The 57,671-nt window shown below is 71.2% G+C and carries 48 protein-coding genes (1 of these 48 cut by a window edge); 20 read left to right on the forward strand and 28 right to left on the reverse strand.

Annotated features, from left to right (window positions below; genetic code table 11):
* Window positions 1–72, reverse strand: the 5' end (the start) of a protein-coding gene (locus tag IT347_07270; GenBank protein ID MCC6349373.1) for an aminotransferase class I/II-fold pyridoxal phosphate-dependent enzyme. Its footprint begins 984 nt before the window's first position; only the first 72 of its 1,056 coding nucleotides appear in the window; the start codon lies at window positions 70–72; its stop codon lies off the left edge, out of view.
* A gap of 206 nt (window positions 73–278) precedes the next feature.
* Between IT347_07270 and IT347_07275 the strand changes: the two genes are divergently transcribed.
* Window positions 279–980: a zinc metallopeptidase gene (locus IT347_07275; protein ID MCC6349374.1), complete on the forward strand. Its 702-nt coding sequence runs from the start codon at window positions 279–281 to the stop codon at window positions 978–980.
* An 82-nt stretch (window positions 981–1,062) separates the two neighbouring features.
* Here IT347_07275 and IT347_07280 read toward each other — a convergent pair whose 3' ends face one another.
* From IT347_07280 to IT347_07345, 14 genes are all read right to left on the reverse strand, one after another.
* On the reverse strand, window positions 1,063–1,341 hold the full coding sequence (locus IT347_07280; GenBank protein MCC6349375.1) for an integration host factor subunit beta: 279 nt from the start codon (window positions 1,339–1,341) through the stop codon (window positions 1,063–1,065).
* A gap of 144 nt (window positions 1,342–1,485) precedes the next feature.
* The gene (gene ilvC / locus IT347_07285) at window positions 1,486–2,424 is read right to left on the reverse strand and encodes a ketol-acid reductoisomerase (protein MCC6349376.1); all 939 of its coding nucleotides are present in this window, start codon (window positions 2,422–2,424) and stop codon (window positions 1,486–1,488) included.
* Between the two features lie 134 nt (window positions 2,425–2,558).
* Window positions 2,559–3,977, reverse strand: a complete 1,419-nt coding sequence (locus tag IT347_07290; GenBank protein MCC6349377.1) for a tetratricopeptide repeat protein — start codon at window positions 3,975–3,977, stop codon at window positions 2,559–2,561.
* Window positions 3,978–3,999: 22 nt separating this feature from the next.
* Window positions 4,000–4,710, reverse strand: coding sequence for an HD domain-containing protein (locus IT347_07295; protein ID MCC6349378.1), 711 nt, complete (start codon window positions 4,708–4,710; stop codon window positions 4,000–4,002).
* A gap of 244 nt (window positions 4,711–4,954) precedes the next feature.
* Window positions 4,955–7,009 (reverse strand): primosomal protein N', encoded by a 2,055-nt coding sequence (priA, locus tag IT347_07300; GenBank protein MCC6349379.1) that lies wholly within the window; start codon window positions 7,007–7,009, stop codon window positions 4,955–4,957.
* Window positions 7,010–7,013: 4 nt separating this feature from the next.
* A complete protein-coding gene (locus IT347_07305) occupies window positions 7,014–7,655 on the reverse strand; it encodes a carbonic anhydrase (protein MCC6349380.1) in 642 nt (213 codons plus the stop codon).
* Between the two features lie 199 nt (window positions 7,656–7,854).
* The gene (locus IT347_07310) at window positions 7,855–8,253 is read right to left on the reverse strand and encodes a response regulator (protein ID MCC6349381.1); all 399 of its coding nucleotides are present in this window, start codon (window positions 8,251–8,253) and stop codon (window positions 7,855–7,857) included.
* Between the two features lie 171 nt (window positions 8,254–8,424).
* Entirely contained in the window at window positions 8,425–10,752 is a 2,328-nt protein-coding gene (locus IT347_07315) for a GAF domain-containing protein (GenBank protein MCC6349382.1), read from the reverse strand.
* Between the two features lie 11 nt (window positions 10,753–10,763).
* Window positions 10,764–11,723, reverse strand: coding sequence for a response regulator (locus IT347_07320; protein MCC6349383.1), 960 nt, complete (start codon window positions 11,721–11,723; stop codon window positions 10,764–10,766).
* Window positions 11,724–12,007: 284 nt separating this feature from the next.
* Window positions 12,008–13,087, reverse strand: coding sequence for a tRNA (adenosine(37)-N6)-threonylcarbamoyltransferase complex transferase subunit TsaD (tsaD, locus tag IT347_07325; protein ID MCC6349384.1), 1,080 nt, complete (start codon window positions 13,085–13,087; stop codon window positions 12,008–12,010).
* Window positions 13,051–13,380, reverse strand: a complete 330-nt coding sequence (locus tag IT347_07330; protein MCC6349385.1) for a divalent-cation tolerance protein CutA — start codon at window positions 13,378–13,380, stop codon at window positions 13,051–13,053. The genes tsaD and IT347_07330 overlap by 37 nt, the downstream gene beginning before the upstream one ends.
* The gene (locus IT347_07335; protein MCC6349386.1) at window positions 13,377–13,790 is read right to left on the reverse strand and encodes a DUF3037 domain-containing protein; all 414 of its coding nucleotides are present in this window, start codon (window positions 13,788–13,790) and stop codon (window positions 13,377–13,379) included. Before IT347_07335 ends, IT347_07330 begins: the two co-directional genes overlap by 4 nt.
* Complete coding sequence (locus IT347_07340; protein ID MCC6349387.1) at window positions 13,768–14,547, reverse strand: aminotransferase class I and II; 780 nt, start codon at window positions 14,545–14,547, stop codon at window positions 13,768–13,770. Before IT347_07340 ends, IT347_07335 begins: the two co-directional genes overlap by 23 nt.
* A gap of 92 nt (window positions 14,548–14,639) precedes the next feature.
* Window positions 14,640–15,491: a class I SAM-dependent methyltransferase gene (locus IT347_07345; protein ID MCC6349388.1), complete on the reverse strand. Its 852-nt coding sequence runs from the start codon at window positions 15,489–15,491 to the stop codon at window positions 14,640–14,642.
* A 189-nt stretch (window positions 15,492–15,680) separates the two neighbouring features.
* Here IT347_07345 and IT347_07350 point away from each other — a divergent pair, with 189 nt between their 5' ends.
* The 6 genes from IT347_07350 (at window position 15,681) to IT347_07375 (ending at window position 21,728) form a co-directional block, all read left to right on the forward strand.
* Window positions 15,681–16,718, forward strand: coding sequence for a putative zinc-binding metallopeptidase (locus IT347_07350; GenBank protein MCC6349389.1), 1,038 nt, complete (start codon window positions 15,681–15,683; stop codon window positions 16,716–16,718).
* 76 nt (window positions 16,719–16,794) lie between these two features.
* The gene (locus IT347_07355) at window positions 16,795–17,790 is read left to right on the forward strand and encodes a D-alanine--D-alanine ligase (protein ID MCC6349390.1); all 996 of its coding nucleotides are present in this window, start codon (window positions 16,795–16,797) and stop codon (window positions 17,788–17,790) included.
* Between the two features lie 124 nt (window positions 17,791–17,914).
* A complete protein-coding gene (locus tag IT347_07360; GenBank protein MCC6349391.1) occupies window positions 17,915–18,532 on the forward strand; it encodes a DUF47 domain-containing protein in 618 nt (205 codons plus the stop codon).
* Window positions 18,533–18,537: 5 nt separating this feature from the next.
* Window positions 18,538–19,551 carry an inorganic phosphate transporter gene (locus IT347_07365; GenBank protein ID MCC6349392.1) on the forward strand — a complete coding sequence of 338 codons (1,014 nt, stop codon included), beginning with the start codon at window positions 18,538–18,540 and terminating at the stop codon, window positions 19,549–19,551.
* A gap of 147 nt (window positions 19,552–19,698) precedes the next feature.
* A complete protein-coding gene (locus tag IT347_07370; protein MCC6349393.1) occupies window positions 19,699–20,145 on the forward strand; it encodes a peptidylprolyl isomerase in 447 nt (148 codons plus the stop codon).
* Window positions 20,146–20,189: 44 nt separating this feature from the next.
* The gene (locus IT347_07375; protein MCC6349394.1) at window positions 20,190–21,728 is read left to right on the forward strand and encodes a carboxypeptidase M32; all 1,539 of its coding nucleotides are present in this window, start codon (window positions 20,190–20,192) and stop codon (window positions 21,726–21,728) included.
* Window positions 21,729–21,805: 77 nt separating this feature from the next.
* On the opposite strand, the gene IT347_07380 is transcribed toward IT347_07375, so the two are convergent.
* The 4 genes from IT347_07380 to IT347_07395 form a co-directional block, all read right to left on the reverse strand.
* Window positions 21,806–22,168, reverse strand: a complete 363-nt coding sequence (locus tag IT347_07380) for a cupin (protein MCC6349395.1) — start codon at window positions 22,166–22,168, stop codon at window positions 21,806–21,808.
* Between the two features lie 33 nt (window positions 22,169–22,201).
* Complete coding sequence (msrA, locus tag IT347_07385; GenBank protein ID MCC6349396.1) at window positions 22,202–22,861, reverse strand: peptide-methionine (S)-S-oxide reductase MsrA; 660 nt, start codon at window positions 22,859–22,861, stop codon at window positions 22,202–22,204.
* 262 nt (window positions 22,862–23,123) lie between these two features.
* Window positions 23,124–26,036, reverse strand: coding sequence for a protein kinase (locus tag IT347_07390; GenBank protein ID MCC6349397.1), 2,913 nt, complete (start codon window positions 26,034–26,036; stop codon window positions 23,124–23,126).
* 206 nt (window positions 26,037–26,242) lie between these two features.
* A complete protein-coding gene (locus IT347_07395) occupies window positions 26,243–26,833 on the reverse strand; it encodes a DUF4126 domain-containing protein (GenBank protein MCC6349398.1) in 591 nt (196 codons plus the stop codon).
* A gap of 230 nt (window positions 26,834–27,063) precedes the next feature.
* Here IT347_07395 and IT347_07400 point away from each other — a divergent pair, with 230 nt between their 5' ends.
* From IT347_07400 to rsgA, 3 genes are all read left to right on the forward strand, one after another.
* Entirely contained in the window at window positions 27,064–28,281 is a 1,218-nt protein-coding gene (locus tag IT347_07400; GenBank protein ID MCC6349399.1) for an ABC transporter permease, read from the forward strand.
* Window positions 28,278–29,603 (forward strand): ABC transporter permease, encoded by a 1,326-nt coding sequence (locus IT347_07405; GenBank protein MCC6349400.1) that lies wholly within the window; start codon window positions 28,278–28,280, stop codon window positions 29,601–29,603. The genes IT347_07400 and IT347_07405 overlap by 4 nt, the downstream gene beginning before the upstream one ends.
* 317 nt (window positions 29,604–29,920) lie before the next feature.
* Complete coding sequence (gene rsgA / locus IT347_07410; GenBank protein ID MCC6349401.1) at window positions 29,921–30,991, forward strand: ribosome small subunit-dependent GTPase A; 1,071 nt, start codon at window positions 29,921–29,923, stop codon at window positions 30,989–30,991.
* Window positions 30,992–31,044: 53 nt separating this feature from the next.
* Here rsgA and IT347_07415 read toward each other — a convergent pair whose 3' ends face one another.
* Window positions 31,045–31,722 (reverse strand): redoxin domain-containing protein, encoded by a 678-nt coding sequence (locus IT347_07415; GenBank protein MCC6349402.1) that lies wholly within the window; start codon window positions 31,720–31,722, stop codon window positions 31,045–31,047.
* Window positions 31,723–31,800: 78 nt separating this feature from the next.
* Here IT347_07415 and IT347_07420 point away from each other — a divergent pair, with 78 nt between their 5' ends.
* The 5 genes from IT347_07420 (at window position 31,801) to IT347_07440 (ending at window position 36,446) form a co-directional block, all read left to right on the forward strand.
* On the forward strand, window positions 31,801–32,640 hold the full coding sequence (locus tag IT347_07420) for an OmpA family protein (GenBank protein ID MCC6349403.1): 840 nt from the start codon (window positions 31,801–31,803) through the stop codon (window positions 32,638–32,640).
* Between the two features lie 141 nt (window positions 32,641–32,781).
* Window positions 32,782–33,795, forward strand: a complete 1,014-nt coding sequence (locus tag IT347_07425; protein MCC6349404.1) for a DUF3078 domain-containing protein — start codon at window positions 32,782–32,784, stop codon at window positions 33,793–33,795.
* A 337-nt stretch (window positions 33,796–34,132) separates the two neighbouring features.
* Entirely contained in the window at window positions 34,133–34,879 is a 747-nt protein-coding gene (locus IT347_07430) for a DUF4114 domain-containing protein (GenBank protein MCC6349405.1), read from the forward strand.
* A gap of 254 nt (window positions 34,880–35,133) precedes the next feature.
* On the forward strand, window positions 35,134–35,568 hold the full coding sequence (locus tag IT347_07435; GenBank protein ID MCC6349406.1) for an NfeD family protein: 435 nt from the start codon (window positions 35,134–35,136) through the stop codon (window positions 35,566–35,568).
* Between the two features lie 2 nt (window positions 35,569–35,570).
* Entirely contained in the window at window positions 35,571–36,446 is an 876-nt protein-coding gene (locus tag IT347_07440) for an SPFH/Band 7/PHB domain protein (protein ID MCC6349407.1), read from the forward strand.
* A 72-nt stretch (window positions 36,447–36,518) separates the two neighbouring features.
* On the opposite strand, the gene IT347_07445 is transcribed toward IT347_07440, so the two are convergent.
* From IT347_07445 to IT347_07465, 5 genes are all read right to left on the reverse strand, one after another.
* On the reverse strand, window positions 36,519–39,953 hold the full coding sequence (locus tag IT347_07445) for a M20/M25/M40 family metallo-hydrolase (GenBank protein MCC6349408.1): 3,435 nt from the start codon (window positions 39,951–39,953) through the stop codon (window positions 36,519–36,521).
* Window positions 39,950–41,218 (reverse strand): ChaN family lipoprotein, encoded by a 1,269-nt coding sequence (locus tag IT347_07450; protein ID MCC6349409.1) that lies wholly within the window; start codon window positions 41,216–41,218, stop codon window positions 39,950–39,952. Before IT347_07450 ends, IT347_07445 begins: the two co-directional genes overlap by 4 nt.
* Before the next feature lie 98 nt (window positions 41,219–41,316).
* Window positions 41,317–42,357 (reverse strand): GGDEF domain-containing protein, encoded by a 1,041-nt coding sequence (locus tag IT347_07455; protein ID MCC6349410.1) that lies wholly within the window; start codon window positions 42,355–42,357, stop codon window positions 41,317–41,319.
* Window positions 42,358–42,457: 100 nt separating this feature from the next.
* Window positions 42,458–43,975, reverse strand: a complete 1,518-nt coding sequence (locus tag IT347_07460) for an aminotransferase class V-fold PLP-dependent enzyme (protein MCC6349411.1) — start codon at window positions 43,973–43,975, stop codon at window positions 42,458–42,460.
* 48 nt (window positions 43,976–44,023) lie between these two features.
* Window positions 44,024–44,896, reverse strand: a complete 873-nt coding sequence (locus IT347_07465) for a PIG-L family deacetylase (GenBank protein MCC6349412.1) — start codon at window positions 44,894–44,896, stop codon at window positions 44,024–44,026.
* Between the two features lie 247 nt (window positions 44,897–45,143).
* On the opposite strand from IT347_07465, the gene IT347_07470 reads away from it, so the two are divergent.
* A complete protein-coding gene (locus IT347_07470; protein ID MCC6349413.1) occupies window positions 45,144–45,788 on the forward strand; it encodes a lamin tail domain-containing protein in 645 nt (214 codons plus the stop codon).
* 143 nt (window positions 45,789–45,931) lie between these two features.
* On the opposite strand, the gene IT347_07475 is transcribed toward IT347_07470, so the two are convergent.
* Entirely contained in the window at window positions 45,932–50,836 is a 4,905-nt protein-coding gene (locus IT347_07475) for a VCBS repeat-containing protein (GenBank protein MCC6349414.1), read from the reverse strand.
* Window positions 50,837–51,014: 178 nt separating this feature from the next.
* Window positions 51,015–51,854, reverse strand: coding sequence for a peptidoglycan-binding protein (locus IT347_07480; GenBank protein MCC6349415.1), 840 nt, complete (start codon window positions 51,852–51,854; stop codon window positions 51,015–51,017).
* Between the two features lie 341 nt (window positions 51,855–52,195).
* Here IT347_07480 and IT347_07485 point away from each other — a divergent pair, with 341 nt between their 5' ends.
* The 4 genes from IT347_07485 (at window position 52,196) to IT347_07500 (ending at window position 56,853) form a co-directional block, all read left to right on the forward strand.
* Window positions 52,196–53,764: a hypothetical protein gene (locus tag IT347_07485; protein ID MCC6349416.1), complete on the forward strand. Its 1,569-nt coding sequence runs from the start codon at window positions 52,196–52,198 to the stop codon at window positions 53,762–53,764.
* Window positions 53,754–54,395: a hypothetical protein gene (locus tag IT347_07490; GenBank protein ID MCC6349417.1), complete on the forward strand. Its 642-nt coding sequence runs from the start codon at window positions 53,754–53,756 to the stop codon at window positions 54,393–54,395. Before IT347_07485 ends, IT347_07490 begins: the two co-directional genes overlap by 11 nt.
* Before the next feature lie 243 nt (window positions 54,396–54,638).
* Window positions 54,639–55,511 (forward strand): hypothetical protein, encoded by an 873-nt coding sequence (locus tag IT347_07495; protein ID MCC6349418.1) that lies wholly within the window; start codon window positions 54,639–54,641, stop codon window positions 55,509–55,511.
* A 190-nt stretch (window positions 55,512–55,701) separates the two neighbouring features.
* Window positions 55,702–56,853 (forward strand): protein kinase, encoded by a 1,152-nt coding sequence (locus IT347_07500; protein ID MCC6349419.1) that lies wholly within the window; start codon window positions 55,702–55,704, stop codon window positions 56,851–56,853.
* 123 nt (window positions 56,854–56,976) lie between these two features.
* Here the strand turns inward: IT347_07500 and IT347_07505 are convergent, their stop codons facing one another.
* The gene (locus tag IT347_07505; GenBank protein ID MCC6349420.1) at window positions 56,977–57,369 is read right to left on the reverse strand and encodes a hypothetical protein; all 393 of its coding nucleotides are present in this window, start codon (window positions 57,367–57,369) and stop codon (window positions 56,977–56,979) included.
* Window positions 57,370–57,671 lie beyond the last annotated feature (302 nt).

Consider the following 57,671-nt stretch of genomic DNA (forward strand, 5'->3'; position numbering starts at 1 on the left):
GGCGCGGCGCATGGCCGGGGTGGGCCGGGTGATCGTGTCGCTGCGCAGGTCCACCGCGGGAGGAGTCGTCATGGGGGCTGAGTCTATCCCCGGCGAATCCGCCGCCGCCAGCGTTGCCGCCCGGGCGCCGCGCACGGCCCGACAGGTCCGGATTTGCCCGCCGTTCGCGCGCATCTGACAGCGGCCTGACGTTCGCGCCAACGCGCGTGCGATAACTTTCCGCGACGCCACGAACCGTCGTGGCGGTGTCGTCACTCCCCCACGCGAGGTTTCGCCCCATGCCGTTCGGCTTCTTCGACCCCACGTTCCTGCTGCTGCTGCCCGCGATGGCGTTCGCGATGTGGGCTCAGCACAAGGTGACGAGCACCTACCAGAAGTTCTCGACGGTTCCGGCCGCGAACGGCCTGAGCGGACAGGACATGGCCCGCACGATCATGCGCCGCAACGGCGTCACCGACGTCGGCATCGAGGCGGTCGGCGGGGTGCTGAGCGACCACTATGACCCGGGCGCGAAGACGGTGCGGCTGTCCGCCGGCAACTACGGCGGCCGATCCATCGCCTCGATCGCGGTCGCCGCGCACGAAGTCGGTCACGTCCTGCAGCACCACCAGCGCTGGTACCCGCTCCTGCTGCGCGCCCAGCTCGCGCCCGTGGCGGGCTTCGGCAGCATGCTGGCGATGCCGCTGTTCTTCATCGGCCTGCTGTTCGGCGCACGGCTGCCGTTCGGGACGATGCTGATGGACGTCGGCATCGTGTTCTTCGCGGCGGCGGTGCTGTTCCACGTCGTCACGCTGCCGGTCGAGTTCGACGCGTCGCGGCGCGCGCTCGCGCAGCTCACCGAGTCGGGAGCGCTCATGCCGCAGGAAGTGGACGGCGCGAAGAAGGTGCTCGACGCCGCGGCGCTGACCTACGTGGCCGCTGCGGCGATGGCGGCGCTGCAGCTCGTCCGCCTGCTGCTGATTCGCGACAGCCGGCGCTGATCGCCGGCCGGAACGCCGGAAACGGTCGAGGCGGCCGCCCGATGGGCGGCCGCCTCGATCGTTTCCGGATCCGTTCGCAGCCCTACTGCTGCGACACCATGTCCTTGAGCTCCTTCGAGACCTTGAACACGGGCACCCGGCGCGGGGGCACCGGGACGGCCGCGCCGGTGCGCGGGTTGCGGGCGATGCGCGACTTGCGGTCCTTGACGCGGAAGGTTCCGAAGCCGCGGATCTCGATGTGGTGGCCGCTCGAGAGGGCCTTCGCCACCGCGTCGAGGAAGCCATCGACCGTCTCCGCGACATCCTTCTTCGTCAGGCCGGTGCGCTCGGAGATCTGGTCAACGATATCGGCCTTGGTCATCTCGTCCCTCCCTCACGCCAGCCATGGCGAGGACGTGTCCGACTCGAACGACTCGATGGACGCGGGGGACCGTACCGGCCGGTTTCGCCACTGTCAATCCGTTTTTGGGCAACGGGTTGGGGCGTTGCACCGCGCCATTGGGGACTATTCGAGCCCCAGCGCGCGGCGCCGGGCCGCTTCCATCGGGTGCGCCGCGGCGGCGGCGACCGCCGCGCGGGTCCGGGGGTGACCGGCCGCCGACTCGGCCGCCAGCTCGCGGGCGAATCGGCCGTCGCGGATCTCGGCCAGCATCGCCCGCAGCTGGTGACGGGATGGCTCGCCGATGACGCGCGGCCCGCGCGTGACGTCGCCGTAGAGCGCCGTGCCGCTGATGCCCTCCCGCAGTCCGGTCACGCCCCGCTCGTGCAGGAGGTCGGCGAGGAACTTGAGCTGGTGGACGCACTCGAGGTACGCGATCTCGGGCGCGTACCCGGCTTCGACGAGCGTCTCGAACGCCGCCGTGACCAGCGCGTTCATGCCGCCGCACAGCACCGACTGCTCGCCGAACAGGTCCACCTCGGTTTCCTCGCGGACCGTGGTGCGCCACACGCGCGCGCAGCCGAGGCCGTCCGCGTAGCGCTCGGCGAGCGCCCAGGCGCCGCCACTGCCGTCGCGATGCACGGCGATGTAGGCGGGCAGCCCCTCGCCGCGTTCGTAGACCTGCCTCAGCACCCGCCCGGGTCCGGTGGGCGCGACCAGCACGGCGTCCGTCCCGGCGGGAAACTCCAGATCGGAATAGAGCAGGTTGAAGCCGTGCGCGAACACCACCCCGGCGCCCGGGCGTAGCGCCCGCGCCAGGCCCGGCCACAGCGCCGGAACCGCGTCGTCGGGAAGCAGCACCGCGACGACGGCCGCGCGCGTGACGGCCTCTTCGAGGGCGCACGTCTCGAAACCGGCCGCCCTGGCGCGGGCTTGCGCGCCGTGCCCCGGGCGCGCCCCGACCACGACCGGCTCACCCGAATCGCGCAGGTTGAGCGCGTGCGCGGCGCCCTGGTTGCCGTAACCGAGAATCGCGACGGTCCCGCCGCCGACCGGCCCGCTCATCGAGCACCCCACATTCGTTTCTCGCGCCCGCCGGGCGTGCAGGGCAGGACGGCCCCCGGCGGAGCTTCCGCGGAGGGCCGTCGTGCCTCAGGTCCCGGTGCTCACCCGCATCGCCGTGGGGCGGGCTCCCGCGACTACTTCTTCGCCGCGGTCCAGTCGGATTTCTGCACCAGCGCGCCCGCCGAGTTGAAGGTGAACGCCAGCTTCTTCGCTCCGTAGACCCACGTCTGCAGGACTCCGGCGCCGCTGGTGTCGTCCCATTCGAGCACCTTCTCGGGGCTCCCGACCGACGCGAGCGTGTTCGCCGCGGCGGAACCGGCCCTCGCGCCCTTCGCGGCGGCGGCCGGATCGGCCAGCGCCTTGCCCTTGCTCATCGCCATGTAGACGAGCAGCATCTCGGTGGACTTCGCGTTGTCCCCGGCCTTGCTGTACACCGCGCCGAGCTGGCGGAAGTACACCTTCTCCTCGGGCTTGAGCGCGATCGCGCGCAGCAGCACGGTCGTCGCGTCCGCGAACTTCTTCTCGTCCGCGAGCACCGACCCCAGCGACGAGAGCGCGTCCGGGTCGTCCGGCGATTTCGCCAGCACCGCGCGCCACTGCGCCTCGGCCGCGGCCAGGTCGCCCGCGTACTGGTACGCGAGCGCGGCGTTGAACACCAGGTTCGCGTCGTCCGGCTTCAGCTGGTAGGCCTTCGCGTACGCGTCGCCGGCGCCCTTGTAGTCGGACTTCTTCGCGGCGTCGTCCTTCTGGGTTTCGGCGCGCTTGAAGTACGCGTTGCCGAGCCCCATCCACAGGTCCGAGTTGCCCGTCTCGGACTTCGTCAGGTCGGTGAAGTAGGCGATGGCCTCGTCGAACTTGCCGGCGGTGAGCAGCGCGTTCGCCTTGTTCGCGCGCACGGTCTTGAGGGCCTCGCCGAGCTGCGCGACGCTCGTGTCCTTCGCCGCCTCGGTCTGGCCGTTCTTGAGCACGGCCTCGGCGCGCTCGAAGTCGTCGTCCATCGCGTACGCCGTCGCCAGGTTGCGGATCGTCTGGGCGTGGCCCGGCCGCAGCAGCTTGGCGCGGGTCAGCGAGACGACCGCCTTGCCGAAGGCCTCGTGCGCTTCCTTCTTCGCGTCGGCCTCGGCGTATTGCTGGCCGTCCTGGATGTTCTTGATGCCGTCGTTGTAGGCGATGGACCAGTAGTGGTCGCGGTTCGCGACGATGATCTCGGCCTTCTTCTTGTCGCCCTTGGCACGGGCCGCCTCGAGCGACTTCTCGAACGCGTCGCCGGCCGGTCCGGCGCTGTCCACCTCGGCGTACGCCCAGCCCAGGTAGCCGAGCGCTTCGAAGTCCGCTGGATCCTCGCTCGAACAGGTCGTCAGCTGTTCGATCGCCTTGCGCATCTCGCGCTCGTAGTCCTCGGTGTTGCCGCGGTCCTTGTCCTTCAGGCCCTGCACCACGTACTGGATGCCGCCGGCGCAGTGCGGGTTGCGGGCGAGCGCCGAACCCGTCCACGCGAGACACGCGATGGCCGTGACGGCGGCGACCCGCGAAGCGTACGAACGCAGTTTCAAGACGTCCTCCTTGTGAATCCGGTCAGACGAGGCGGTTGCCGTTGACCTGCAGGCCGAACGTGGCCCCGAGGAACTTGGCCGCCTTCCGCGACGCGAGCATGCGCGTCATGAATATCTCGAAGTACTCCATGACGTGGGAAATATTCGAGTCGATCACGAGCTCCAGGGTGATGTGCTTGCGATCCTCGTCCACGTTCAGGAAGCTCTTCTCGACCGCGTAGTTGACACGGTCGTGAATGTCGAAGCGGATCATGTCGGGATTGCGGACGCGCGTGCGGTGCACGTCGCTCTTGTCGGCGAGGATCACGGCCGCCGCCACCGGGTTGACCGGGTCGCCGTCGTTTTCGTGATGGTTGCCGATCGCGGCGATCACCTTGAGGACCTCGAGGTCGTCCATGCCGAAGTCGTTCAGGAACTGCATCGCCATGACCGCGCCCGTCTGGGCGTGGTGGTCACGGTTCACCGCGTTGCCGATGTCGTGAAGCACACCCGCGATGGCGGCCAGCTCGCACTCTCGCTCGGGATGCCCCATGCGCTTGAGCACGTTGTAGGCGATTCGGCTGACCAGCCCGACGTGCCGCTCGCCGTGCTCGGTGTAGCCGATCTGCTCGAGCGCCGCGTCGGCCATGCGGATGTAGTGGCGCACCCGCGGGTGGTCGCGCACGAACTCGAACGTCACCGGGCTCGGGGGCGTGAGTGGGTGGCCGGCGTCGGCGGTCCTGGCGGTCGGCATGCTCATGTCATCAGGTTCCCAGTGCGGGAATCGGGCCAGCCCTCGGAAAGGCTCGAGGCGGTGGCGGGACGCGCGAATCTAGGCCCGCAACTCGAAACGCGTCAAGAATGAGCGGGGTTTGACGCCCGCGTGACGGTCGCGTGCGCTCGCGGCGCCTGCGGCACGCGCGCACGGGCCGCGACACTTTCGCCACAACCCGTCCAAGGGCGGGCGCCGAACGGGACGATTATGGCCGGCGCCGACGTCACAACACCTCGATCGGGTCCACGTCGGCGACGACGCGCACGCGCCGCCGGCCCGGCTCCTCGGACCACGCGAGCGCGGCCGCGGCGGTCTCGCGCAGCGCGCCGCCCTTGTCGCCCTTGAGGAGCAGGTGCCAGCGGTGCCGCCCGCGCAGTCGCGAGAGCGCCTGCGGCGCGGGCCCGAGCACGGTGATGCCGTGCGGCTCCGCGACGGCGCGCGCCCGTTCGGCGAGCGCGTTCGCGGCCGCCTCGACCTCCGATTCGTCGGGACCGTCGGCGAGCAGCGCGACGAGCCGCGTGAAGGGCGGATAGCCCGCCTCGCGGCGCATCGCCAGCTCGTCCTTCACGAACGCTGCGCTCTCGCCCGCGAGCATCGCGGCGATGGCGGGGTGCTCCGGCGTGCACGACTGCACGATCACCTCGCCCGGCGTCCGTCCGCGCCCCGCGCGCCCGGCGACCTGCGTGAGCAGCTGCCAGGTGCGCTCGGCGGCGCGAAAGTCGGGCAGGTGGAGCGCGATGTCGGCGTCGAGCACGCCGACGAGCGTCACGCGCGGAAAGTCGAGGCCCTTGGCGATCATCTGCGTGCCGAGCAGCACGTCGGCTTCGCCGCGCGCGAAGCGGGAGAGCACGTCGGCCGGCGCCTCGCGGTCGCGCGCGATGTCGAGATCGAGGCGCAGGACGCGGGCCTTCGGGAACACCCGCGCCAGTTCGCGCTCGGCGCGCTGCGTGCCGGCGCCCCCGAAGCGCAGCAGCGGCATCCGGCACGAGGGGCACTGCGCGGGAGCGGCCTCGCGGTGATCGCAGTAGTGGCAGCGCAGTGTCGGCGGATCGAGGTGCAGGGTCAGCGTGATGTCGCAGCGCGGGCAGTCGGGCGTCCAGCCGCAGCCGCGGCACTGCACGTGGTGCGAGTGGCCGCGCCGGTTCAGCCACAGAAGCGACTGCTCGCCGCGCTCGAGCCGCTCCGCAAGCGCCGTGCGCAGCGGCGCCGAAAGCATGCCGCCGCCCGCGTCCTCGCGACGCAGGTCGGCGAGGCGCACGACCGGCAGCGCGCGGCGGTCCACGCGTTCCGGCAGCACGAGCCGCCGGTACTTGCCGCGCGCGGCGTTGGCGAGCGTCTCGAGCGCGGGCGTCGCCGAGCCGAGCACCACCGGAACGCCGAGCATCTGCGCGCGCCGGACCGCGACGTCGCGGCCGTGGTAGCGGAGCTGTTCGCTCTGCTTGTAGGCGGGCTCGTGCTCTTCGTCCACGACGATCAGCTTCACGGCAGGCAGCGGCGCGAACACCGCCGAGCGCGCGCCGACCACGACGTCCACCGCGCCGCGGCGCGCCAGCTCCCAGTTGCGCCGCCGCTCGCCGGCGCCGAGATAGGAGTGCAGCAGCGCGACACGCCCGCCGAAGCGGCGGGTGAACTGCGCGACGATCTGCGAGCCGAGCGCGACCTCGGGCACCAGCACCAGGGTCTGCCCGCCGGCCTCGCGCGCCGCGCGCGCGCCGCGCAGGTAGACCTCGGTCTTGCCGCTCGCGGTGACGCCATGCAGCAGGAACGGCGCGAACCGCCCGGCGGCGACGGCCGACTCCACGGCGGACACGGCTTCGCGCTGCGCGGCGGTCAGCGTCACGCGCTCGGGCAGCGGGATCCGCAGCGAGGCGTCCTCGCGCGCGGCCTTGCGCGCCCGGCTGCCGGCGAGGCCCGTGTGTCCGCCGGGAAGCATCGCCGCGACCACTTCACCGGCCGGCGCGAGGTAGTAATCCGCCACCCAGGAGGCGAGCTCGAGCAGGTGGGCGGAAAGCAGCGGCGGGCCGAGCACCTTGCCCAGCTCGGCGACCTTCTCGACCGCCGACTTCGCGACGCGCTCCACGAGCACGCCGCGCACGCGCCGGCCGCGAAACGGGACTTCGACGGGCGCGCCGGGGACGGCCGCGTCCGCGAGCGCTTCGGGCACCCGGTAGACGAAGGTCTGTCGGACCGGCACGGGCAGCGCGACCTGCGCGAACGGCAGGTTCAACGCCGCGTCGCTCGGGCGGACGGCCGCTTCGCGCGGGGCGAGCGCGGCCATGGGCTCACGCGCTTCCGGCGCCGGCGCCGCTCAGGACCACCGGCTCGCCCGTTTCGGCGGGCACGCCGAGCAGCTCGCCGAGCGTGAGGTCGAAGTACCAGGCGTGAAGATCCAGCCGCCGCGCTTCGACGGCGGCGCGGATCCACGGGAAGCTCAGCAGGTTGCGAAGCGACAGGCGCAGGGCGGCGACGTTGAGCGCCCGCTCGCGAGCCTCCACGGGGAGATGCGCTCCCTCGTGGAGCGTCCCGGCGCGCGCGGCGGTCGCCATGGACATCCAGCGCGGCAGGAACTCGCCCTCGGTGCCGTCGAGCAGTGCGCGGATGCCGCCGCACTTCTCGTGGCCCATCACCACGATGTGACGCACGCCCAGCACGCGCACGCCGAACTCGAGCGCGGCGCTCACGCCGTGCAGTCCGCCACCCTGCTCGTGGGGAGGTACGAGGTTGGCGATGTTGCGCACCACGAAGAAGTCGCCGGGGTGCGCGTCGAGCACGATCGCGGGGTCCACGCGCGAATCGCAGCACGCGACGATCATCGTCGAGGGCGCCTGGCCCTCGCACAGCGCCTTGTAGACGTGCTCGTCACCCGTGAAGTAGCGGCGGCGGAAGCGTCCGAACCCCTCGATGAACCGCGCGATCTCGGGCATGGGCGTCCGGCGGGGCCACTGCCGGCGCCGCCCCATGCGGCGCCCGCGCCTGCCGGGCCGGGTCCGCACTGTGCGACGCGCGCCGCCGCGAGCGCAAGCCGCCGCGCGGCGCGCCTCCCCGCGGTCGCGCGGGACCGCGGAAACGCGGACGGCCCGGGGCGCGAACCCCGGGCCGTCGTCTTCGGGACCTGGCGTCCCGTCACGCCTGCATGCGCTGCTGCGAGCTGCCCTGACCGAGGATCGCGTTGATGCGCTCGACCAGCTTGCGCGGGCTGAACGGCTTGGTGATGTAGTCGTCGGCGCCGACCTCGAAGCCGACCTTCTGGTCCACGTTGCGGCCCTTGGCGGACAGCAGGATCACGGGAATGGCCTTGGTCGCGTCGTCGGCCTTGAGGCGCTTGCAGGTCTCGTAGCCGTCGAGCTTCGGCATCATGATGTCGAGCACGATGAGGTCGGGCTTCTCCGCGCGCGCCTTCTCGAGCGCCTGCTCGCCGTCGAGCGCGGTGACGACCGCGTAGCCTTCCATGCCGAGGCTGAAGTCCAGGATGTGAACGATGTAGATCTCGTCGTCCACGACCAGGATCTTGCCCTTCGCCATTCCCTTCACCTCCTCGTCCGGCCCTTCGTCGGGACCGGTCTCCGAGTTCCGCCTCGTGACTGCTCCACCCGGTCTGCTGCATCGCGCCCCGGCCGCGGATTCGGGCGGAACGATTTTCGCCTCCGGTATCGGCGGGGATGTCCCCCCGCTTGAGCGGGATCGCGGACCGTGTCAGGCCGCTTCGCGCAGCCTTCCCTCGCGCTCCAGCACCCGGACCAGGGCCTCCACCACCTCGGCGTCGAACTGGCTGCCGGCGGCCCTGCGCAGCTCGACCGCCGCCTGCGCCGGGTCGCGGGCGGGCCGGAACGGCCGTTCGAACGTCATGCTCTGCCAGGCGTCCACGACGGCCAGGATGCGGGCCCCGAGCGGGATCGCCTCGCCGGCGAGGCCGCGCGGGTAGCCGGTGCCGTCCCAGTGTTCGTGGTGGCTCAGGATCAGATCCCGGACCACGCCGAGGTACTCGAGCGGGCGCAGGATCGCGATGCTCACGGCCGGGTGGGTCGAGACCGCGGTGCGCTGCGCCGCGCTCAGCTCGCCGCTGTCGCCGGTCTCGCCGGTGACGCGCACCATGCCGACGTCGTGGATGCTGGCCACGTAGCCGATCACGTCCACGTCCGCGGCGGGCACACCCAGCTCGCGGGCGACGGAGCGCACCAGCTTCACTTCCCGCCGGCCGCCGAGCGAGAGCTCGCGCTTGAGCCGCGTCATGCAGCGCACCGCCTCGAGCGCGTCCTCGATCACGCGATGGCTGTCGGGGTAGGCGCAGGCGCGCTCGATGGCGCTGCCGACGCGCTCGGCCAGCATCACGAGCAGGGTGAGATCGTCCTCGTCGAACGGCTCGCCGCTCGTCTTGTTGTTCGCGTTGATGACGCCGATGATCTCGCCCTCGACGCGCAGCGGCACGCACAGCAGCGACTTGGTCTGGTACTGCGGATGATTGAGCCGCCGGAAGCGGCGGTCGGTCTCGATGTTCTCGACCAGCACCGGGCGCCCCCAGGCCGCGACCGCGCCCGCGACCCCGGAGCGCAGGGTGGTCCGCCGTCCGTTCACGCCCTGCGGCGCGAGGCCGACGGCGGCGGCGACGAACAGGTCGCCGCGATCGGCGTCCACGAGCACGAGCGAGACGATGCCGGTCTCGAGCGTCACCGCGACCATCTCGACGGTCGCCTGGAAGAGCTCGGCGAGGTCCTGGCGCCCGACCGTCTGGCGCGCGATGCGCCGCGCGCGCGCCGAAGCGACCTGGCGCACGGGCATCGCGAGGCTGAAGCGCGTTCCGCCTCCGGGCGGCAGCTCGGCCCACATGCGGCCGCCATGGAGCTGCGCGATGCTGCGGGCGATCGCGAGTCCGACCCGCGTGCCCTCGTGCGAGGGCTGGCCGTTCGGCAGCTGCCGGCGCGCACGGTAGAAGCCCTCGAACACCGCCGAGAGGTCCTCGGTGGGCGGCGGCGGCCCGTCGTCGGTCACCGAAAAGCTCCACTCGTCGCCGTGGACCGCGAAGCGCACGCGCACGGTCGCGCCCTCGGGCGAGAACTCGACCGCGTTCTCGATCAGGTTGGCGAGGGCCCTGCGGGTGAAGTCGGGGTCCAGCTCGACGCGGGCGTCCCCGGATTGTTCGTGGGCGAGCGTCACCCTGCGTCGCGCGGCCGTGTCGGCGAGGGCGGCGCAGACCTCGCGACCGAACTCGGTCAGCGACTGCGTGGTCAGCCGCAGCGTGCACTCGCCGCTCTCGAGCCGTGAGAGGTCGTGAACGTCGGTGACGAGCGCGCCGAGCCGGTTGCATTCGTCGTCAATCACGTTCAGGAAGCGTCCGCGCGGAGCGTTCGGATTGTCGAGGTTGCTGCCCAGCGTCTCGGCGTAGGCCTTGATCGAGGAGAGCGGCGAGCGCAGCTCGTGGGCGACGATCGCCATGAGGGCCGACGCGGCCTCCTGCGCGGTCGCCAGCCGGCGTTCGGCGGCGACGACGCGCGTGCGCTCCTCGTCCAGCGCCCGCACGAGGTCGGCGCGCTCGAACGCCAGCGCGAGCGCGTCGGCAAGCGCCTGCAGGAAGCGCCGCTCGGGCCCCTGCAGCGAACGGGGACCGGCGAAGGCGACGAGCAGGAATCCCCACACGGCGTTGCCCGCCACCAGCGGAAGCGTGCACAGCGCGGCCGGCGGCTGCTGCCAGAGCAGCGTCTCGCGCGGCGCGTTCGCGTCGGCGGAGCCGTCGTCGTACAGGGGGCGGTCGTTGCGCATGACCCACTCGACCGGTCCGCCGTCCTCGGCGAGGTAGGGCGTCTCGACGCCCGACTCCTCGAAGCGGAACAGCGCCCCGCTGCGGCGGTCCATGCGCAGCAACCGCGCGTCCGCGGCGCCCAGCGCCCGCGTGGCGTTGGCGTTGGCGATGCCCCACGAGACGCCGAGGTCGCAGGTCGTGCGCAGGGCGAGCACCGCCTCGGCCAGCAGCGCGACGGCCTCTCCGGGCAGTTCCAGCAGCCGTGTTCCGGGGTCGGTGGGGTTCAAGTCGCTGCTCCTCAGGCGACGCTGCGGTCCGAGTCGGATTCGTGGCGGCGCCGGTCGCCGACCAGCACGCTGCCGCTGATGCCCTTGCCGTGCGCCTTCAGTTCCTGGGCGATGTCGATCAGCTCGGCGAGGTGCGTGACCGGTACGAGGGCCGTGCTGACGAGCGCGATGGTCAGGCTCATGAGCGGAAAGCGCTCGATCGCGTGGCGCCGGCTGAGCACCTCGACGTGTCCGCGCTCGCGGTCCTCCTGGTCGTAGAGCTCGCGCGACGACTGATTGAACCGATTGAGGATCAGTTCTCCGAGACCCTCGGCGCGATCCGGATGGGTCAGCACGACGAAGTCGTCGCCGCCGATGTGGCCGACGAAGCTGTCGGCGCTGCCGGAGCGCTGCGCGGACTCGGTCAGGATGCGCGACAGCATCTGGATGGCCTGGTCGCCTCGCGCGTAGCCGTAGTAGTCGTTGAAGGCCTTGAAGTGGTCGATGTCCACCTGCAGCAGCGCGAACGGCTCGCTGCCGGCGAGCCGGCGGCGGATCTCGTCATTGATGGACAGGTTGCCCGGCAGCCCGGTGAGCGGGCTGGCCGAGCGCTGCTGCTTGCTCCACTCGAGCACGTTGTGGATGCGCAGCATGAGTTCGCCGCGGTTCCACGGCTTGGTGACGTAGTCGTTCGCGCCGCCTTCGAGGCCGTGGACCTTCGCGTTCATGTCGGTCCGGGCGGTGAGCATGACGACCGGGATGTGGCGGGTGCTGAACTGGGCGCGCAGCTGCCGGCAGACCGCGTAGCCGTCGAGGAACGGCATCATGACGTCGAGGAGCATCAAGTCGGGCATCTCGGCGGTGGCCCGCTCGAGCGCCTGGCGGCCGTCGTGGGCTTCGCTGACCTCGTAGTCCTCGAGTTCCAGCTGCATGCGGAGCACATCCCGCAGCGCCGGTTCGTCTTCCGCGATGAGAATTCGAGCCTTCGGCACACCCAGCTCCCGTTCGGGATAGCGGACGCTTCCGGTCCCCCCGCACCCTCCGCCGACCAGCACAGCAACGCGCGTACCCGGCCCGGGGGCGGCCGAACGTCCGCGATGTCCCCGGGTTTATCGGCCTGCCCGTGCGGCCGCTTGCGATGTTTGTGGAAACACGCCCAGCCCCCGCCTTCGCGTGCGGATCGCGCCGGGGCGTGCGGAATGCAACGCCGGAGGGTCCGGGCTGGTAGCGCGGGTCCTTCGCGCCGGGCGGTGGCCCGGCCCGTCGGGCAGCCGGCTCAGCCGCCGAGCGGCAGGCCCGAGGCTTCGAGCGAGGCGGCCGCGTCCAGCTCGGGTCCCGAACGCTCGCCGCGCGCCAGGCGCCACGCGCCGACCAGCGCGATCATCGCCGCGTTGTCGGCGCACAGGCGTGGCGAGGGAATGCGCAGCGCGACGCCAAGCTGCCCGCACGCCTCGCCCAGCGCGGCGCGCAACGCTCGATTGCACGCCACGCCACCGCCCAGGCACAGCGCCTTCGCGCCGACGTGCACGATCGCGCGCAGGCTCTTGCCCACCAGCGTCTCGACCACGGCGGCCTGGAACGACGCCGCGACGTCGTTCACGAACTCCTCCGGGTAGGGCGGCTCGCCGCGGCCCTTGAGCACGTTCGCGACGGAGGTCTTGAGGCCGGAGAAGCTGAAGTCGAAACCGGGCCGGTCGAGCATCGGGCGCGGGAAATCGAAGGCGTCGGCACGGCCCCGCGTCGCGAGCCGGTCCAGCACCGGCCCGCCGGGAAATCCCAGTCCGAGGCGCTTGGCGACCTTGTCGTAGGCCTCGCCGGCGGCGTCATCGAGCGTCGCGCCGAGCCAGCGGTATTCGCCCAGCCCTCTCACCTCGACCAGCTCCGTGTGCCCGCCCGAGACGACGAGCGCCACCGCCGGCAACGGGCACTCGCCATGTTCGAGCGAGCTCGAGTGCAGGTGCGCCTCGATGTGGTTGACGCCGATCACCGGCACCCCCAGCGCCGCGGCCCATGCCTTGGCGAACGCCACGCCCACCACCAGCGAGCCGACGAGCCCGGGGGCATGCGTGACCGCGATCGCCGTCAGGTCCTTCGGCGTCACGCCCGCTTCGGCGAGCGCTCCTTCGACCAGCTTCGGAAGCAGCTCGAGGTGGGCGCGCGAGGCCAGCTCCGGCACGACGCCGCCGTAAAGGCGGTGCACGTCCTGGGCGGCGATCAGGTGCGAGCGCAGCCGCCGGCCGTTCTCGAGGACCGCGACGCTGGTGTCGTCGCACGAGGTCTCGATCCCGAGAACCAGCCCCGCGGCGGGATCGGTGCGGGTCACGGCGCCTCCGGCGCAAGCTGCGCCTCGAGCCATGCCAGGTACTTCGGTGCGCCCGCCGCGACCCGCACCGCCAGCAGCTCGGGCGTGTCGTAGGGGTGCAGGTCGTGCAGGCGCGAGAGCAGCGCCGTCCAGTCCTGCTTGCGCGTCTTGAGCAGCACCACGACCTCGCGCTCGTCCTTCATGCGGCCCTCCCAGCGGTAGAGCGAGCGTGCGCCCGGCAGCAGGCTGGCGCAGGCGATGAGGCGCTCCTGCAGAAGCACCTGCGCGACGCGCGCGGCGTCCTGTTCACTGGCAAAGCTGGTGAAGGCGATCAGGGCTTCGGTCATGGCTCTCGCCCGGGATTCCCGGACCCCGGGAGGACGAGCTGCTCGAACAGATGCGCCAGCGCCTTCGCGGGGTCTTCGCACAGTCCCTCGTGCACCTCGGAGACCTGGATCACCGTGCTGCGCGGCGCGACCAGCCAGCGGAAGCGCTCCGGCGCGTCGAGCGCCCCGATCGGACCGGAGCCCTCGCCGCCCGCGGCGATCTTCTCGATGCTCGCGAGATGCGCGTGAATCGTGGCCACGTCGGCATCCGGCGCGAGTGCCGAAAGCCGCGCGTGATCGAGAGCGACGCGCGCGCCCAGCCACATGAGCGAGCGGCACCAGACGATGACGCCCGCGTTGAAGCACTCGCCGCGTTCGACGCGCGGCACGACGCGGACGGTCGCGTACTCAAAGGAGCGTCGCTCGGGCACGCGCCGCCTCCTGTTCGAAGATCGCGGCGTTCGCGAGGCGGCCCGCGAACCAGGCTTCGTAGGCCGCACGCGTCGCGGCCGGGTCGCCCGGTGCGTCGGGCGCCGCGAGCCACGCGTCGGGCAGCGCGGCGAGCAGGGCCTTCACCGGCGCGACCGCAAGCTCCGCGCGCAGCGCCTCGCCGGCGTCGGCGAGCCGCGTCGCGCGCGGCAGCAGCACGTGTTCGCGCACCGGCGCGAACGGGCTGGCGGCGCTGGCCCGCGCGCCGTTCCACGCATGGTGGAAGTAGAGGCTGGCCCCGTGATCGATCAGCCAGAGCTTCGTCCCCGTGAGCAGCAGGTTCGGGTTCCGGGGCGTGCGGTCCACGTTCATGACGAAGGAGTCGAACCAGACGAGCCTGGAGGCCAGCGCTTCGTCCACCACGGGCGGCGCGATGGGGTCGTAGGACACGGCGCCGGGCAGGAACCCGAGCCCCAGGTTCGCGCCGGTGCTCGCGCGCAACAGGTCGCGGATCTCGGGGTCGGGCTCGTTGCGCCCGAACGCCTCGTCCAGCTCGAGCCGCACCATGCCCGGCACCGCGAAGCCGCAGGCCCGCGCCAGCTCGCCCGCCAGCCACTCGGCGATCAACGCCCGCGGTCCCTGCCCCGCGCCGCGGAACTTGGCGACGTAGAGCCGGCCGTCCGAGGCCTCGACCACGGCCGGCAGCGAGCCGCCTTCGCGAAGGGGCGTGACGTAGCGGGTGGCGAGGAGCGTCTGCATGGGTGGCGAAGGCTAGGGGGCACGCGGGGCGGATGGCAAACGGCGGGCGGGCGCCATCGCGTCCGGGCGCGCTGCGCCACCGCGCCCCACCCCTACCGGTACGCCACGCAGTACGCGATCCAGCAATCGTCGTTGTCGAGCTTCGCGCGGCGGTGCAGGCGGCCGGTGTGCGTTCGCCGCGCGGCGTCCCAGCCTTCGCTCCAGACTTCGAAGTCGCGGAAGCCGGCCTCCATCACGGCGTCGCGCAGTTCGGGCAGCGTGTACATGCGCCAGTCGTAGGTGAAGGCCCTGCGCAGGACCGTGCCGTCGCGAAGCTCGAAATGAATGTGCGCCACGAGATTCCTGGTCAGCGGCTCGAAGCGCGCCTGCTCCCAGACATAGGTGAAGCCCGGAACGGCCTCGCCGTCCGGGCCGTTCGCGGCGCCCTTGCGCGTGCGCTCTTCGAGCGTCCGCTCGGCGCGTGATCCTCCGAAGGCGTTCAGCACCAGCACGCCCCCCGGAGCCAGCGACGCCCTCGCCGCGCGCAGGTACGCCAGCAGGTCGGCGCGCGCATGAAAGATCCACCATGAAAAGTTCAGGGCGCAGGTCACGTCCGCCAGCGGCCTCCGCACGCGGCGCACATCGCCGCGCACCAGCGTCACGCGCCCCCCGGTGCCGCGCGCGAACGGCAGGCGATGCCGGCGCGCCCACGCGAGCGGCTCGGGATCCAGGTCCACCGCCCACGCGCGGTTCGCGGGGTGGCGCTGCGCCCAGCCCACGGCCAGCGCGGCCGTGCTGCAGAAGTCCTCGCGAAACACGCGGGCCTCGCGGCCGTTGCGGGCGCGATAGACCCGTTCGAGAAAATCCAGGTCCCAGTCCACGCCCTGCACGGCGACTTCGTAAAGGGCGTGACGGTCGCGATAGGCGCCGGGAGGCGGCCTGCGGCCCCGCGCGGGGGACGTCATCGCGCCGGGTCCGCGGACGGCGCGGCTTCGCTGACCAGCAAGCTTGGCATGGACCCTCTCTCAAGTATCATGCGGCCGATTCCGTTCGCACCCGGCGGGGCACGCCGGGCCGCGCATGTTCGCGAGGGCGGCGCGGAGCGTCAAACGCATCCCTTTCGCGCGGCGCGAAGCGCGCCGCGCCGGAGAGCCATGGCCGGCCGTCCTGCGTCCCGGCGCGCGCCGACGCGCTGGGCATCGTTGTCCGACGAGCACCTGCTCGACCTGCGTTTCAGCGATCTCGGACTGCGCCTGGAAGGTTCGTGGGCGGAGGCGCGCGTGCACGAGGTGTGGGCCGAACTCGAGGCGCGCGGGCTGCGCCTGAAGCCGCACGCGTGGCTCTCGACCGAGTGGTTCTCCCCCGAAGGCGTGCCCGGCATCGCGATTCCCTTCTACCTCGCGCACCCGCGGCTGCTGCGGCTCGAGCGCCGCATGCTGCTCGAAGCCGAGGGCGGCACGCGCGAGGAGTGCCTGCAGATCCTGCGGCACGAATCCGGTCACTGCGCGCAGCACGCCTGGCGTCTCAGCCGCCGCGGCGGCTGGCGGCGGCTGTTCGGGAACACCCACAAGCCCTACCCCGTCACCTACCGGCCCGACCCCTCGAGCCAGCGCCACGTCCAGCACCTGCGGCAGTACTACGCGCAGGCGCACCCCGACGAGGACTTCGCCGAAACCTTCGCGATCTGGCTCACGCCGCGCTATCCGTGGCGGCGGCGCTACGCGGGCTGGCCCGCGCTGCGCAAGCTCGAGTGGGTCTCCGAAGCGATGCGCGAACTGCGCGGCGTCGCACCGACCGTTCGCGCGCGCCGCACCGTCGAGCCTCTCGACTCGGTGCGCCGCACGCTGGGCGAACACTACGCCGACCGTCAGGAAGCGCTGTCGCGCTGGCGGCCGAGCGTGCCGGACCGCGACCTGCAGCGGCTCTTCCCCGCCGAGCCCGGCCGCCGCGGCGACGCCGCCAGCCGCTTCCTGTCGCGCAACCGGCGCGAGATCCGCCGGCTCGTGTCGCGCTTCACCGGCGAGTCGCCGTTCACCATCGAGCGCGTGCTGGACGACGTCATCGCCAGTTGCCGGGTGCTCGACCTGCGCGCCTCGGGCAGCGAGCGCCGCCTGCGGGTGGACGTGGCGCTGCTGCTCACCGTGCGCACCGTGCACTTCCACTACAGCCGGCGAAACTGGGTGGCGCTGTGAACGGGCCCTGCGTGGCGCCGGCCGCGCGTCCCGGCGGGGCGGGCTCGTGAAGAAGCCCCTGCGCATCCTCGTCGTCATGCACCCGACGCTCGTGCCACCCGACACGCTCAAAGGCCGCACGCCGGAGGAGATCAATCTCTGGAAGACCGAGTACGACGTGGTCTCGAACCTGCGCGGCCTCGGGCACGAGGTGCGCGCGCTCGGCGTGCAGGAGGAGCTGAACCCGATTCGCGTCGCCGCCGAGGAGTGGAAGCCCGAAGTCGTCTTCAATCTCCTCGAGGAGTTCCACGGCGTCTCGAACTTCGACCAGCATGTGGTCGCCTACCTCGAGCTGCTCAAGCTCGCGTACACCGGCTGCAATCCGCGAGGCCTCGTGCTCGCCCGCAGCAAGGCGATCACCAAGAAGATCGCCGCCTACCACCGCGTGCGCGTGCCCGCGTTCTTCGTCGTCCCACGAGGGCGCAAGGTCGTCCGGCCGAAGAGGCTGCGCTTTCCGCTGTTCGTGAAGAGCGTCAGCGAAGAGGCCTCGCTCGGCATTTCGCAGGCCAGCATCGTCGAAAGCGACGAGAAGCTCGCCGAGCGCGTGCGCTTCATCCACGAGTCCATCGGCTCCGACGCGCTGGTCGAGGAGTACATCGAGGGACGCGAGCTGTACGTGGGCGTGATCGGCAACGAACGGTTGCGCGTGCTGCCGACCTGGGAGCTGGATTTCGGCAAGCTCGTCGAGTCGGGCGAGCCGATCGCGACCGCGCGCGTCAAGCACAGCCCCGAGTACCAGAAGAAGCACCGCATCGACATCCGCCGCGCCGGCGAACTCGAGCCGGCCGTCGAACGGCTGATTCAGCGCACCACGCGGCGCGTGTACCGCATGCTCGAGCTCGACGGCTACGCGCGGGTGGATTACCGCCTCACCTCGAAGGGCGAGCTCTACCTGCTCGAAGCGAACCCCAATCCCGAGATCGCCGAAAAGGAGGAGTTCTCCAGCGCCGCCGCCGCGGCCGGACTCGGCTACCGGGCGCTGCTCGCGCGCATCCTGGGTCTCGCCGTGTCGCGCCCCGGCCGACTGGACTGAGCGCCGCGACCGCGGCCGCGAGGCGCTGCGTGCCACGCGTTGCCAGATCCCGAACCCGGTGCTAAGCCTCCCCGGCCTCACCGAACGACGCTCCGTCGTCCCACCCCGAAATCCCGAGGCGGCCGTGAAGCTCTCCCTGTTCCCGAAGGAAGAGGACTTCTTCCTGCTGTTCCGCAAGCAGGCCGAACTGGTCCGCAGCAGCTGCGACCAGCTGCACGAGATGATGGAGAAGTTCGACCGGCTCGAGGAGCGCGCGAAGGCGCTCCGGGAAACCGAGCACCGCGCCGACCTCGTCACGCACGAGCTGTTCGAGAAGCTCAACCGCACGTTCATCACGCCGCTGGAACGCGACGACATTCACGACCTCGCCAGCGGGCTCGACGACGTCGTGGACGCGGCCGAGGCGATCGGCAGCCGGCTGCTGCTGTTCGGCATCACCTCCTCGCGCCCCGAAGCCGTGCGCATGACCGCGATTCTCGCCGAGTGCGGACGCCAGATCGAGAAGGCCGTGGACGGCCTCAAGAACATGCAGAACCTGATGTCGTTCACGATCGAGATCAACCGGCTCGAGAACGAGGCCGACATCATTTCGAGGCAGGTCGTCGGCGAGCTGTTCACCGGCCGCCACGAGGTGCTCGACATCCTGCGCTGGAAGGAGATCATCGGCCGGCTCGAGAACGCGGCGGACCAGTGCGAGGACGTCGCGAACACGATCGAGTCCATCGTGATCAAGAGCCGCTGACGCCCATGGCGCTGCCTTTCCCGCCGGAAATCCTGTTCGTCATCGCGGTCGCGCTCGCGTTCGACTACAGCAACGGCTTCCACGACGCGGCCAACTCGATCGCGACCATCGTCAGCACCCGGGTGCTGTCGCCCCGCCAGGCCGTCGCGTGGGCGGCGTTCTTCAACTTCGCGGCATTCGGCGTCTTCGGCGTGCACGTCGCGCAGACGATCGCCAAGGGAACCGTGCACCCGGACATCGTGACGCCCGCCATCGTGCTGGGCTCGCTGACCGGCGCGCTGGCCTGGAATATCCTCACCTGGTGGTGGGGACTGCCCACCTCGTCGTCCCACGCCCTGATCGGCGCCTTCGTGGGCTCGGCGCTGCTGGACGCCGGGCCGGGGGCGATCGTCGCCTCGGGGGTGCTGAAGACGGTGGCCTTCATCGTCATCTCGCCCGTCCTCGGCCTGGTGCTCGGCTTCGGGCTGATGCTGGCGACGGTGTGGATCTTCCGGCGGTCCACGCCGCGCCGGGTGGACGTACTTTTTCGGCGGCTCCAGCTCGTCTCGGCGGCGCTGTTCAGCCTCGGCCACGGCTCGAACGACGCGCAGAAGACGGCGGGCATCATCACCGCGCTGCTCTACTCGACGGGCCACCTCAGCGGCGACTTTCACGTGCCGTTCTGGGTCATCCTTTCCAGCTACGGCGCGATCGGGCTCGGCACGCTTTCGGGCGGCTGGCGGATCGTGAAGACCATGGGCATGAGCATCACCAAGCTGCAGCCGGTCGGCGGCTTCTGCGCCGAGACCGCCGGCGCCTGCGCCCTGTTCGGCGCCAGCGCGATGGGCGTTCCCGTCTCCACCACGCACACCATCACCGGCGCCATCGTCGGCGCCGGCGTGAGCGCCACCGGGAGGCTTTCCGCCGTCCGCTGGGGCGTCGCCAGCCGCATCGTCTGGGCATGGGTGCTCACCATGCCGGCGGCTGCTATCGTGGCGGCGATCTGCCTGAAGCTCATTCACCTCAGCGGGCTGCTCTAGACCCGCGCCCCGACCGGAGAAATCATGCAGCGCATTGACGACCTCGTTGCCCGCGCCGCCGTTGACCGTTCGCAGCCCGACTGGCGTACGCGGTTGCCCCGTCCCGCGGCGGCCGCCTTCGCTCCCGGAGAGAGCTGGCGCGCCCGTATGGCCACGAACAAGGGCGAGCTCGTGATCCGCCTGCTGCCCGACACCGCGCCCATGCACGTCACGAGCTTCGCCTACCTCGCGCGACTCGGGTTCTTCGACGGGCTCACGTTCCACCGCGTGATCCCCGAGTTCATGGCGCAGGGCGGCTGCCCGCTCGGCACCGGCACCGGCGGCCCCGGCTACAAGTTCGACGGCGAGTACTCGAAGGACGTGCGCCACGACCGCGGCGGGTTGCTGTCCATGGCGAACGCCGGCCCGGGCACCGACGGCAGCCAGTTCTTCCTCACGTTCGTGCCGACGCCGTGGCTCGACGGCAAGCACAGCATCTTCGGCGCCGTCGAAGGCGGCGAAGCCACGCTGCGCGCGCTCGAGGCGTGCGGCTCGGCCTCCGGCCGGACCAGCGAGAAGCTCACGATGGACCGAGTCACGATCGAGATCGGCTGAAGCCCCGGGTCGCGCCCGCGCCCACCCGCCACGGAGAACCCCGCATGAAGGTGATCGAGGACCTCAAGCTCCGCCTGCTCGAAGTGTTCGACCTGAACCACGCGGCCGCGCTGCTGCGCTGGGACCAGACCACCTACATGCCGCCCGGCGGCGCGCCCGCGCGCGGTCGCCAGACCGCGCTGCTCAGCCGGCTCGCTCACGAGAGGTTCACCGACCCCGCCGTCGGCCGGCTCATCGAGCAGGCCGAGAAGGAGTCCGCGACGCTGCCCGCCGACTCCGACGAGGCCGCGCTCGTGCGCGTCGCGCGCCGCGAGTACGAGCAGGCCGTGCGGATCCCCACGGCGCTCGTCGCCGAGTTCAACGAGCACACCGCGACCATCTACCAGGCATGGACCGCGGCGCGGCCCGCGAACGATTTCGCGGCCGTGCGGCCGCTGCTCGACAGGACGTTGGACCTGAGCCGCCGCATGGCGAACTGTTTTTCGGGTTGGGAGAGCATCGCCGATCCGCTCATTGATTTCTCCGACCACGGCATGAAGGCGAGCACCATCCGGCCCCTGTTCCGCGACCTGCGCGCGCGGCTCGTGCCGATCGTGCGCGCCATCACGTCGCGCCCGCCGGCCGACGACGCGTGCCTCAAGCAGTTCGCGCCCGCGGCCGACCAGCTCGCCTTCGGCGTCGAGGTACTCCGGGCCTACGGTTACGACTTCGAGCGCGGCCGGCAGGACCTGACGCATCACCCCTACATGACCAAGTTCTCGCTCGGCGACGTGCGCATCACCACGCGCGTACGCGAGGACGACGTCACCGACGCGCTGTTCTCGACGCTGCACGAGTGCGGGCACGCCGTGTACGAACAGGGCATCCGCCGCGAGTTCGAGGGCACGCCGCTCGCGAACGGCGCCTCGTCGGGCGTGCACGAAAGCCAGTCGCGGCTGTGGGAGAACCTCGTCGGCCGCAGCCTCGGCTTCTGGCGCCATTTCTACCCGCGCCTGCAGGCGACGTTCCCCTCGCAGCTCGGCAGGGTTCCGCTCGAGACGTTCCACCGCGCGATCAACAAGGTCGAACGCTCGCTGATCCGCGTGGACGCCGACGAGGTCACCTACAACCTGCACGTCATGCTGCGCTTCGACCTCGAGCTGGACCTGCTCGAGGGTCGCGTCGCGGTCGCCGACCTGGCGCGCGTGTGGCGCGAGCGGTTCGAAGCCGATTTCGGCCTGCCCGTTCCGGACGACCGCAACGGCGTGCTGCAGGACGTGCACTGGTACTCGGGCGTGATCGGCGGGGCGTTCCAGGGCTACACGCTGGGCAACATCCTGAGCGCCCAGATCTTCGCGGCGGCCCGCGCCGCGAAGCCGGCCATCCCGGCCGAGATCGAGCAGGGCCGCTTCGGCTCGCTGCACGACTGGCTGCGCGAGAACGTCTACCAGCACGGGGCGAAGTTCCCGCCCGACGAGCTGGTGCGCCGCGCGACGGGCGCGCCGATGTCGCTCGAGCCCTACCTCGACTACCTGTGGGGCAAGTACCAGCCGCTCTACGGGCTCGCCGAGAGCGAACGGGTGGGAGCCGCCACGACCGCGTGAGCTTGCGGCGCGGGCGCCGCGAACGCGCGACGCTCCTGCCGCCGGCGGCGCCGGCCTTTCGCGCGTCGCCCGGCCGCTCAGTCCTCCCGGTGCACGAGACCCGGGGAGAAGGCCGGCAGGCAGACGGCGACGTATTCGGCGCCGTCCTCGCCCGGACTCGAGTAGCGCACGCGTTCGCCCGCGCGCGTCAGGACCGCCTCGCCCGCCCGCACGTCGAGCGCGCCGCCGTCATGCTCGACCCGCAGGCAGCCGCGCAGCACCACGGTGTACTCGTCGAACTCCGGCGCCTGCGCCGGCTCGCGCCAGCCCGCGGGACTTCGCATGTGCGCGATGCTCACGCGTGATTCGCCGTTGTTCGCCCGGCCGACGTACTCGTCAATCCATTTCGGCTTGCTGCCGGCGGCCGTGACACGGGTCGGGGCGGCGATGTGGACAGGCAAGCGCTTCACCTCATCGAGCGGAGGCGTCCGGGATCAGTGCGCGAGCGGCCGGACGGCCCTCGCGCCCCAGACACGGTCGAGACTGCGATCGCGTCCGCAGCCCGTGCGGTAGGCACGATAGCGCTCCGGGTTCCTGCGCGCGAAGTCCTGGTGATACTCCTCGGCCGGCCAGAAGGCCTGCGCGGGCCGGACCTGCGTCACGACGCGGCCCTTCAGGCCGCCCGCCCCGGTCAGCGCCGCGCGCGTCTGCAACGCGACGCGCTGCTGCGCCGCGTTCCGGTAGAAGACCGCGCTCGTGTAGGACTCGCCCCGATCGCAGAACTGGCCGTCGGACTGCGTCGGGTCAATGCCGTGCCAGTAGCGATCGAGCAGTTCCGCATAGCCGATCCTCGCGGGATCGAAGGCGATGCGCACCGCTTCGAGGTGGCCGGTCGTTTCCGAACAGACCTCCTCGTAGGTCGGGTTCGCCGTCCGGCCGCCGGTGTAGCCGGAGACCACCGAGAGAACCCCCGGCACGCCCTCGAACTGCGACTCCATGGACCAGAAGCAGCCGCCCGCGAAGATCGCGGTGTCGGCTCGTGCCGTGGAGGTCCCGGGCGCGGCGCCGGCGGGTGCGGCCGCCGAGGCGAAGTTGGCGAACCACACGCTGCCGAGGAGCCAGGCAGAGGCGATGAGCGGGCGAAAGTGGAACATGGGCCGGCATCCGGAGGGTGGAAACCACGGTGCCGCGCCGGGTGCGCGGCAGGCGTGCAGATGGTCCCCGCGCTCTCGGGATTGCCCGGTGTTTGCAAGGGATTCGGCATACCCGAGGTCCCTGGCACGTATGGCCGCGAGCGGTGTCCGGCACTGTCGCCGCGACGGCCGGCGAGGGCGCGGCACCGGCGGTAGGAAAACGAGCGGTCGTCGCGATGCGGCGCGTCCCGAACTCCGGAGCCCCGCGCCTGGCACGCCGCGCTCAACTGCCCGCGGCGCGGTCCTTGAGCCACACGTGCGCCTCGGCGAATGCCGCCTCCAGCGGCAGCGCGCCACCGGCGGCGTGGGCGGTCGCGAACTCGGACGAACCCATCGCCTCCTCGGCGCGGCGCCGGAGCGGGTCGTGGAAGCGCGCGTCGGCCGGCTCGCGCTGCGCGCCGGTGCGCGCGTACGCCGTCTCGGACGCGCCGTAGAAGCGGGCCGTCGTCGCCGGCTCGCCGAGCAGCGCCGCGAGTCCCGCGGTGACGTCCAGCGCCGCGACGAAGATGCGCTTCGAGCCGGAATCGGCCGCGTGGCCGGCGGCTTCCGCGATCGCCGCCAGCGCGCCCCGCACGTCGCCGACGGTCGCGCGGAGCATGGCGAAGTTGCCGAGCGTGATCGCGAGGCCCGCCGGATGGTGGCGGTGCCGGGCCATCGGCAGCAGCTCATCGTAGATCCGCAATGCGGATTCCGCGTCGCCCTCCGAGCGCAGGATCTCGCCGAGGTAGGTGAGCGCGCTGGTCAGCGGCTGCGCCTTCCGTGCGCTGCGCGCCTCCGCCACGTACTCCTCACACAGGGCGCGGGCCTGCTGGACCTCGCCCGCGGCATAGGCAGCGCACGCGGCGGCATCGAGGGCCGACAGCAGCACCATCGGTTCCGCGAGCCCGCGCGCGATGCCGAGCGCCTCGCGCCCGGTCGCGAGCGCGTCGCCGTAGGTGCCGCGGAAATAGCACATGTCGGAAAGCATCGAAAGGGCGCGCGCCCGGCCCCCGGTCCGCGCCGACTGGTCGCCACGGGCGAGTGCCTCGCGGATCACGCGCATGCCCAGTTCGAGCAGCCCGCGATCGGGGCAGTATCGGCGGAGCGGCACGAGCAGCGCCAGCCCGAGCTCAGCGCCGTTCTCGGCGTGGTCGCACCAGACATGCGCGGCCAGGATGTTCTCCAGCTCGCGGTCCACCATGCGGTGCAGTTCCGACGTGGGCTGCTCCTCGTAGCGACGGTCGTAGTCCTGGACGAACCGCACGAAGCGCCCGAGGTGACGGCCCCGAACCGCGTCGCGACCCGGCGAGGCGTTGAGCATCTCGAGCGCGTACTGGCGAACCGTCTCGAGCATCGAGTAGCGAGCCTCGCCGTCCTCGCGGCCCACCGTGACCAGCGACTTGTCCGCGAGGTGCGTCAGCCGGTCGAGCACGTCGAACTCGTCGGCGTCCTCGCCCGCGACCGCGACCGCATCGGGAAGCGTCCAACCGCCCGCGAACACGGCCAGATCGCGGAACAGGGCCTGTTCGGGCGGCTCGAGCTGGTCCACGCTCCACTGAATCGTTGCCCGCAGCGTCTGGTGGCGTGCGAGCGCCTTGCTGCCGCCGGTCAGCAGCTTGAAACGGTCGTCGAGCCTGGCGCGGATCTGCTCCGCGGTGAGCATCTTGATCCGCGCCGCCGCCAGCTCGATCGCGAGCGGCATCCCGTCGAGACGGCGACAGATCTCGGCGACGGCGGGCGCTGTGGCCGCGGTGAGCGCGAAATCGCTCGACGCGAGTCGGGCGCGGTCCACGAACAACTGCACCGCGTCGGACTCCTCGACCGCGTGCAGGTCGGTCTGCGCGGCGGCGCTCGGCACGCCGAGCGAGCGCAGCGCGAACACGTGCTCGCCCTCGATGCCGAGCCCCTCGCGGCTGGTGACGAGGATGCGCACGTGCTCGGTCGCGGACAACAGCGCGTCGGCCGCCTCAGCCGTCGCCGCGAGCAGGTGCTCGCAGTTATCGAGCACGAGCAGCACGCGCCGGCCCTCGAGGTGGCGTGCGATCGTCTCGAGCAGCGGACGGCCCGCCTCCTCCTGCACGCCCAGCGTGGTCGCCAGCGCGAGCGTCAGGCGCGAGTCCTCGGACACCGGCGCGAGATCCACCCACCAGGCGCCGTCGGGGTGGGTCTCGAGCAGGCTCTCGGCGAGCCGCAGGCCCAGCCGCGTCTTGCCGCAGCCTCCCACGCCCGTGAGCGTCAGCAGGCGCGTCTCGCCCATGCGGCGCGCACATTCGGCCAGCTCGCGCACGCGGCCGACGAAACTCGTGCGCTGTTTCGGCAGGTTGCCCGGCACGGCGCGCTCGCGCTGCGCGGGCGCCGGTGTCGGCGTGCGCGCGCCGGCGACGGCCATCGCCAGCGCCTCGGCGAAGCGTGCCATGCCGGCGTGCCGGTCCGCCGGCGCCTTGGCGAGCGCCTTCTCGATCACGCGTTCGACCGCGTCGGGTATTCCCGGCCGCACCGAGCGCAGGGGCGGCACCGGGTCGCGGGCGTGCCGGGCGAGCAGTGCCGGTACGGACCCCGCGGTGAACGGCGGCTGGCCCGCGAGCATCTCGTACAGCACGCAGGCCAGGCCGTACTGGTCCGCGCGCCCGTCGAGCCCCGCGTCGCCGGCGGCCTGCTCAGGCGCCATGTACAGCGGGGTTCCGAGCGTGAAGCCCGCTTCGGTCGCCGCGTGCGTCGCCGCGATCGTCGTCGTGGCGGCGTCGCGCGAGGTCGCGCGGGCGATGCCGAAGTCCGCCACCATCGCGATACCGTCCGAGAGCAGCACGTTCTCGGGCTTGACGTCGCGGTGCACGAGGCCCTGCGCGTGCGCGTGCCCGAGCGCGCCGGCGATCTCACGGGCGAGCCGCAGCGCCTCCTCGAGCGGCAACTGGCGCTCGCGATCCAGCCGCGCGCGTAGCGACTCGCCGGCGACGTACGGCATCACATAGTAGAGCTGCCCGGCGGCCGCGCCCGAGTCGAAGAGCGGCAGGACATGCGGGTGCGAGAGCCGCGCCGCCACTTCGATTTCGCGGAGAAAGCGGTCGGGGCCGATCGCGGCCGCAAGCTCCGGCCGCATCACCTTGAGCGCCACCTTGCGACGGTGCTTGAGGTCGTCGGCGAGGTACACCGTCGCCATGCCGCCGCGTCCGAGTTCGCGTTCGATGAGGTAGCGGTCGGCCAGCGCCGTCGCGAGGGAATCAGGGAGCGTGCTCAGAGTCGGGTCCGGGACGGAAGGCGGACGATTCGTGGCGAGAACGGGGAAACAAGTTATCACGCGAACGGCGCGACCCGCCGCAACATTCTCGCGATGCCTCCGCTTCGGAGTGCGCGATCCACGCGCGTTCAGGCCCGCGCGCGCTCCGGCGCGAACCAGCCGGCGACCCGGCGCACGAGGCGATGCAGGAAGCGCGCGAGCATCCACGTCACGGCGACCATCGCGATCACCACGACCGCGAGCACCGGAAAGAAGATCCACGGGTGCGCCCAGGCGAGCCACAGCGCGAATGGCGCCGCCACGTCGTCGAGCAGCGACAGCCCGAAGTTCGAGAACGGCTCGGGCGAGGTGTTCGCGGCGGTGCGCGCCGTGGACCTGGCGGTGTGGCTCACGGCCGCCAGCGTGCCGCCGAGCAGCCCCGCGATCACCGCCATGCTGCCGTGGTCCACGCCGAACACCGCCGCCGCGAGCGCCGCGCCGCCCGGCACGCGCACGATCGTGTGGACGATGTCCCACAGAGAATCCAGCGCCGGAATCTTGTCCGCGAGGAACTCGACGAGCAGCATCAGGCCGCTCGCTCCGAGCACCAGCGGGCTCTGGAGCACCTCGAGGCCCGGCGGCAGGTGCACCCAGCCGAGTCGGCCGACGAGGCCGGTGACGAACACGACCGCGTAGAAGCGCAGGCCGCTGGCCCAGCCGAGCGCGGCGGCGATCGCCATCAGGTGCGTGGTGTCGGGCTGCAGGTTCACGGCGCGGAAGTTACCCCGGCGCGGCGACCGTGGCCATCGCGCGACGATCCACCGCCGCCGGCGGGCGTCGGGCGTGTCGCGCCGCGGCGGGCCATGCCGGCGCGCGCCGGCCGGGAGGAGCGGCTAGACTGCGTCCGCCGGAGCCTGAGCGGCGCCGCTGCGCCGCCGACCCACGGCTTCCGGCGAGCCACGGACGGACCATGAACCTGCGCGAGAGCGCGGGCGTCGCGCTGACGGCGCTGCGCGCGAACAAGATGCGGTCGTTCCTGACCCTGCTCGGTGTGATCATCGGCGTCTCGTCGGTGATCGCCGTCATGTCGCTCGTGCAGGGCCTGAACCAGTATGTCGCGAAGCAGCTCATGTCCTCGGGGTCCAACGTCTTCACGATCGACCGGGTCGGGCTGGCGTTCGACAACCTCACGTTCCAGGACCGCCTGCGCCGCCCCCCGCTCACACGCGAAGACGCCGCGCTCATCGCCCGCAACGCGCCGCACGTCGCGGCCGCGGTCGCCGAGCGCCAGGCCAGCGCTCCGCTCCGTCGGGGCTCGCGCTCGCTGGGCAGCGTGCGCATCACCGGCGTGGAGCCCGACTACATGCTCGTGGACGACCTGCCCGTCGCGCGCGGGCGCGCGTTGTCGGAAGCCGACGAACTGGCCCACGCGCCCGTGTGCGTGATCGGCGCCGACGTCGCCGACGAGCTGTTCGGCAACGCCGACCCGGTCGGACGCGACCTGCGGCTCGGCGCGAACCGCCTGACCGTGGTCGGCGTCGGCGAGCGCAAGGGCTCGGCGTTCGGCCAGAGCCGCGACCTGTACGTCGTCGTTCCGTTCGGCCTGTTCGAGCGGATCTGGGGGCGGGTCGCGAGCGTGGACATCAAGGTGCGCAGCCACTCGCCCGCGGACTTCGAACAGGCGCAGGACGAGAGCCGCGCGATCCTGCGCGTGGCCCGCCACCTGCGACCGGGGCAGGCCGACAACTTCGAGATCGTGACCCCCGAGATGCTCATGAGCCTGTGGAAGAACCTCTCGGGCGCGCTGTTCGTGGTCATCGTCGGCGTGTCGCTCATCTCGCTCGTCGTGGGCGGCATCGTGATCATGAACATCATGCTGGTCTCCGTGACCGAGCGGACCCGGGAGATCGGAATCCGCAAGGCGCTCGGGGCGCGCCGCCGCGACATCCTGTTCCAGTTCCTGATCGAGTCCACGACCATCGCCATGGCCGGCGGCGTGGTCGGGCTGGCCCTGGGCGTGCTGATCGCGCTGCTCATCGGCGCGGTGTCGCCGCTGCCGATCTTCGTGAGCCCGCTCGCGGTCGTGCTCGGGCTCGTGACCTCGACCCTGGTCGGGGTGTTCTTCGGCTCCTACCCGGCGACGCGCGCGGCCCGCCAGGACCCGATCGAGGCGCTGAGGTACGAATGACGGAAACGGGAACGGGGACCCCGGCGGGCCCGCCGGCGCCTTCCGCCGCGCGCGGCGCGACGACCGGCATGCTCGGCGAAGTCCTGCGCATGGCGTTCCATTCGCTGCGCGCGCACACCCTGCGCTCGCTGCTCACGACGCTCGGCGTCGTCATCGGCGTGATGACCGTGGTGGCGATGGCCAGCATCATCGAAGGCTTCAATCAGAGCGTCTCGCGTTCCATCAACCAGTTCGGCTCGCACGTCATCTACGTGCGCACCTTCCGCCCCGGGTTCTTCGTCGGGGGCTTTCCCGACAGCCTGCGCCACCGCAAGGCCTTCACGCCCGAGGACGCCCGGGCGATCCGCGAACAGTGTCCCGACGTCGCGTACGTCAACGTCATGAGCTTCGCCGAGGGCGCCACCGTCTCGTACCGCGGGCACACCTCACGCGGGCTCCAGGTGCTCGGCTCCGACACGCAGGTTCAGTACGTGCTCAAGTACGACCCGGCCGTCGGGCGGTTCTTCACCGACGAGGAGGTGCAGCGCCGCGCGCAGGTCATGGTCATCGGCAAGGACATCCGCGAAGGACTGTTCCCGAGGGGCGGCAGCGCCATCGGCAAGACCGTGCACCTGGGCGGGCAGCCGTTCGTGATCGTCGGCGAACTGGAACCCAAGGGTCGCAGCCTGTTCGACAACCCCGACGAGCTGATCACGATTCCCTACACGACGCTCGAGAAGTATTTCCCGCCGCCTCCGAACGCGCCGTTCTACGTGCCCAAGCGCGGCTACTACTACTTGAACGCCGTCGCCGTGAGCCCGGAGCGGACGGCGGCCGCGGTGGACGAGATCCGCGAGCTGCTGCGCACCCGCCGCGGGCTGCGCTCGGATCAGCCGGACAACTTCGCGGTGCTCACGGAGCAGTCGCTGTCGGAACTCTACGACCAGCTCACCGGGGCGACCTTCGCCGTGATGCTGATCATCTCCTCCATCGCGCTCGTCGTCGGCGGCATCGGCGTGATGAACATCATGCTGGTCGCGGTCACCGAGCGGACCCGCGAGATCGGACTGCGCAAGGCCGTCGGCGCCCGGCGGGTGACGATCCTCGTCCAGTTCCTGCTCGAGGCGACGATGCTGACCGGCCTCGGCGGCGTCATCGGCATCACCCTCGGCGCCGGCCTCGGACAGATCGTGCGCGCCGTCAGCCCCCTGCCGGCGCACACGCCCCTGTGGGCCGTGCTGCTCGCGTTCGGGACGTCGGTGGCCGTCGGCGTCTTCTTCGGCCTGCAGCCCGCGATGAAGGCGGCCCGGCTCGATCCCGTCGAGGCGATGCGCTTCGAGTAGCGCCGGCGGCGGATTTTCCCGTTGCGCCCGCGGCCGGATCCGACTAGATTGCCGCCCACGTCGCCGCGCGCGTGGTGCGCGCGGCCGTACGCCGGAAGGAGCGAGTCCATGGAAGCCACCGTGTCGGTTTCCCGCGCGTCACGCCCTGTCCGGCCCAGCGCCTAGCGCCGAGAGAGCACCCCTCGCCGCCCGCGCCGCTCCGCTCAGGAGCGGCGTTTCGTTTTCGCGCCCGATCGTGACGCCCGCGCCTCGTCCCGACCCATCGGTCGCGCCGCTCGGCGCGTCCGCGCGCAACCCTCTCGAAAGGCGCCACCGCCATGTCCCTGTCTTCGCTGGGCTGGAATGCCCGCTTCGAAACCGCCTTCGCTCCGCACCGTGCCGCCGGCCTGACGCCCGCGCGCGTGGCACGCGAGGACCGCGACCGCTACGTCGTGCTCGACGAAGGCGGTGCCCGTTCCGCCGAGCTGGCCGGCCGGTTGCGGCACGAGGCGCGCTCGCGCGCCGAGCTGCCTGCCGTCGGCGACTGGGTGGCCCTGCGGCCGGGCGCCGCGTCGTCGGCCGTCGTGCACGCGCTGCTGCCGCGGACCAGCGCGTTCGTGCGAAAGGTCGCCGGCGGGAACACCGAGGAGCAGGTCGTGGCCGCCAACGTGGACACCGTCTTCCTGGTCAGCGGGCTCGACGGCGACTTCAATCCGCGCCGCATCGAGCGCTACCTGGCCTCGGCGTGGGATAGCGGCGCCGAGCCGGTCGTGGTCCTCAACAAGGCCGACCTCGCCTCCGACCCCGGGGCGCTGATCGCCGCCACCGAGGCGGTCGCGCCGGGCGTCGCCGTCGTGGCGCTCTCGGCGCTCGAAGGCCGCGGCGTCGGGACGCTCGCGCGCTGGCTCGCGCCGGGCCGGACGGTCGCTCTGCTGGGCTCGTCCGGCGTCGGCAAGAGCACCCTCGTCAACGCCCTGCTCGGCGAACCGCGGCAGGCGACGGGCGGCGTTCGCGAGGACGATTCGCGCGGGCGGCACACGACCACGCATCGCGAGCTCGTGCCGCTGCCCGGCGGCGCGCTGCTGCTCGATACGCCCGGCATGCGCGAGCTGCAGCTGTGGGGCGACGAATCGGGGCTCGGCGAAGCGTTCCCAGAGATCGCCGAGCTCGCCCGTCGCTGCCGGTTTCGCGATTGCCGGCACGAACGCGAGCCGGGCTGCGAGGTGCTCGCCGCGCTCGAACGCGGCGAGCTGGACGCGGAGCGGCACGCGTCGTGGGCGAAGCTTCAGCGCGAGCTGGCCTGGCTCGCCGCCCGGCAGGACGCCCGCGCGCGCTCCGAAGCCGCCTCGAAGTGGAAGGCGATCTCGAAGTCCATGAAGCGGCACCCCAAGGCGGATCGCTGGAGGTGAAGGGTCGTGCGCGCCAGCGCGCGGATCGGAACCGCAGGGCCGATCCGGGGAGGTCAGCGCAGCAGCTCCTCGATCTTCCGGTCCAGTTCGCGGTAGGACACGTCGCAGGAGCGGTGCAGAAGTTCCCCCGAGGGGTGGTATTCGCCACCCCCGTGCACCCAGCGTACGATCCCGTCGCGATCGAGCAGGAACGAGACCGAGACCCAGTTGCGGTCGGGATGGCCGTCCAGCCACCAGTGCCGGAGCGTCGCCCACTGGTCGTCCACCGCGATCGGACCCCCGAAACCGTACCTGGACGCCCACGCGAGGACGAGGCTGTCGCTCACGGCCCCGGGCTCGTTCGGATGGTAGGCGCCGAGCACGACCAGCCCGCGAGGCGCGAAGCGTTCGCGCAGCTTCTCGACCGCCGGCAGCGTGTTGCGGCAGAAGCGGCAATCGTCCGTCCAGAAGCGGATGAGCACGACCTTGCCGCGCAGCGAGTCGGGCGTGAGCGGAGCCGTGCGCAGCCAGCGCGAGAAGCGGAACTCGCGCGCCGGCCGGCCGATCAGCTCGACGCCGGAGTCCGGGCCCAGCTCCGGGTGCGCCCGCAGCGAATCGAGCGGCACGCGAGGCTGCGAATGCTCGTGCGCGCCGGCCCGCGCGACGGGCCCGCCGGCCACGGCCAGCACGCCGAGGCACAGGGGCAGGAAGATGCGCGGTAAGACTCGCGGATCAGCACGGGTGTATTTCATGGCCGCGAAAGGCTAGTCTACCCGGGCAGTCCCAACAACCATCCAGGGGAAGTTTCACTCGAACGTGAGGAGGCACGCATGAACAGGAAGTTCAACCTCATTGCCGGCCTGCTGCTGGCGCTTGCCACGACGATGATGGCGGCTGGGCTGGCGTCGGCCAACCCGCTGCCCAAGTCGCTCGGCAAGGTGGACCCGAACGCGCCGTGCTTCCGCTGGCCGGCGGTGGACCTGGACGGCGACGGTGTCTACGACCGCGTGGACTATTGTCCGGACACTCCCAAGGGTTGCGCCGTGGACCAGTGGGGCTGCTCCTCGGACGCGGACGGCGACGGCGTCTGCGACGAGCTGGACCGCTGCCCGAACACGCCCAAGGGGGAGAAGGCCGACAAGCAAGGCTGCTCGGCGAGCCAGTCGCCGATGGCCGCCGTCACGCCCCCGGTCGAACAGCCCAAGCCCGTGACGCCGCCGCCCGCGCCGGCTCCGCCGCCCCCGCCGCCGGCGCCCAAGACCGAGGTCGAGCGCCAGCTGGTCGAAGGCGGCACCGTGCGGCTGCAGAACATCCTTTTCGAGACCGGCAGCGCGAAGCTCCTGCCGGAGTCCGAAAAGTCGTTGAACGAGGCCGGTGAGGCGCTCGCCAAGTATCCCGACCTGCAGATCGAGATCGGCGGGCACTCCGACAGCCGCGGCGCGGCGGCCGCGAACCGCAGGCTTTCGCAGTCGCGCGCCGAGTCGGTGCGCGAGTACCTGCTCAGCCATTTCTCGGCGCTGCGTTCGGACAACCTCGTCGCGAAGGGCTACGGCGAGTCGCAGCCGCTCAACCAGGAGCGCACCGCCGCGGAACTGCAGGAGAACCGCCGCGTCGAGCTCAAGGTGCTGAACCCGCAGGTGCTGCCCGGCAACGTCAAGATCGAACGCTGAAGCCCGCGGCTCCGCCGCGCGTCGAACGGGCCGGGGACGCCGACGTCCCCGGCCCGTCTTCACGTCCGCCCGAGCCGGAGGTTCCGTTCGCCTTCCGGCTTTCGGCTCCGCGTCCCCCCGTCCTGCCCGGAGGCTTCCGACATGCGCCCACGTGCGCTCGCCGTCGTTCTCGCCCTGTTGCTCTCCAGCCCCGCGCTCGCCGACGAGGCGAAGTCCCTCGAGCCCGGCCCGTGGAAGTACACGACCGTCCTGAACCTCAACCTCTCGCAGAGTTCGTTCAGTTCGAACTGGGCGGGCGGTGACAAGGGCTCGATCGTCTGGGTGCTCGGGGCCAACGCCTCGGCCGAACGGCAGTTCAGCTCGCACTTCAACCTGCTCAACACCCTCCAGCTCGCCTACGGCCAGACGTCGAAGCAGGTGGAGGATGGCGCGGGCGGCCGGACCTGGGACACCCCGGACAAGACCACCGACCAGATCGTGCTCGAAACGGTCGGCCGCTGGACCACGACGGGGCCGCTGGATCCTTATCTTTCGCTTCGCGGGGAGACGCAGTTCGAAGACCAGAGCAACCCGCTCGGCGTGCTCCGCTTCAATCCGGTGAAGCTCAAGGAGAGCGCCGGCATCGCGCGCGTGCTGCGCAAGTCCGCCGACTCGGAGGCGATCACGCGGCTCGGCTTCGGCCTGCGCCAGGCGATCGGGCGCACGCTGACCGCCGGCCCGCCGATCGGGAAGGAGCGCTACACGACCCTCGACGGCGGCCTCGAATGGCAGACGAGCGTCAAGCAGCCGATCCTGCAGAAGAAGGTGCTCTGGACCGGGTCGCTCCTCGTCTTCCAGCCGCTGTTCTTCTCGGACGCGAGCGACCTGAAAGCCTTCGACGCCGAGGCCCGCGCGGCGGTCCCCGCTCATGAGAATGTGGCCGGCTACTGGCGAACGGCCGACCTCGGCGCCCAAAGTCTCTTCTCGGCCCAGATCACCAGGAGCCTCGGTGTCGAGCTGTTCGCCCAATGGGTCTACGACAAGTTCGACAACGCCACGAACGTGGATCCCTCCAGCCCGCTGGCAGTCCGGACCGCCGAAATCAGCAGGAGCGTCCGCAAGGCCGGCCAGTTCAAGGAGACCCTGGCTCTGGCGCTCAAGTACCAGATCTTCTGAACTTCCGGGGGCCGGATTGGGGCTCACAGACAGCGCCGCGCAGGCTGGCCGGGATCGGCGGGCGACCCGGGCGGCAACCTGATGGCGGCCAACGCGCCCGGGCCGGTCGCCCCGGGGTGCGAGTGTCCACTCGCGTCGGGGCAGGGCTTCGGCCTGCCGGCGTCGAACATGGCGCCCGGGAGGCGCCGGGCCGCCCGGCCCGCCCCATTCCAAAAACACCACTGGAATCGCGGGTCCGGCACTGGATAAACTTTCCGCACTGTAATCCCCCGCTGGCCGCCGGCGATCGCAGGAGCGCCCGGACGTCTTGCTCGACATCACCTGCCGAGGATGCTTCGTGAATCGCTGGCTCCTTCTGGTCGCGTGCGTGCTGCTGCTCGCCGCCGCTCGTCCCGCCGCGGCCTTCCCGGTCGTGTGGGGCGCGAGCTGGGACGGCCCCAACAACGAGCTGCAGAAGATCGTGGACGCGAAGTACGGCGTCGGCGCGATCAACGTGCAGACCGACTATCTCGGCTACCACGCGGGCGATCCGGATCCCTGGTACTGGGTGGACGGTGGCTTCGAGGCCCTCATCATCAAGGAGGTCGCGGGCAACGCGAACTCCAACTACGTCGGCTGGTACAAGGAAACCGGTTCGATGCCCGTCATTGACGGCATTGACGACGGCCTCGTGTTCACCGGCCCGGCGAACGCCTCGAATCCTCCGGTCTTCATCGCGCTCGGCGCGGCGCAGCATTTCGGCTTCTACATGAACCCGAACGGCACCTACGGCGCCGTCAACGCGCCGGAACCGGAGAAGTTCTTCACGAACCGCTTCTACAACGACCGCGGTCCGTCGGGAGCCGGAGCGCTGCACGCGCCCTTCGACGGCGACGTCCAGGCGCTCGTCTTCGACATCTCGCGCCTGCGCGGCCCGAACACCTGGCTCGTATGCTTCGAGGATCTCGATACCGGCGCCAACATCGGCCCCTGCTGCGCCGCGACCGACAACGACTTCAATGATTTCCTCTTCGAGGTCACCGCGGTCGGCGTGACGCCGGCGCTGCGCCTGTCCATGGGCGCGCTCAAGATCCGCTACCGCTGAGTCCCGCGCCGAACGCGAACCGCCCGGCGAGTCCGCTCGCCGGGCGGTTCGCGTTCGCTCCGCCCTCCGCCGCGGGCCCGCCCGCTCCCCGGGGCCGCCGACCGGCCCCGCGCCGGGGCCACTTGCCGGAGTGCGCTCGGACGCCTTCCGCCGTTCGCCGCCCGGCGCCCCGCTCCACGCTTGCCCTCGCTTCGGGCCGCCCGCATATTCCCGCGCGCGCGGCGCACGCCGCGCGACATCGGGAGGTGGGTCGCATGAACGTCTGGAACTGGGTGCTCATCGTCGCGGGCGCCGTGCTCATTCTCGTCGAGGCTTCGCTCGGCGGCTTCGCCGGCTTCGACCTCGTCCTCATCGGCTCGGCGTTCGTCCTCGGCGGCGGACTCGGGCTCGCCTTCGGCAGCCCCGTCGCGGGCTTCATCACCGCGAGCGTGCTCTGCATCCTGTACATCGCCATCGGGCGGCGAATGGTCCGCAGCCGCATCCATACGCCGAAGGTCAGGACCAACACCGATGCGCTGGTGGACCGCGAAGGCGTGGTCGTTCAGCGCATCGCCGATCACGAGGCCGGTCAGGTGAAGCTGGGCGACGAAGTCTGGCGCGCCGAGCCCGCACCCGGCGCGGGGCCCTTCGAGCCGGGAGCACGGGTCACCGTGGCCGGCATCCACGGCGTCACCCTTCAGGTGAGGTAACCATGATCGCGCAGATCGGCTTCTTCCTGCTCATCATCGCCCTGTTCATCACCCTCATCTCGCTCGCGCGCTCGGCGCGCATCGTGAGCCAGTTCGAAAAGGGGCTGGTGCTGCGCCTGGGCCGCTACCGCAACACCGTGGACTCCGGGCTGACGTTCCTGGTTCCGATCATCGAGGACATGATCAAGGTGGACATGCGCGAGCGCGTCATCAACGTCGAGCCGCAGAAGGTCATCACCAAGGACAACGTGCTCGTGACCGTGGACGCGGTCATCTACTACCGCATCAGCGACCCGGTGAAGGCCACCTTCGAAGTGCAGAACTTCGCCTACGCCGCGACGACGCTCGCGCAGACCAACCTGCGCAACCTGATCGGCGACAAGTCGCTCGACGAGACGCTCACGGCGCGCGACATGATCAACTCCAACCTGCGCAACGTGCTCGACGAGGCGACGAACACGTGGGGCGTCAAGGTGACCCGCGTCGAGGTGCAGAAGATCGACCCGCCCGCCGACATCACCGAAGCCATGTCGCGCCAGATGAAGGCCGAGCGCGACAAGCGCGCCGCGATCCTCGAGTCCGAGGGCGTCAAGCAGTCGCAGATCCTTCAGGCCGAGGGCGTGAAACAGTCCGAGATCCTCAAGGCCGAGGGCGACGCGCAGGCGCGGATCACCCGCGCGACCGCGGAGGCGAAGGCGATCGAAATGGTCTCCAACGCCGCCGAGAGCTTCTTCAAGGAGCGCGCCGAGGCGAGCAAGCGGCTCGACGTGCTCAACACCGTGCTCGCCTCGCAGGCCAAGTACATCATTCCGACGGGCTCCGAGCTCGTGAACGTGCTCGGGCTCGATGACAAGAACGTGGTGCCGCTCAAGCGCTGAGCCCGGAGTCCGACGAACGGCGGCGGCCCGCGCCCGAATGGGGCGCGGGCCGTTCGCGTTGCGGGCGGTTCGTCAGCGCCCGGCGACCGTGAGCGGGACCTCGCGCTCGGCCCCGTCACGCCGGATCACGAGCCTGACCGCCTGGCCGGGCGCGAGCGCCTTGAGCATCGCCGAGTAGCCGCGCAGGTCGGAAATCTCGCGGCCGTCGAGCCGGACCAGTATGTCGCCCTCCTTGAGCCCGGCTTTCTCGGCGGGCGAGCCCTGCGTCACCGCGGCGACCTTCACGCCCGGGCCCGCGAACGCGAAGTCGGGCATCGTCCCGATCGTGACCCGGCGGCCCTGCGCTCCCGAGGCGGTGGCGTCCGCCGCCGGCGCGCCATTCGCGGGCGGCCCGGGACGGGCGGACTCGATCGTGTTCGTGAGCGGCTCGGCGCGGTCGCCGAGGTACTGGATGGCTTCGCGCACGAAGGTCGCGACCCGCACGAGCCCCGGGCCGTCCACCTTGTCCGCGGTGTCGCCCGGCCCGTGGTAGTCCTCGTGCGCGTCGGTGAAGACCTGGACGGCCGGCACGCCGCGCTCGATGAAGCTCTGCTGGTCGGAGGATTCGAGCGCCTCGGGAATCAGCCGTGGTTCGACGCCGGTGACGAAGCCGGCGCCGCGGAAGATGTGCTGCCACTCCGACGCCGTTCCGGCCGCGATCACCGAGAGCTTCTTCCCGTCGAGCCGGCCGACGGTGTCGAGGTTGATGACGCCGAGCATCTTGTCGAGCGGGAACGCCGGGTGAGCGGCGTAGTACCGCGAACCCTGCAGGCCGGATTCCTCGCCCGTGAAGGCGACGAAGACGAGCGTGCGCCCGGGCCGCTCGCCCGCCGCGAGCGACTTCGCCAGCTCGAGCAGGACCGCGACCCCGCTCGCGTTGTCGTCCGCCCCCGGATGCAGCCGGCCCTCGTCGCCCCGGTGAACGTCGGGCCAGCCGAATCCGAGGTGGTCGTAATGGGCGGTGAGCAGCGCGGACTGTCCGGCCCACGCCGCCTCACTGCCGCGCAGCACGCCGATCACGTTGCGCAGGCGCACCGGCACGCCCGACGGCGAGCGCGTGGACGGGAACTCCTGGAAGTAGCCGCCGCCGTCGCCCCCGGGCTCGAGGCCGGCCTTGCGGAACTCGGTGGCGATGTACTCCGCGGCCGCGTCCAGTCCCTTCGTGCCGACTCCACGGCCTTCGCGCTCGGGCGAGGCGAGCCAGCGCACGTGCTCCATCAGCGCCTGCTGCGAGAAGACCGGGGGCAACTCGGCGAGCGCGCGCCGCGGGGGCAGGGTCTGCGTCGCGGTCGCGAACGCCGCGAGAGCGCCGGCCGGCCCGGTTTGCGGACCCAGCTCGACCCGCAGCGGCGAATCGGCGGTCGCCCACTGGCCCTTGAGCACGTTGGCGGGCTCCGCGCCCTCGAACCCGAGGTAGGAATACTTGCCGTAGTGCGGCAGCTTGCGTCCCAGTCCGGGAAGAGCCGCGAGATCGTCGGCGAAAATCCAACCAATCGCCTTCGCCGGGTCCGCCGGATGCCTGCGCACGAGCACCGCGCAATGCCCGGCCAGCGGCATGGACTCGCGATCCACGGCGAGCCGGTCCGGACCGAGCGTGAAGTCGCGTCCCGAGGCGAAGAGCTTCGGTGCGAGCGCGTTGCCCCGGCCGAGCAGCCACACCGGCCGGTCGGCGGGCAGCATGCGGAGTTCGGCGTCCGTCGTGAACTCGGGCGCGTGAACGTCGCTGCGCCAGCTTTCGACCAGCGCGCGGTAGGCCTTGCGCTCGGACTCTCCGGCGCGCGCGGGCAGCACCGCCAGCACACGAGGCTCGCCGAGGATCTGCCCGATGGAAGCCGGCGTCTCACGCGGATCGAGCAGCCGGAAGAGGTCGAACGAGGGGTCCACCTCCACGGACAGCGGCCGCGCGACGGTGCGGACCGAGAACGGCGTTCGCGCACCCCCGGTCCGGACCGTGTCGAGCACCGGCCCCGCCACCGTCCGCACCACGACCGGCACGTCGAGCTGGAACGCTTCGCCCGCCTGGGCCTGTTCGACGCTTCCGCGCAGCTCGTATCCGCCGCCCGAGGGACCGCTGCCGGAAACGCTCAGGCGCAACTCCGGCGCGCCGGTGCGGTTCAACTGCTCGGCGAACAGTCGTCCCAGGTCCTGGCCGGAAACCGCCTCGAGCGAGGCGCGCACGTCCGCGAACGACGCCTGCCGGCCACGGAAGTCGCGATAGAACGCCGCGGCCCAGCGGCGGAACGCGTCGTCCCCGATCCGGCGGCGGACCATGTGGAAGAGCATCAGCGCCCGGCCGTAGCCGACGGCTTCCGTGGCGGCGCTGTGGCGCGAGCGGAACCGCGAGAGCGGAAAGTCACGGCCCTCGCGCACGTAGTCACGATACTTCTGCAGCACGTCGCGCCGGTACGCCTCGCCCTGCCCGCGCTGCTCCTGGATCAGGTGGTCGGCCATGTAGGCGGTCAGCCCCTCGCACCAGTTGCCGCCGCCGTAGTCCACGAACACCGAGTTCCCCCACCAGTTGTGGAGGATCTCGTGCGGGTAGGAGGACGTGAGGATGAACGGGAAGCGGATCACCTGCGAGCCCAGCAGCGTGAAGCTCGGCATGCCGTAGCCCGTCTCCCAGAAGTTCTCGACGAGCGCGAACTTTCCGTACGGGTAGGGCCCGATCAGCCCGCGGTACATCTCGAGGTATTGCGCCGTCGCCTCGAGGTACTTCGCCGCCAGCGCGTCGTCCTTCCGGCGCAGGTAGACGAGCGCTTCGGCCGCGCCCGCCGACGCGCGATAGACGAGCAATGGCCCGCCGCAGACCGTGATCTCGTCCACGGGTCCGTGCGAATCCCAGCGCGCCACGCCCGCGTCGTCGCGCGAGGTGCCGTTCCCCGGGCTGATGACGTGCCAGCCCCCGGGCTCGGCGGCCTCGAGCGTGAACTCGATCAGCCCCGGCCCCAGGCGCGGGTACCAGAAGCCTTCGCCCGCGAGATAGAGGCCGTCCTTCGAGACGATTCCCGCGGTCTGGCGGAAGCCTCGCGTGTACTGCTCGCGCTCGTCCGAGAGTGCGAAATCGAAGCGGCCGTCGTAGCGCAGCACGACCTGCCCGCCGGAGGCCGGCAGCGCGACGCGCCAGCGGCGCAAACGAACGGTCGAGTCGCGGTCGGCCGCCGTGGCGTCGAGGCCGGGGAAACGCCCGGCATCCTGTCCGGCCCGCGCCCCGGGTGCGTGGAGCGGGACCTCGGTGACCGTCGGCTCGGATCCGCGCAGCTCGAGCGCGGCGTTGAGCAGGAACTGCGCCTCGCCGTCCTTCACCTGCGATGCCGGGACGGTGAGCGTGTCGGTGACCGAGAGCCAGCCTCGCGCGGGGTCGAGCGCGATCTTCAGGCCGTGCCGGACGCGTGCTTCTCCCGCACCCGCGGCCGAAGCGAAGGCCGCGAGCAGCGCGAGCGCCGAAACCCAGCGCGCGGGGGCCGTCACTTGGCGCTTCCGGCCGCGTCCGGGCTCGCCGCGGGCCGCCCCGGAGCCCGCCGCCGCAGGTGCACCCGCAAGTCGAGCTCGCGGCCCTCACGCCTCACGCGGTAGAGCACGTCGTCGCCCCAGCGCTTGTCCGCCATCAGCCGGTTGCTCGTTTCCTTGTCCGGGATCGGCTGGCCATCCATCGAGACCAGCTCGTCGCCTGCCCGGACGCCCGCAGCCTCGGCCGGTGAATCCTCGGCGACGTTGATCACCCGGTAGTACTCGCCGCGCCGCGACTCGAGCGTCGAGATTCCCGAGGACGGATAGAGCGGGTCGCTCGTGGGCGGCAGACCCCAGACGAAATCGGCGTAGGAGGCGCGCACCGTTCCGACCGGCGTTCCGCCCCATTCGTCGGCCACCGGCACCGGGATGACGCACGCCGTGCGTCCTTCGAACCACGGCTTCGCCTGGCGCTCGGCCCCGAGCCCGTAGGCCACGTGTCCCGAGCCGATCAGCACGACCATGATGGACTTCGCGTCGCCATGCCGCTTCAGCGCCTCGAGAGCGTTCCAGCCCATGGCCGCGTCCCAGGCGCACTGCGCGCGGTACATCCCCTCGAACATCGCTTCGGACATGCCGCCGTGCAGCGCGTCGGCGTCGCCGAAGTAGGCGCGAAAGAGCCGCCGGTGCTCGGCGCTCCCCAGGTCCACCCTGGGCGGCAGCATCGCCCTCGTCTCCACCGACAGCGAGTCGAAGCCCTTCGTTCGGACCGTGGTGACCGCGGCGCGCGGCAGGTTGACGGCGTACATCGGCAGATCCTTCTCGCGCGCGAATCGGAAGATGTCCCGGTAATAGTTCCAGTTGTATCCCCAGTTCCCGTACCAGTGCGAGTCGGAGAGGAACGCCTCCTCGGTCCACTTGCGGTCGGTGTGCCAGCGGTCGAGCCACGGCTGCTCCGGCACCGGGTACATCTCGAGCCCGATCATGACGTGGCGGCCGCGCCGTTCCAGCTCGCGAAGGACGGCCAGCTGCACGCGGTGGAATTCCATGTCCACGTGGCTCTCGCCGACGAACAGCAGCCTCACGTCGTCGAGTCGGGCGGCCAGCTCCGCCGGTCCGATCGTGTCGCCGCGCGCTGCGTCGGTGATGCCGTCGAGCACCACGGCGAGCTCACGGTCCCGGCGCGCCGGATCGCCGATCGGGAGGTTCGCGACGCGGTCTTCGGCGCGCGCCGCGGGAACGAGCAGTACGGAAAGCAGCAGCGCGGCGCGGGCGAATCGCTTCATCGGGGCACCTCGAAGGGGCGGGAACCGGAACGCCGCAGTCGAGCACACGCGCGCGGCGCGGGCAAGGCGCGGCGCGAGGGTCGAGGAGTCCCCGCTTCTCAGGCCGCCTTGCTCGCCGGGGTCGCGACGCGGTTGCGCCCGCCCTGCTTGGCGACCTTGAGGGCGCGCGTCACGGCCCTGACCAGGTCCTGCAGCGCGCTCGCATCGGTGGGAAACGCGGCGACGCCGACGCTCACCGTCACCGGGACCGGCGTTCCGGTCGAGAACGCGTGCTGCTCGACCGTGGCGCGCATGCGCTCGGCCACCTCGGTCGCGCCGTCGCGCCCGGTCTGCGGCAGGATCACCATGAAGGCGTCGTCGCCGCAGCGGGCCAGCACGTCGAACGAGCGCACCTGTCCGGCCAGAGCCGTCGCCAGCTCCTTGAGCAGCAGGCTGCCCTTCATCGCGCCCAGAGCTTCGCCGTGAACCTTGAGGCGGTCCACGTCCACGAGCACCAGCGAGAGTTCCTGGTTGTAGCGCCGCGCCCTGCGAACCTCGCGGCGCAGCGCGGTCCGCAGGTAATGAACGCCGTAGACGCCCGTGAGCGAGTCGGTGACCGACGTGCGCTCGAGGCCGCTCGCCAGCCGCAGGCTGTCGAGCACCGAGCCGAGCCACGCGGCGAGCAGCAGCATCATGCGGATCTCGACCATCGTGTAGCGCGCCCGCGCGCGCCGCCGGTAGGCGGCGAGGTACGCCGGCGCCGCGTCACGGCCACGAACCGGAATGAACAGCGTCGGCCCGGGTTCGACACCCGGACAACCGTCCGCCTCCGCCACGCGCGCGTCGTCGGTGACGACCGCGAGCGCCAGCGGCTCGGGCGCCTCGGCGAACCGGCGCAGCACCTCGCTGCCGCCCTCCGGCATGGACATCGCCGCCGCCGATGCGCTGCCCGAATGCAGGACCATGCGCTCGGCGCGTTTGCCGTTCGTCGTGAGCGCGACCGCGTCGGCATCGAGCAGCGTGAGCGCCGTTCGCAGCGCGAGATCGAACACCTCGGAACGGGTCCTGCGCTCGGCGGGGTCCCCGAGCTGCATGAGCACTTGAAGCGCGCGATCCGGCGCCGCCATGGCCATCTCCTCCGACGGGGTGGGTTTCGTCACCACCGTTCATCGGCAGGCCACGGCCGGTTCCCCAGCCCGGAATCGGGGCCGTCCGGCCCGGGGAGCCGGGGCGATGGGCCGTCCGGCCCCCGCCCGCCGCTCAGGTCGCCTCGCCTCGCAGCTCCCGCGGGCGCAGTTCCGCGTCGATCCGGGCCGCCGCCCGCACGAGGATGCCCGGCAGCGCCTGCACGTCGGCCGACGCGGTGTGGAAGTTGACGATGCAGGCACGCAGCACGTACCGCCCGCGGACCACCGCGTTCGACACGAACGCCTCGCCCTCGCGCTGGCTGCGGTCGAGAACCGTCCGGTTGAGCGTGTCGAGGTACGCCTCGGCCCGTTCCTCGCCGACGCGCGCACGCAGGTCGCGCGGAACGCAGCGGAAGGTCGTGATGCTCAGGGCCTGCGTGAAGAGCTCCAGCTCCGGGTGCGAGCGAACCGCCTCCGCCAGCTCGCGCGAGAGGCGCATGTCCTCCCCGATCATGGCGCGATAGCCGGCCGCGCCCGCGTGCTGGAGCATCAGCCAGACCTTGAGCGCGCGAAAGCCGCGCGAGTTCTGCATTCCGAAGTCCACCAGGTTCATCGCGCGTTCGTCGAAGTGGTAATAGGGCGGGTGATAGGAAAACGCCGCGCGCAGCGCATCGGCGTCCCGAACGAGCGCGCAGCCGGCCTCGAGCGGCGCGTAAAGCCACTTGTGCGGGTCCACCGCGACCGAGTCGGCATCGGCGAGCGCGCGCAGGTCGGCGGGCGCTCCCGGCGCGGCGGCGGCGAAGCCGCCGTAGGCGCCGTCCACGTGGAACCACAGGTCGTGGCGGCGGCAGACGTCGCGAATCGCCGGCAGCGCGTCCACGGCGCCGGTGCTCACGGAACCGGCCGTGCCCACCACCAGGAACGGCCGCTCGCCCGCGGCCAGATCCGCCTCGATGCGCCGATCGAGCGCCGTGACGTCCATGCGCTGCGCCCCGTCCACCGGAATCCAGCGGATCGAGTCCGTTCCGAGACCGGCGAGGTCCGTCGCCTTCTGGATCCAGGTGTGTGTTTCGGAGGAGCAGTAGGCGCGCAGGGGCGGGCCCGCGGACGCGCCTTTCGCACGCACGTCCCAGCCGGCCTTCGCGGCACGCGCGGCGATGAAGCACACGAAGTTCGCCATGTTCCCGCCGCTCACGAGCAGCCCGCCGGCGTCGGTCGGGTAGCCGATCAGTCCGGCGATCCAGCGCACCGTCTCGAGCTCGATTTCGGTCGCCGCCGGCGCCAGCGCCCACGAGCCGCAGTTCGGGTTCACCGCCGAGGCCAGCAGGTCGCCGAGGATGCCGATCGGCGCGGGTGGCGCGGTGATGTATCCGAAGAAGCGCGGGTGCTGGTTGAAGAGCGAGCGTTCGAACAGCGCGCGCGTCGCGCCGGCGAGCAGTTCGCCCGCCTCCGTGCCGCGCTCGGGCAGCGGCCGGCCCAGGCCGATCGCCTCGCGCAGGGCCGAAGGTGAAACGTCACGCGTCACCGGTCCGTCGGCGATCGCGGCCAGGCGCCCGGCCAGTTCGTCCACCAGACGGTGGCCGGCGGCGCGAAACGCCTCCGGGTTCATCGAAAGGGGCGTGGGTCGCGGGATTCGTCCGGCGTCGCTCATGCGGTTCCCCCCGGGGCTTGTCCGGTGTTGGCGGCCTGCGTGGCGGGCTCAGGCCCGTGTCGCGCGTAATCCTTCGAACAGATCGGTTTCGCGGGCCCGGCCGCCGTTCACCGTGCTCATGGCGCGGTAGTACGACTGCCAGCCCCACAGCGCCTCGTGCAGCTCCGGCGTGAGCGTGGCGAGCTTCTCGTAGGCGGTGACCTGCGACTCGTGGCAGGAGACCGCCCGCCACACGGTATCCCAGCAGACCCGCGTATCAATGACGGTCGTGATCGCCCACGCCGGCCAGCCGCGGGCCTCGCGATCCACGCCATCCACGCGCGAGATCAACTTCCGGAACGCGGCCTCGTACGCGGCCATCGCGGTGGGCGGCCAGGCGGCGAAGTAGAGCTTGGCCGCCGCATGCGGCGGGAGCCCGGCGCCCTCTCCCGAATACGCCCCGTCGGCCGCGGCGACCAGCGCGGCGGTCGTGAACTGCGAGATCGCGATGTGGTCCGGGTGGCCGTAGGAGCCCTCGGAGTCAAAGGTGAGCACGACCTGCGGACGAACCCGCCGCACCTGCGCGACGATCCGCCCGACGGCCTCGCGCGGATCGGCCTGGTCGAGGCGGCCGTCCACGTAGCCGAGCAGCGAGACGCTCCGCAGCCCCAGGACCTCCGCCGCGGCGCGCAGCTCGCGCTCGCGCAGCGCTCCCAGGGCGTCGGGGCCCGGGTGTTCGGGCGAGCCCTGCGGGTGGCCGCGAAAGCGGCCGCTCTGGCCGAGCGTCGCGGTGACCACGTGGGTTTCGACGCCCTCGGCGGCGTAATGCACGAGGGTGCCACCGAAGCCGAGCGACTCGTCGTCCGGGTGGGCCAGAACGGCGAGCAGTCGCAGGTTCTCGTCCAGGTGAATTCCTCCGAAGTCAGGGCTGGAGAATGACAGGTCCGGCCCGCGAGGTTAGCGAGGCCGCCTCGCGGTCGGCAATACTAAACACGCGACGGAAACCTCCTCCTCACCGCATGAAGGCATGGCGGAGCCTGCCCCGCCGCGGGTAGGATTGACGCGGGCCCGTCTGCCCATACGGTTCCCGACATGCGACACGCGGCGCCGTTCGACCATCTCGCGCCCGCTTCGCGCACCCGCGCAGGACCCCCCGCTCCCCTGCACAGCCGCTCTGGAGGCCTCCGCCATGCGTTCCTTGCTTCGCATCCTCGCCCTCGCCGCTCTCGCGGCGGCCGCCATCGTCCCGGCCGCGCTCGCGCAGAGCGACATCATCATTTCCGAGTACGTCGAAGGCAGCAGCAACAACAAGGCGATCGAGCTCTACAACCCGACGGGAGCCGCGATCGATCTCGCCGCGGGCGACTACAAGCTGCTCCTCTACTTCAACGGCTCGGTCACGATCGGCAACACGATCGGCCTGACCAGCGTGCTACCCAGCGGCGGCAAGTGGGTCGTCGCTCACGCAAGCGCGTCGGCCGGGATCCTCGCGGTCGCGAACCAGACGAGCACCGTGCTCCAGTTCAACGGCGACGACGCCGTCGTGCTCGCCAAGGGCGCGGTCAACACGGTCGTGGACGCCTTCGGTCAGGTCGGCTTCGATCCCGGCACCGAGTGGGGCACGGGCCTCGTGAGCACCGCCGACAACACGCTTCGCCGCAAGCCGCTGGTCTGCGACGGCGACACGAACGCGACCGACACGTTCGATCCGTCCATCCAGTGGGACGGTTTCGCGACCGACACGATCAACGGGCTCGGCCAGCACACGATCGCGTGCGGTCCGACGCCGGCCGCCGGCAGCACCTGGGGCGGCCTCAAACTGCTCTATCGGTAGGCTGAACCACGTTCGCCCGACGGCTCCGGGCTTTCGCGTCCCGGACCGAGAGCGCTGGAAGCAGGGTCGGCGCGTGAACGCACCAGAGTCGAAGCCGCCCGGCGGGGACTCCCGCCGGGCGGCTCGCGTTTCACGCCGGAGCCTCACTCCATGCGCACCACGTGCCGTGTCGCTTGGAAGCGGCCGGCGCGCATCCGCGCGTAGTACACGCCCGCCGCGGCGCGCGCTCCGACGTCGTCGCGTCCGTCCCATGCGATCGCGTGGCTGCCGCCGCCCAGCTCGGCGTTCACGAGCGAGCGCACGTGCCGGCCCTGCATGTCGAAGACGTCCACGCTGACGCGCTGCGACTGCGGCAGCGAGACGATGAACGCCGTGTTTCCGCGCGCTGGATTTGGCCGGGGCGACGAGAACGCGACGACCGACGGCAGCGACGGCGGCGGAGTTCCGGTCACGGAGGTGTAGATGAGGAAGTTCGCGGCGCTGGCGTCGTTCACGTTGGGCCGCGCCGAGTCGCGCACCCGGACACGAGCCTGTTGCGTGAACGGCCCCGAGACGTTCCAGACGAAGCTGCTCCCGGTCTGGCTGCGCGCCAGCGTTTCCCAGTTCTGCCCGCCATCGCGTGAAAGCTCGACGTCCACGGCCATCACCGACGGGCTGTGGCTCCAGCTGATCACCTGCTGCGCCTGGACGAGCCATTCCTCGCCACCGTCGGGCGCCGCCAGCGAAACCAGCGCGGTGTCGGGGATGCAACCGCCGAGCAGTCTCATGTACTGGCTGGACGCGGGCGCCCCGAGCAGCGCGTCCACCTCACCGTCCTCGTCGAAGTCCGAGAGCACGACCGGGCCGAGTGCGACACCTGTCGAGTAACGCTCCGGCACGGTGAAGGTGGCGTCACCGACGGTCCCCGCTCCCTTGCCGAACAGCAGCTGTGCGGCGCCCACGGGCGAGATGCCGCTGAAGCTGACCAGCAGGTCCGCTCGACCGTCGCGATTGAAGTCGGCCACGCCGAGGCGCCGCGGCCCGAGCTCGTTCGTGACGTAGGACACCGGGAGGAACGAGCCGTTGCCGATGCCGCCGGCGCCAAGGCCGATCGAGACCGCGGTGCGCAAGGCGCCCGCGAACGCCAGGTCCGTGATGCCGTCCTCGTTGAAATCGGCGGCGACGACGTCGGTCACCGCATCGCTCACGCCGCCGCTGGCGGCGATGCGGCCCGCCGCGGAGAACGCGCCGTTGCCGAGGCCGGCGGCGCCAGCGCCGAGCATGATCTGCACTCCAGGGACACTCGCCGAAGGGCTGGCGATGGCGAGGTCGAGAACGCCATCCTCGTTGAAGTCGCCGGTCGTGATCCTTCCCGGTGAATCGCCGGCGTAGTAGCGGTTGCGGATCGGGAACGTGCCGTCTCCGACACCGTTCGCGCCGCCCCCCTGCAGGACGAAGATCGAGTCGGTCGCGAGGCTCGAGACCACGAGATCCTGGATGCCGTCCTCGTTGAAGTCGCCGGTCGCGATGCCGGACGGATCCGCGCCCGCCGGCACCAGCGACGCCGGCCCGAACGTGCCGTTGCCGACGCCGCCGGAGCCGCCGCCGGGCAGCACGGCGACGCCCCCCGCACGCGTCGTCGCCACGTCGAGGATGCCGTCCTCGTTGAAGTCGGCGGTCGTCAGGTTCCGGCCGGCGCCGCCGGCGGAGTAGGTGACGTCCGTCGCGAACGTGCCGTTGCCGACCCCCGCCGTGCCGAGACCGCGCTTGAAGGCGATCCCGACGCCCACGTCGTGGACGAGGTCGGGGATGCCGTCCTCGTTGAAGTCGGCCGTAATCGCGTCCTGCGGGCCGCCCGCGGCCGTCGTGATCGCCGGGCCGGTGTTCGTCAGGGTCGGGCAGATCGTGAAGTTCGCGTTGCTGATGTCCGCCAGGTGGGGCTGACCGTGCGCGAGGACGCGCAGGCGCGCGGTGTTCGACGCGGGCAGCGCGACCTTCCAGGACAGGCTCGTACCCGGCGCATCCGTGGCGATCCGCTCCCAGTTGGCACCACCGTCGCGGGACAGCTCGACGTCCACCGAGGTCGTCGTAACGCCCTTCGTCCACGAGAGCGTCGCGAAGGTGACCGGCTGCAGCACCTCGCCGCCGTTGGGGAACGAGACGACCGGTGGAGTGCTCACGGCCGAAGCGCAGCCGCCCGTGAAAACCGTCAGGTTGTTCGTCGAGAGATTCGCGACCACGAAGTCCATTCGGCCGTCTTCGTTGAAGTCGCCCGCCGCGAGCGCGTCGGGCGCCGTACCCGTCGTGGAGGCGCCGCCTCCGATCGTGAACGTTCCCGTCCCGATCGCCGAGGAGCCGTTGCCGAAGAACACCTCCATCGCCCCGATCACGCTCGCGCCGACCAGGTCTTCGATGCCGTTGCGCGAAGGGTCGGCGACCACCAGGTCGGCCATGGGCAGTCCGCTCAAGTAGTTCTGGGCGGCGCCCAGAATCGAGACGCCGTTGGCGAGCGAGTTCAGGTGGACGCTGATCCCGCCCGCGTTCGCCACGGCCACGTCGGGGTCGCCGTCGTCGTCGAAATCGTGCAGCACGACCGCGTGCGGCCCGCCGAAGGTGGTGTAGCTGGAAACCGAGAACACGCCGGTGCCGAAGCCGTTCGTGCCCGTGTTGCGCAGGCGCGAGATCGAGTTCGAACCGAAGTTGGCCGTCACCAGATCGAGATCGCCGTCGAGATCGAGGTCACCCGCCGCGATGCCCTCGGGGTTGCCTCCGGTGCCGTAGAAGACCGGGCTGCCGAACGTGCCATTGCCGTCGCCGGTCGGGAAGGCGCCTCCCGGGAGGATGCCGACGCGGTTGTTCAGGCTGTCGGTCACCGCGAGGTCGAGCACGCCGTCGTTGTCGAGGTCGGCGGCCACGATACCGACGCACTGTCCGATGCCCGCCTCAGCGACGCCGGCCGCGAAGGTGCCGTCACCAACCCCGCCCGCGCCGTTGCCGCGGAAGATCATGAGCCCGCTCGCGTGCGTCACGGCGAGATCGAGGATGCCGTCCTCGTCGAAGTCGCCGACCGCGACCCGATTCGCCACCGAGGGCGTTCCGTACACCGTGGCGCCCGTGAAACTCGCGTTGCCCACGCCCCCGACGCCGTTGCCGCGCAGGATCGCCACGCCGCTCGAAACCGTGACCGCGAGATCGAGAATGCCGTCCTCGTCGAAGTCCCCCACCTCGACGTCGCGCGGGGTCGCGACCGGACCACCGACGGTCACCGGGGTGTTCACGGTGGGACAGATGCTGAAGAACGAACCGCTCAGGTCGGAGACTCCGGGCTCGTCCACGCTGCTGATCCGGATGCGCACCTGGTTCGAGTTGAGAATGGGCGCGAACACGGTCTGTGATCCGTCGGCCGTGGTCGAGCTCACGAGCGTGACCGGCGCGCCGTTGTTCACGGTGTATTCGATCTTCACGTTGCCGCCGACGTCGCCCGACCAGGTGACGACGATCGGCTGCAGGGCGCCGAAGAACTCGCCGCCATCGGGGCTCGTGACCGTGAGCGAGGGAACGTAGAGCGAACCGCCCGACTCGCGGTGGTTCGCCGTGATGCCCGCCGGATTCGCCCAGGCGAACATCACTCCCCCTCCGCCGTCCTCGGCGAGCATGACGTCGTCCTGCTGGCCATCGTTGCCGGCGGGCTGGGTGCTGCCCGAATGGAAGGTGTTCCACAGGACGGCGCCCGACGAACTGATGTGCGTCACCTCGACGTCGGCTGTGAAGTCGATCTGGTCATCGTTCCGGGGAATGGTCTCGTAGGCGAGATAGGCCCCTCCCGAGATGTCGGGAATCATGGTGAGGCGCAACTGGTCGTTCTCGCCCGTGTTGACCGCGACACCGCCCGAAGTCCATTGCGGCGTGCTGAAGGCGTTGAAGCGCTGCGCGCGAATGTCCCGCCGGTACGGCACGCCGCCGGGTCCGACCACGGCGTTGTCTCTCATGTCCACCCAGCCGACGATGCACCCGCTCGCGCCGTCGTCCACGAGCCGGAGCGAACGCTGCACGGAGGCGTCCATGCCGGAGCTGACGACGACCTGGGCGTTGCCGGTCGAGCCCCACGAGGAGTTCACCGCGCCCGACGGAGTGACACGGGTCACGAACAGATCCGTGCCGCCGTTCGCGAAGTCCGTGGCCGAGAAGGCGATCGTCAGGCCGAGGGTGGCGTCCCAGATCGCGTCGGCGCACAGCACTTCGAAGTCCGCGTCCTCAAAGACCGTGTTTCCGAGCGCCCCCCAGGTGATCGCTCCGGTGACGTCCACGCGGCTGGCGCGCAGCCGCTCCGGCCCGGTCGAGTTGGTTTCCTCGGTCCAGACCGCCACCAGGCCGCCGCCGTCGGCAACGATTGTCTGCGCGCGCAGGTCGTCACCCGCCCCCGTCGAGCGGCTCAGGACGAGCCCGGCGGCGCCGAACTCGAGCGCTCCGGTCTTGGAGACGCGTTGCACGCGCACCGTGTCGGTTCCGCCGACCCCGCCCTGCCCGATCCACAGCGCGAGCAGCTCGCCACCCTTCGCCAGCGCCACCCGCGGCTGGCCGGTCATGCCGCTCGAGAGTCCACCCACCCGGATGCCGGGAAAGGCGATGGTCGCGTCGCCGTCGCCATCGAAGTGCTGCGCGTAGAGCCCGTTGACGAATCCGCTGCCCGAGAAGCCGTTGAAGTAGGCGACCCACACCCCGCCGCCGCCGTCGGCGAGCACGGACGGCGTGTTTCCGAGGCCCTCTCCGGGTCCGACGGGCAGCCCACGCTCACCGACCCAGACCGTCGCTCCGTCGCGATCGAGCCGCTGCACCTTGACCGAATCGGGCGACGTGCTGGCGTTCTGTCGGAACGCGACGAACATGCCCCCGTGTCCATCGGAGCACATGCTCGAGAAGCCGCCACCCGGCACGGGGAAGTCGAACGTGAAGGCGCTGTTCGTGACGACCGGGTTTCCGGCGGCGGCCCAGGCGGCGAAGACGGGTCGAGGCGCGAGCAGGACGAACAGGGCGAACAGCGGCGCGAGGATCGCGGCAAGGGCACGCATGGGACCTCCGGCTGGAGAGAGGTGGGTTCCAGGGGGTAGTGGCCCGGAAACCGCCGGAAGTCACACGATATTGTTCGAACGATCGGTCGGAGCAGGCCGCCCGTTCATTGTTTGGCCTGACCGAACGAAAGGGGGCGCGCCTCACGGCACGCCCCCAGAGCCAGCACGGGCTGGGCTCCTACTTGGAAAGCTGGCACATCGTGCTGATCACCCAGCCCTCGTTGCCCAGCTCGTCGTTGACCTTCCAGAACACGCCCTGCTTGTCGCCGGTCGGATAGAGCATCAAGCCGGGATCGAGGTCGCGCACGACGCTCGAGGTGTTCTTGGGCTCGGAGAAGAGCTTCGTGGCCTTGGCGACGGTGATCGCCTGCTGCACGTTGTTCGCCTTGGCGTCGGGCTGCACCTTCTGTACTTCCTCCATCAGCTTGATATAGGCGTCGAGGTACGCCATCGCCACCACCTGGCCGATCTCGGTGTTCGAGTAGCTGCTCGCGCCGGCCGCGGCGAACATTCCGAAGTAGCCGCCGCCGCCGGCGCCCCAGCCGAGGTTGGTCTTCTTGGCGTGGCCCTGAACCGTCGCGATGATCTCGGTCGAGCGCACGTCGGTCAGCGTCAGCACCACGTCGGCGGTCTTGCTCTTGAGGCTCACCCCGCCGAGCACCGCGCCCACGCCGCCGCCGAGCAGCCCGCCGACCACGCCGCCGATCTTGGTGCCCTTGGCGTTGTTGTTCCTGTTGGCGATGTCCGGCACGAGCGTGTAGTCGGCCGCCTTCATCTGGCCTTTGCCGATGTTCGATCCGCCGCGCATCTCGCCGCCCGAGGCGAGCGCGCGCTCCTGCTGCGCCGCCTGCAGGCCCTTGCCGCGGTCCACCAGCGTCCAGCACTTGCTCTGCTGCGCGTACACCTTGATGAGCGCCTCCGGCGATTCGAGGCCGAAGCGCGTCCACCACTTGTCTTCGGGTTCGTTCACCGCGAGCGTGCCGATCTTCTTGTCGCAGATCGGAATCTCGGTCTTCATCGCGGCTTCTTCCTTGTCCTTCGCGAACGCCTGCGTGACGCTCGCGAAGCCGATGGCGAGCGCGAGCAGCGCGAGGCCGCGAAGCGTCGGGACCGTGCGGTTCATGCCTACCTCCTGCGTGGGTCGCGGAATATGCTTCGGGAAACGATCGTGCCGGACGTGGGACCGTCTCAAAGGGGGAGCCCGGAAACTACCACGGCGGAGCGCGCGGAAAGCGCCAAATGTCGCCGCCCCGTGGGCTTGCATCAGCCCCGCCCGGCCAGGGACAGGGGCGGGATCCGGACCCGCCGCCACCCAGTTCGCGGTTGAACCCGCGTCTCTCGGCCGGGGATACTGACCCCATGCGTTCGCAAACGACCGCACGTTTGCTTCTCGCCCTGCTCGCGCTCTCGGGTGCCCTCCTGCCGGCTCTCACGGGCGGTTGCACCTTCAAGGATGTCCGCGGCCTGCATCGAGTCGAGGTGCCGGCGGGCGACCTGAAGCGCGCGCAACGGAGATCGGACGTGCTGGCGGCGCACCTGCGCGACGGTGGCGTCGTGCTCTTCAGCTCGTGGTCGGTGGACGATTCGATCCGGACCGTGGCCGGCACCGGTCGCCGCCTCGACCCCGATCGCCGTCCCGTCGCCGGGGAGTCGCACGTCGTGTCGCTCGATTCCGTCGCGCTCTTCGAGAGCCGACGGACGGATGTTCCCGCGGCGCTCGCGCCGATCACGCTCGTGACCGCGGCCAGCATCTCTCTCAGCGTCTACTGCCTGTGGAATCCGAAAGCCTGCTTCGGCTCGTGCCCCACCTTCTACGCCCATGTTGGGGATCGGCAGACGCTGGTGGCCGAAGGATTCTCGGCGAGCGTCGCGCCGGCGCTCGAGTACGACGACCTCGACGCGCTCGACCTCGTCCACGTGAATGGACCCCGGTTCACCCTGACGATGACGAACGAGGCGCTCGAGACGCACGTCGTCCGCCGCGCCGACCTGCTGCTCGTTCCGCGTGCGGGCGACGAGCGCGTCGTCGCGGACGAGAGCGGCACTCTGTGGGCCACCCGCGACTGGCTCGCTCCCGACGCGGCGCGGGATGAAGCGGGCGATTGCCGCGATGCGCTCGCAGCGCGGGATGCCGGGGAGCGAACGAGCCTCGCGGATTCCACGGACCTCGCCTCGTCCGAGTTCGTCACACTCTCCTTCGCCCGCGCGCCTCCGGGCGATCGCGCCCTGGTGATCGTCGCCCGGCAGTCGCTGCTCTCGACCTACGTCTTCTACCAGACGCTCGCCTGGATGGGCCGTTCCGCCGGGCGCTGGCTGGCTTCACTCGCGAGCGCGGACACCAGCCTCACCCGCCGCATCGAAGGCCCCGCGCGCGCGCTGGGGCCGATCGAAGTGCAGGTGCTGCAGGACGGCCGATGGGTTGCGGCGGGCCGCTTCCATGAAACCGGTCCGCTCGCCTGGGACTCGCGGCTCGTGCCGCTGCCCGCAGGTCCCGCGGGGCCGCTCGACGTGCGACTGCGGCTCACCCGCGGCATGTGGCGCATGGATCAGGTCGCGCTCGTCACCGTGGCGGGCCGGCGCGAGGTCCAGCGGATCCGTCCCGCGGCCGTCCTGCGGCGCGGCCATCCCGACCCGGCGGCGCTCGCTTCGCTGCTCACCGGCACGCCGCCACTCGTCACCTCGCCAGGAGACACGCTGGCGATCGAGTACGAGTTTCCGCCGGGCCTGCTTTCCGCCGAGGCGTTCCTCGAGACGCGCGGCTACTACCTCGAATGGATGCGCGAGGCCTGGATCGCCGAGGAGAATCCCGAAAGGCTCGCGCAGCTCCTGCTCGACCCCGCGGGCGCGCTGCGCCGCATGGCGCCGGAGTACAAGCGCCTCGAGCCGGAAATGGAGCGAAGCTTCTGGGGCAGCCGCTATGCGCGCTGACCGCGCCGCCTGGTGCGTGCTCGCCGTTGCCGGGATCGCGTCCCTGCCCGGCTGCACGGCGTCGACCGCGCCGCCCCGTTGGCTGCCGAACGCGGTGCAGGCCCGCGACGAGGCCTGGGGAGGCTGGGTGGAACTCACGACCGGCAAAGGGGCGGCCGCCGACACCGTCTCGGGCGAGTTGCTCGCCGTTTCGCAAGACAGCGTGTACACGTTGCGTGACACGCTCGTCCTGGCCACCGCACTGACGGAGGTCACCCGCGGGCGGCTCGAGTATTACGACCCACGGAGCGGCCAGCTCGCCAGGGCAACGCTCGCCGGCACGATCTCGACGATCTCGCACGGCATTGGCCTGATCGTTTCGGCGCCCCTCTGGATACTCGTGGGCTCGACCTCGACAGCGCTCGTGTCCGGCGACGGTAAGTACAGGCTCGATCCTGCGCGGCCACGCGATCGGGTCGTGGCGAAGCCCGGCGCCAAACGCGAGCGGCACGCTTCCTGGCGGGACCTGAGCCTGTACGCGCGCTATCCGAGTGGCTGGCCGGTGGGGCTGGATCGCGCCTCGCTGCACGAACGGCCCCTGCGAGAGATTCCGCGCAGGGTGCCACGGCAGCGCGGCCTCACGTCCTACTGAGAGCAGGCCGGAGCGCCGAACGCCAGCGACCACTGCCGCCACACGTTCCGCAGGCCTGGATCCCACGAACTGGTCGCCTCACCGCCGCCGCCGGAACCGTCCGCGGGGGCCACTGTCCGCTGGATCCCGCGGCGCCATCCGCCGTACTGACGCGCGAAATTTCTCATGAAACGCCGGCGCTGGTCCTGGGACAAACGGGCATCGAAGTCCGTCCACGTCCTTATCGGGAAGGAGATCGTCGTCATGCACCGCAGCCCACGGATCACCTCCGCGGCCCACGCCTCCTTCCTGGCCGGACGCCGGGGGAGTTTCGTCCCCGGCGCCGCGCTCTCGCTGGCCACCTGTCTGGTCTTCGCACTTGCCTCGGCTGCGGCGGGACACGACTCCGACCGGCACGACGGGCATGCCTCGCCCATGAGCGAGGCCACAATGCGGGCGCAGTCGGATGCCTACTGGTCGTCGCACGCCCGCGTCGGCTCGCCGGCGCCGGACGCGAAGCCGACGCGCGCGACCGCGGCGGCAACCTTCACCGTCTCGAACTTCAAGTTCGACGCCGGCGTCGCGGGCGCCGTGGACACGGCGAAGATCACCGCCGGCCAAACCGTGGACTGGGTGTGGAGCGGCGGCATTCACACGATCACCAATGGCGAGGGCAGCGGCGACCCCAACATGGGAACGATCTTCAATCAGCCGAGCGACTCCGGAAACCCGACCTTCTCGTTCACGTTCCCGAACCCCGGCACGTACCCGTTCTTCTGCGTGTTTCACGAGGACTTCAACATGCGCGGCGTGATCGTGGTTTCCGCCGTGACCGGCGTCGGGAACCCGAACGGTGGGGCACGGCTCGGCTTCACGCGCGACCCCGCGCCGAACCCCAGTTCGTCGGGCGTCCGATTCGAGTACGCCCTCGCCACTCCGGGGCACGTGCTCGCCGAGGTGTTCGACCCGGCGGGCCGGCGCGTGGCGGTGCTGGTGGACGCCGTCCGGCCCGCGGGCCCCGCCAGCGCGGCGTGGGACGGGCGGACGAGCGACGGGGCGGCGGCGACGGGAGTCTTCTACGTCCGATTGAGGCTGCCGGGCTTCGATCAGAGCCGGCGGGTCGTGCTTCGGCGCTAGGTGCCCGCTCGCGGGGGCGCACGCTCGCCGCGTCGTACCAGCTCACGTCCACGATCGCAGCGCCGCCGGGCCGTGGACAGGCGCCTGCCGCGACCGCCGTCCCGAATCCGCGCCGGGTTCGGGTCCAGGGCGCGCCCGGCCGTCCCACCTCCGGCTTGGACTCTTCCATCGAATCGCACACACTGCGTGCATGTCCCGCATCACCAGCGCCACGACCCGGCCCCTCAGCCGGATCCGCCCCTCGGGAGATCCCGGAAGGCTGCTGCTCCTGCCCGGGCAGGTCGTAAAGAGCCCCGAGACCGGCGTGAGCTACCACGTCGAATACCTGCTCGGCTCGGGCGGGTTCGGGCAGGCGTTTCGCGCCCGCCGCGACGACGACCCGCGCCAGCTCGTGTGCGTCAAGGCGAGCACGCACATGGACGGCTGGCTGCGCGAGGCCTACTTCGGACAGCTGCTCGAGGGTCAGCCGCGCGCGATCCGCGTGCACGACACGTTCCCGCTGGTGCTCGAGAACGGCTCGATCCTCTACTGCCTCGCGCTCGAGTACGCGCGCTACGGCGACCTGCGGCTGTTCCTGCGGCGCGCCGAACGGGCCTGGCCCGAGCGGCGGATCCGCACCGAGATCGCCGGCGTTCTCGAAGTGCTCGTCAAGCTCCACCGCGGCCAGCTCCTGCACCGCGATCTCACGCCGCTCAACGTGTTCGTCTGCGACGCGCAGGCGCTCAAGCTCGGCGACTTCGGCATCGCCCGCCAGCAAAGCGACCGTCGTGGCGTCACGGCGCGCACTATGAACTGGCTGACCGCGCCGACCGACATTCTCGAGGGCTCGGTGCCCAAGTGGCAGGCGCGCGACGACGTGTACCAGGTCGGCCAGTTGATCGGCATGCTGGTCCGCAAGGATGCCGACCGGCGCATCGGCACGGCGGACGTGCGCCGGCTCGATTGCAGCGACGAGCTCAAGGAGGTCGTCCACCGCTGCATCGGCGAGCGGCGCAAGCGCTACGAAAGCGCCGACGAGCTGATCGAGGCGCTGCGGAAACGGCCGGCGGCGCTGCGCTCCGGGGGTCTGCGCTCGCTCAAGGGAGTGCACCTCGCGTTCACGGGCGTGCTGCGGCGGCCACGCGCCGACGCGGCCCGCGCGGCGCGCCGCGCGGGCGCGGTCGTGCACGGCGGACCTTCGGCGCAAACGACGGTGCTCGTGCGTGGACGGCCGAACGCGCTGCAGGCGGCCGGGCGCGACGCGGGGCTCAAGCTGATGGAGGTGAAGCGCCTGCGCGACAGGGGCCACCGCATCACGATCCTCGATGAAGCACGGTTCTGGCGGCTCGCCGCGAAGCGCTGAGACGCGTCCGCTGGGTGCCCGGGCCCGCCGGGCGCCCCGACGGCGTCGTGGAATGCGCCCGGCACGTCGGGCGCCCGCGCGGGCGCGCCACGGGCGCCTCGCCCCGGCAGGGGCCTGCGCTGATCAGCGCAGGAGCATGGCCTTCTGCTTCGCCGCCTGAACTCCGTTGACGACGAGCCGCGGGAGGTACTCACCGGGTCCGAGCATTCGAGCCCCCTGGCCGCGGCCGTCCCAGCCGAGCTGATGCCGCCCCGCGACCGCTGCGGCGTCGGCGGCAGTGACGATAGGGACCACCTTCACGACTCTCGCTCCGACACCGGACAGGAAGTGGTGACCGATCCGCGCGGCACGACCGTCCGCGGCGGTGTGCACCGTCATCGTGGCGCGCATCACCACGATGCCGTTGTGTCGCTGCTGGAGGTACGCGTGGGTCGCACCGTTGTGGTCGCTCGAGTAGATGTCGGTGACGATGACGTCCGTGAGGTCGGCTTCCTCCGGCCCCCATCTCGGCCCGATTGGCTCGAATGTGCTCGAATGCCCGTCCTATCGCCTCGACGCGCGAAATCGCGGTGACCGCGCCGGCTCCCGGTCCGGCCAGGGTCGGGCGCTTCGGCCACGAGTCCGGACGGTGCCGGCGACGGGTGCCGACGCGCATCCGCCTAGCAGTCGTAGGCCGGGAATGAAGCGCATGCACCCGAAGTCCGAAGGCCGAGGCGCGCTCAGCCGCCCCGGCCTTCGACTTCACGGAGGAGCGTCACCGGGCCGCTTGACCCGGCCCGCCGGCAACGCTGCAACTTCCCCCCGATCGGCGAAGCCGT

The sequence above is a fragment of the Candidatus Eisenbacteria bacterium genome (genome assembly GCA_020847735.1).
Taxonomy (GTDB): domain Bacteria; phylum Eisenbacteria; class RBG-16-71-46; order RBG-16-71-46; family RBG-16-71-46; genus CAIXRL01.

Coding starts and splice junctions, on each gene's coding strand:
- IT347_07275 (MCC6349374.1), top strand. CDS start 279: ATGCCGTTCGGCTTCTTCGACCCCACGTTCCTGCTGCTGCTGCCCGCG.
- IT347_07440 (MCC6349407.1), top strand. CDS start 35,571: ATGATCGCGCAGATCGGCTTCTTCCTGCTCATCATCGCCCTGTTCATC.
- IT347_07405 (MCC6349400.1), top strand. CDS start 28,278: ATGACGGAAACGGGAACGGGGACCCCGGCGGGCCCGCCGGCGCCTTCC.
- IT347_07470 (MCC6349413.1), top strand. CDS start 45,144: ATGCGTTCCTTGCTTCGCATCCTCGCCCTCGCCGCTCTCGCGGCGGCC.
- IT347_07420 (MCC6349403.1), top strand. CDS start 31,801: ATGAACAGGAAGTTCAACCTCATTGCCGGCCTGCTGCTGGCGCTTGCC.
- IT347_07495 (MCC6349418.1), top strand. CDS start 54,639: ATGCACCGCAGCCCACGGATCACCTCCGCGGCCCACGCCTCCTTCCTG.
- IT347_07310 (MCC6349381.1), bottom strand. CDS start 8,253: ATGGCGAAGGGCAAGATCCTGGTCGTGGACGACGAGATCTACATCGTT.
- IT347_07475 (MCC6349414.1), bottom strand. CDS start 50,836: ATGCGTGCCCTTGCCGCGATCCTCGCGCCGCTGTTCGCCCTGTTCGTC.
- IT347_07485 (MCC6349416.1), top strand. CDS start 52,196: ATGCGTTCGCAAACGACCGCACGTTTGCTTCTCGCCCTGCTCGCGCTC.
- IT347_07425 (MCC6349404.1), top strand. CDS start 32,782: ATGCGCCCACGTGCGCTCGCCGTCGTTCTCGCCCTGTTGCTCTCCAGC.
- priA (MCC6349379.1), bottom strand. CDS start 7,009: ATGGCCGCGCTCGCCCCGCGCGAAGCGGCCGTCCGCCCGAGCGACGCG.
- IT347_07370 (MCC6349393.1), top strand. CDS start 19,699: ATGGCCACGAACAAGGGCGAGCTCGTGATCCGCCTGCTGCCCGACACC.
- IT347_07345 (MCC6349388.1), bottom strand. CDS start 15,491: ATGACGTCCCCCGCGCGGGGCCGCAGGCCGCCTCCCGGCGCCTATCGC.
- IT347_07480 (MCC6349415.1), bottom strand. CDS start 51,854: ATGAAGACCGAGATTCCGATCTGCGACAAGAAGATCGGCACGCTCGCG.
- IT347_07450 (MCC6349409.1), bottom strand. CDS start 41,218: ATGAAGCGATTCGCCCGCGCCGCGCTGCTGCTTTCCGTACTGCTCGTT.
- IT347_07355 (MCC6349390.1), top strand. CDS start 16,795: ATGCACCCGACGCTCGTGCCACCCGACACGCTCAAAGGCCGCACGCCG.
- IT347_07295 (MCC6349378.1), bottom strand. CDS start 4,710: ATGCCGACCGCCAGGACCGCCGACGCCGGCCACCCACTCACGCCCCCG.
- IT347_07305 (MCC6349380.1), bottom strand. CDS start 7,655: ATGCCCGAGATCGCGCGGTTCATCGAGGGGTTCGGACGCTTCCGCCGC.
- IT347_07435 (MCC6349406.1), top strand. CDS start 35,134: ATGAACGTCTGGAACTGGGTGCTCATCGTCGCGGGCGCCGTGCTCATT.
- IT347_07400 (MCC6349399.1), top strand. CDS start 27,064: ATGAACCTGCGCGAGAGCGCGGGCGTCGCGCTGACGGCGCTGCGCGCG.
- rsgA (MCC6349401.1), top strand. CDS start 29,921: ATGTCCCTGTCTTCGCTGGGCTGGAATGCCCGCTTCGAAACCGCCTTC.
- IT347_07500 (MCC6349419.1), top strand. CDS start 55,702: ATGTCCCGCATCACCAGCGCCACGACCCGGCCCCTCAGCCGGATCCGC.
- ilvC (MCC6349376.1), bottom strand. CDS start 2,424: ATGAGCGGGCCGGTCGGCGGCGGGACCGTCGCGATTCTCGGTTACGGC.
- IT347_07330 (MCC6349385.1), bottom strand. CDS start 13,380: ATGACCGAAGCCCTGATCGCCTTCACCAGCTTTGCCAGTGAACAGGAC.
- IT347_07390 (MCC6349397.1), bottom strand. CDS start 26,036: ATGGCGACGGTGTACCTCGCCGACGACCTCAAGCACCGTCGCAAGGTG.
- IT347_07460 (MCC6349411.1), bottom strand. CDS start 43,975: ATGAGCGACGCCGGACGAATCCCGCGACCCACGCCCCTTTCGATGAAC.
- IT347_07395 (MCC6349398.1), bottom strand. CDS start 26,833: ATGGCGATCGCCGCCGCGCTCGGCTGGGCCAGCGGCCTGCGCTTCTAC.
- IT347_07350 (MCC6349389.1), top strand. CDS start 15,681: ATGGCCGGCCGTCCTGCGTCCCGGCGCGCGCCGACGCGCTGGGCATCG.
- IT347_07365 (MCC6349392.1), top strand. CDS start 18,538: ATGGCGCTGCCTTTCCCGCCGGAAATCCTGTTCGTCATCGCGGTCGCG.
- IT347_07340 (MCC6349387.1), bottom strand. CDS start 14,547: ATGCAGACGCTCCTCGCCACCCGCTACGTCACGCCCCTTCGCGAAGGC.
- msrA (MCC6349396.1), bottom strand. CDS start 22,861: ATGTTCCACTTTCGCCCGCTCATCGCCTCTGCCTGGCTCCTCGGCAGC.
- IT347_07490 (MCC6349417.1), top strand. CDS start 53,754: ATGCGCGCTGACCGCGCCGCCTGGTGCGTGCTCGCCGTTGCCGGGATC.
- tsaD (MCC6349384.1), bottom strand. CDS start 13,087: ATGGCTCGAGGCGCAGCTTGCGCCGGAGGCGCCGTGACCCGCACCGAT.
- IT347_07280 (MCC6349375.1), bottom strand. CDS start 1,341: ATGACCAAGGCCGATATCGTTGACCAGATCTCCGAGCGCACCGGCCTG.
- IT347_07415 (MCC6349402.1), bottom strand. CDS start 31,722: ATGAAATACACCCGTGCTGATCCGCGAGTCTTACCGCGCATCTTCCTG.
- IT347_07375 (MCC6349394.1), top strand. CDS start 20,190: ATGAAGGTGATCGAGGACCTCAAGCTCCGCCTGCTCGAAGTGTTCGAC.